The organism is Pseudomonas sp. FG98, from assembly GCF_057808595.1.
On sequence record NZ_JBMDIJ010000024.1, the window covers coordinates 1 to 54,598 of the forward strand.

Annotated in this window: 56 protein-coding genes and 1 pseudogene (1 of these 57 cut by a window edge); 22 read left to right on the forward strand and 35 right to left on the reverse strand. The window is 64.0% G+C overall.

The features are described from left to right. Positions 1-51: 51 nt before the first annotated feature. The 8 genes from fapF to pnuC all read right to left on the reverse strand — a co-directional run bounded on the left by fapF (position 52) and on the right by pnuC (position 6,423). Positions 52-1,329: a fibril amyloid transporter FapF gene (fapF, locus tag ACODSK_RS16100; protein ID WP_489017475.1), complete on the reverse strand. Its 1,278-nt coding sequence runs from the start codon at positions 1,327-1,329 to the stop codon at positions 52-54. 49 nt (positions 1,330-1,378) lie between these two features. Then, entirely contained in the window at positions 1,379-2,119 is a 741-nt protein-coding gene (gene fapE, locus ACODSK_RS16105) for a fibril amyloid subunit FapE (RefSeq protein WP_489017476.1), read from the reverse strand. Positions 2,120-2,156: 37 nt separating this feature from the next. Then, positions 2,157-2,849, reverse strand: a complete 693-nt coding sequence (locus ACODSK_RS16110) for a C39 family peptidase (protein ID WP_489017477.1) — start codon at positions 2,847-2,849, stop codon at positions 2,157-2,159. A 64-nt stretch (positions 2,850-2,913) separates the two neighbouring features. After that, positions 2,914-3,915 carry a heme utilization protein gene (locus ACODSK_RS16115; protein ID WP_489017478.1) on the reverse strand — a complete coding sequence of 334 codons (1,002 nt, stop codon included), beginning with the start codon at positions 3,913-3,915 and terminating at the stop codon, positions 2,914-2,916. Between the two features lie 56 nt (positions 3,916-3,971). After that, a complete protein-coding gene (gene fapB, locus ACODSK_RS16120) occupies positions 3,972-4,544 on the reverse strand; it encodes a fibril amyloid subunit FapB (RefSeq protein WP_489017480.1) in 573 nt (190 codons plus the stop codon). Between the two features lies 1 nt (position 4,545). Further along, complete coding sequence (gene fapA / locus ACODSK_RS16125) at positions 4,546-5,010, reverse strand: fibril amyloid chaperone protein FapA (RefSeq protein ID WP_489017482.1); 465 nt, start codon at positions 5,008-5,010, stop codon at positions 4,546-4,548. Between the two features lie 298 nt (positions 5,011-5,308). Continuing rightward, positions 5,309-5,860: an AAA family ATPase gene (locus tag ACODSK_RS16130; protein WP_489017484.1), complete on the reverse strand. Its 552-nt coding sequence runs from the start codon at positions 5,858-5,860 to the stop codon at positions 5,309-5,311. After that, positions 5,857-6,423 carry a nicotinamide riboside transporter PnuC gene (pnuC, locus tag ACODSK_RS16135; RefSeq protein ID WP_489017485.1) on the reverse strand — a complete coding sequence of 189 codons (567 nt, stop codon included), beginning with the start codon at positions 6,421-6,423 and terminating at the stop codon, positions 5,857-5,859. The genes ACODSK_RS16130 and pnuC overlap by 4 nt, the downstream gene beginning before the upstream one ends. A 210-nt stretch (positions 6,424-6,633) precedes the next feature. On the opposite strand from pnuC, the gene ACODSK_RS16140 reads away from it, so the two are divergent. Continuing rightward, entirely contained in the window at positions 6,634-8,013 is a 1,380-nt protein-coding gene (locus ACODSK_RS16140; protein WP_489017487.1) for a DUF2599 domain-containing protein, read from the forward strand. 194 nt (positions 8,014-8,207) lie between these two features. Further along, positions 8,208-9,929: a DUF2599 domain-containing protein gene (locus ACODSK_RS16145; RefSeq protein WP_489017489.1), complete on the forward strand. Its 1,722-nt coding sequence runs from the start codon at positions 8,208-8,210 to the stop codon at positions 9,927-9,929. A 55-nt stretch (positions 9,930-9,984) separates the two neighbouring features. Here ACODSK_RS16145 and ACODSK_RS16150 read toward each other — a convergent pair whose 3' ends face one another. Together ACODSK_RS16150 and ACODSK_RS16155 are read right to left on the reverse strand one after the other, a co-directional pair. Continuing rightward, a complete protein-coding gene (locus ACODSK_RS16150) occupies positions 9,985-10,719 on the reverse strand; it encodes a methyl-accepting chemotaxis protein (RefSeq protein WP_489017578.1) in 735 nt (244 codons plus the stop codon). Positions 10,720-10,839: 120 nt separating this feature from the next. Next, positions 10,840-11,619 (reverse strand): annotated as a pseudogene (locus ACODSK_RS16155) (cache domain-containing protein); the annotation flags it as partial. 298 nt (positions 11,620-11,917) lie between these two features. Here ACODSK_RS16155 and ACODSK_RS16160 point away from each other — a divergent pair. Together ACODSK_RS16160 and ACODSK_RS16165 are read left to right on the forward strand one after the other, a co-directional pair. Further along, positions 11,918-12,748, forward strand: a complete 831-nt coding sequence (locus ACODSK_RS16160) for an undecaprenyl-diphosphate phosphatase (RefSeq protein ID WP_489017490.1) — start codon at positions 11,918-11,920, stop codon at positions 12,746-12,748. Beyond that, positions 12,745-13,122 (forward strand): DUF1294 domain-containing protein, encoded by a 378-nt coding sequence (locus ACODSK_RS16165; RefSeq protein WP_489017492.1) that lies wholly within the window; start codon positions 12,745-12,747, stop codon positions 13,120-13,122. The genes ACODSK_RS16160 and ACODSK_RS16165 overlap by 4 nt, the downstream gene beginning before the upstream one ends. Before the next feature lie 368 nt (positions 13,123-13,490). Here the strand turns inward: ACODSK_RS16165 and ACODSK_RS16170 are convergent, their stop codons facing one another. Both ACODSK_RS16170 and ACODSK_RS16175 read right to left on the reverse strand, forming a co-directional pair. Continuing rightward, entirely contained in the window at positions 13,491-13,853 is a 363-nt protein-coding gene (locus tag ACODSK_RS16170) for an MmcQ/YjbR family DNA-binding protein (RefSeq protein WP_489017493.1), read from the reverse strand. After that, entirely contained in the window at positions 13,846-14,754 is a 909-nt protein-coding gene (locus tag ACODSK_RS16175; protein ID WP_489017494.1) for a LysR substrate-binding domain-containing protein, read from the reverse strand. Before ACODSK_RS16175 ends, ACODSK_RS16170 begins: the two co-directional genes overlap by 8 nt. 121 nt (positions 14,755-14,875) lie before the next feature. Here ACODSK_RS16175 and ACODSK_RS16180 point away from each other — a divergent pair, with 121 nt between their 5' ends. Both ACODSK_RS16180 and ACODSK_RS16185 read left to right on the forward strand, forming a co-directional pair. Next, the gene (locus ACODSK_RS16180; protein WP_489017496.1) at positions 14,876-15,487 is read left to right on the forward strand and encodes an FMN-dependent NADH-azoreductase; all 612 of its coding nucleotides are present in this window, start codon (positions 14,876-14,878) and stop codon (positions 15,485-15,487) included. A 99-nt stretch (positions 15,488-15,586) separates the two neighbouring features. Next, positions 15,587-16,618 carry an alpha/beta hydrolase family protein gene (locus ACODSK_RS16185; protein WP_489017497.1) on the forward strand — a complete coding sequence of 344 codons (1,032 nt, stop codon included), beginning with the start codon at positions 15,587-15,589 and terminating at the stop codon, positions 16,616-16,618. Here ACODSK_RS16185 and ACODSK_RS16190 read toward each other — a convergent pair. The 3 genes from ACODSK_RS16190 to ACODSK_RS16200 all read right to left on the reverse strand — a co-directional run bounded on the left by ACODSK_RS16190 (position 16,598) and on the right by ACODSK_RS16200 (position 20,032). Next, the gene (locus ACODSK_RS16190; RefSeq protein ID WP_489017499.1) at positions 16,598-17,794 is read right to left on the reverse strand and encodes an MFS transporter; all 1,197 of its coding nucleotides are present in this window, start codon (positions 17,792-17,794) and stop codon (positions 16,598-16,600) included. The two genes, ACODSK_RS16185 and ACODSK_RS16190, sit on opposite strands and share 21 nt — an antisense overlap. Positions 17,795-17,928: 134 nt before the next feature. Continuing rightward, a complete protein-coding gene (locus ACODSK_RS16195) occupies positions 17,929-19,515 on the reverse strand; it encodes an ABC-F family ATPase (RefSeq protein ID WP_489017501.1) in 1,587 nt (528 codons plus the stop codon). 232 nt (positions 19,516-19,747) lie between these two features. Next, positions 19,748-20,032, reverse strand: a complete 285-nt coding sequence (locus ACODSK_RS16200) for a DUF6555 family protein (protein ID WP_489017502.1) — start codon at positions 20,030-20,032, stop codon at positions 19,748-19,750. A gap of 206 nt (positions 20,033-20,238) precedes the next feature. Between ACODSK_RS16200 and ACODSK_RS16205 the strand changes: the two genes are divergently transcribed. Together ACODSK_RS16205 and ACODSK_RS16210 are read left to right on the forward strand one after the other, a co-directional pair. Continuing rightward, the gene (locus ACODSK_RS16205; RefSeq protein ID WP_489017504.1) at positions 20,239-20,715 is read left to right on the forward strand and encodes a GNAT family N-acetyltransferase; all 477 of its coding nucleotides are present in this window, start codon (positions 20,239-20,241) and stop codon (positions 20,713-20,715) included. Positions 20,716-20,785: 70 nt separating this feature from the next. Continuing rightward, complete coding sequence (locus ACODSK_RS16210; RefSeq protein ID WP_489017505.1) at positions 20,786-20,974, forward strand: hypothetical protein; 189 nt, start codon at positions 20,786-20,788, stop codon at positions 20,972-20,974. A 13-nt stretch (positions 20,975-20,987) separates the two neighbouring features. Here ACODSK_RS16210 and ACODSK_RS16215 read toward each other — a convergent pair whose 3' ends face one another. After that, entirely contained in the window at positions 20,988-21,215 is a 228-nt protein-coding gene (locus ACODSK_RS16215) for a hypothetical protein (RefSeq protein WP_489017507.1), read from the reverse strand. A 60-nt stretch (positions 21,216-21,275) separates the two neighbouring features. Continuing rightward, positions 21,276-21,773 (reverse strand): DUF3016 domain-containing protein, encoded by a 498-nt coding sequence (locus ACODSK_RS16220; protein WP_489017509.1) that lies wholly within the window; start codon positions 21,771-21,773, stop codon positions 21,276-21,278. A 79-nt stretch (positions 21,774-21,852) separates the two neighbouring features. Here ACODSK_RS16220 and ACODSK_RS16225 point away from each other — a divergent pair, with 79 nt between their 5' ends. Continuing rightward, positions 21,853-22,551 (forward strand): metallophosphoesterase, encoded by a 699-nt coding sequence (locus tag ACODSK_RS16225; RefSeq protein ID WP_489017511.1) that lies wholly within the window; start codon positions 21,853-21,855, stop codon positions 22,549-22,551. Here the strand turns inward: ACODSK_RS16225 and ACODSK_RS16230 are convergent. Next, positions 22,530-23,327 carry an alpha/beta fold hydrolase gene (locus ACODSK_RS16230; protein ID WP_489017512.1) on the reverse strand — a complete coding sequence of 266 codons (798 nt, stop codon included), beginning with the start codon at positions 23,325-23,327 and terminating at the stop codon, positions 22,530-22,532. The two genes, ACODSK_RS16225 and ACODSK_RS16230, sit on opposite strands and share 22 nt — an antisense overlap. A gap of 228 nt (positions 23,328-23,555) precedes the next feature. Here ACODSK_RS16230 and ACODSK_RS16235 point away from each other — a divergent pair, with 228 nt between their 5' ends. The 6 genes from ACODSK_RS16235 (at position 23,556) to ACODSK_RS16260 (ending at position 28,295) form a co-directional block, all read left to right on the forward strand. Continuing rightward, positions 23,556-24,530, forward strand: a complete 975-nt coding sequence (locus ACODSK_RS16235) for a quinone oxidoreductase family protein (RefSeq protein ID WP_489017514.1) — start codon at positions 23,556-23,558, stop codon at positions 24,528-24,530. Beyond that, positions 24,527-25,468 (forward strand): LysR family transcriptional regulator, encoded by a 942-nt coding sequence (locus ACODSK_RS16240; protein ID WP_489017516.1) that lies wholly within the window; start codon positions 24,527-24,529, stop codon positions 25,466-25,468. Before ACODSK_RS16235 ends, ACODSK_RS16240 begins: the two co-directional genes overlap by 4 nt. Positions 25,469-25,641: 173 nt before the next feature. Continuing rightward, positions 25,642-26,112, forward strand: a complete 471-nt coding sequence (locus tag ACODSK_RS16245) for a GNAT family N-acetyltransferase (protein ID WP_489017518.1) — start codon at positions 25,642-25,644, stop codon at positions 26,110-26,112. A 66-nt stretch (positions 26,113-26,178) separates the two neighbouring features. After that, positions 26,179-26,805: a LysE family translocator gene (locus ACODSK_RS16250; protein ID WP_489017520.1), complete on the forward strand. Its 627-nt coding sequence runs from the start codon at positions 26,179-26,181 to the stop codon at positions 26,803-26,805. Continuing rightward, the gene (locus ACODSK_RS16255) at positions 26,802-27,893 is read left to right on the forward strand and encodes a hypothetical protein (RefSeq protein WP_489017521.1); all 1,092 of its coding nucleotides are present in this window, start codon (positions 26,802-26,804) and stop codon (positions 27,891-27,893) included. Before ACODSK_RS16250 ends, ACODSK_RS16255 begins: the two co-directional genes overlap by 4 nt. 147 nt (positions 27,894-28,040) lie before the next feature. Next, positions 28,041-28,295: a DUF1652 domain-containing protein gene (locus ACODSK_RS16260; protein ID WP_489017523.1), complete on the forward strand. Its 255-nt coding sequence runs from the start codon at positions 28,041-28,043 to the stop codon at positions 28,293-28,295. Positions 28,296-28,304: 9 nt separating this feature from the next. Here the strand turns inward: ACODSK_RS16260 and ACODSK_RS16265 are convergent, their stop codons facing one another. The 9 genes from ACODSK_RS16265 to ACODSK_RS16305 all read right to left on the reverse strand — a co-directional run bounded on the left by ACODSK_RS16265 (position 28,305) and on the right by ACODSK_RS16305 (position 38,852). After that, positions 28,305-28,580: a peptidylprolyl isomerase gene (locus ACODSK_RS16265; RefSeq protein ID WP_316922615.1), complete on the reverse strand. Its 276-nt coding sequence runs from the start codon at positions 28,578-28,580 to the stop codon at positions 28,305-28,307. A 38-nt stretch (positions 28,581-28,618) separates the two neighbouring features. Next, positions 28,619-30,580, reverse strand: coding sequence for an acetoacetate--CoA ligase (locus ACODSK_RS16270; protein ID WP_489017525.1), 1,962 nt, complete (start codon positions 30,578-30,580; stop codon positions 28,619-28,621). Between the two features lie 145 nt (positions 30,581-30,725). Next, positions 30,726-31,496: a 3-hydroxybutyrate dehydrogenase gene (hbdH, locus tag ACODSK_RS16275; RefSeq protein WP_489017527.1), complete on the reverse strand. Its 771-nt coding sequence runs from the start codon at positions 31,494-31,496 to the stop codon at positions 30,726-30,728. A gap of 13 nt (positions 31,497-31,509) precedes the next feature. Further along, positions 31,510-32,901 carry a GntP family permease gene (locus tag ACODSK_RS16280; RefSeq protein WP_489017528.1) on the reverse strand — a complete coding sequence of 464 codons (1,392 nt, stop codon included), beginning with the start codon at positions 32,899-32,901 and terminating at the stop codon, positions 31,510-31,512. A gap of 277 nt (positions 32,902-33,178) precedes the next feature. Continuing rightward, entirely contained in the window at positions 33,179-34,573 is a 1,395-nt protein-coding gene (locus ACODSK_RS16285) for a sigma-54 interaction domain-containing protein (protein ID WP_489017529.1), read from the reverse strand. Between the two features lie 21 nt (positions 34,574-34,594). Next, positions 34,595-35,617: an ABC transporter permease gene (locus tag ACODSK_RS16290; RefSeq protein ID WP_489017531.1), complete on the reverse strand. Its 1,023-nt coding sequence runs from the start codon at positions 35,615-35,617 to the stop codon at positions 34,595-34,597. Further along, complete coding sequence (locus tag ACODSK_RS16295) at positions 35,617-36,669, reverse strand: microcin C ABC transporter permease YejB (RefSeq protein WP_489017532.1); 1,053 nt, start codon at positions 36,667-36,669, stop codon at positions 35,617-35,619. Before ACODSK_RS16295 ends, ACODSK_RS16290 begins: the two co-directional genes overlap by 1 nt. Beyond that, complete coding sequence (locus ACODSK_RS16300) at positions 36,666-38,546, reverse strand: extracellular solute-binding protein (protein ID WP_489017580.1); 1,881 nt, start codon at positions 38,544-38,546, stop codon at positions 36,666-36,668. Before ACODSK_RS16300 ends, ACODSK_RS16295 begins: the two co-directional genes overlap by 4 nt. A 24-nt stretch (positions 38,547-38,570) precedes the next feature. Further along, positions 38,571-38,852, reverse strand: coding sequence for a peptidylprolyl isomerase (locus tag ACODSK_RS16305; RefSeq protein WP_003248318.1), 282 nt, complete (start codon positions 38,850-38,852; stop codon positions 38,571-38,573). 178 nt (positions 38,853-39,030) lie between these two features. On the opposite strand from ACODSK_RS16305, the gene ACODSK_RS16310 reads away from it, so the two are divergent. Together ACODSK_RS16310 and ACODSK_RS16315 are read left to right on the forward strand one after the other, a co-directional pair. Continuing rightward, positions 39,031-40,353 carry a hypothetical protein gene (locus ACODSK_RS16310; protein WP_489017533.1) on the forward strand — a complete coding sequence of 441 codons (1,323 nt, stop codon included), beginning with the start codon at positions 39,031-39,033 and terminating at the stop codon, positions 40,351-40,353. Positions 40,354-40,380: 27 nt separating this feature from the next. Beyond that, positions 40,381-41,706, forward strand: coding sequence for a hypothetical protein (locus tag ACODSK_RS16315; RefSeq protein WP_489017535.1), 1,326 nt, complete (start codon positions 40,381-40,383; stop codon positions 41,704-41,706). Here ACODSK_RS16315 and ACODSK_RS16320 read toward each other — a convergent pair. The 3 genes from ACODSK_RS16320 to ACODSK_RS16330 all read right to left on the reverse strand — a co-directional run bounded on the left by ACODSK_RS16320 (position 41,703) and on the right by ACODSK_RS16330 (position 44,580). After that, complete coding sequence (locus ACODSK_RS16320; RefSeq protein ID WP_489017536.1) at positions 41,703-42,770, reverse strand: 3-deoxy-7-phosphoheptulonate synthase; 1,068 nt, start codon at positions 42,768-42,770, stop codon at positions 41,703-41,705. The two genes, ACODSK_RS16315 and ACODSK_RS16320, sit on opposite strands and share 4 nt — an antisense overlap. Before the next feature lie 547 nt (positions 42,771-43,317). After that, positions 43,318-43,983, reverse strand: a complete 666-nt coding sequence (locus tag ACODSK_RS16325; RefSeq protein WP_316922604.1) for a response regulator — start codon at positions 43,981-43,983, stop codon at positions 43,318-43,320. A 48-nt stretch (positions 43,984-44,031) separates the two neighbouring features. Beyond that, positions 44,032-44,580: a PQQ-dependent catabolism-associated CXXCW motif protein gene (locus tag ACODSK_RS16330; protein ID WP_489017538.1), complete on the reverse strand. Its 549-nt coding sequence runs from the start codon at positions 44,578-44,580 to the stop codon at positions 44,032-44,034. A gap of 157 nt (positions 44,581-44,737) precedes the next feature. Here ACODSK_RS16330 and ACODSK_RS16335 point away from each other — a divergent pair, with 157 nt between their 5' ends. Continuing rightward, complete coding sequence (locus ACODSK_RS16335) at positions 44,738-45,370, forward strand: response regulator (protein ID WP_489017539.1); 633 nt, start codon at positions 44,738-44,740, stop codon at positions 45,368-45,370. A gap of 103 nt (positions 45,371-45,473) precedes the next feature. Here ACODSK_RS16335 and ACODSK_RS16340 read toward each other — a convergent pair whose 3' ends face one another. Next, entirely contained in the window at positions 45,474-46,127 is a 654-nt protein-coding gene (locus ACODSK_RS16340; protein WP_489017541.1) for a pentapeptide repeat-containing protein, read from the reverse strand. A gap of 164 nt (positions 46,128-46,291) precedes the next feature. Continuing rightward, entirely contained in the window at positions 46,292-48,166 is a 1,875-nt protein-coding gene (gene exaA, locus ACODSK_RS16345) for a quinoprotein ethanol dehydrogenase (RefSeq protein WP_489017542.1), read from the reverse strand. Between the two features lie 274 nt (positions 48,167-48,440). Between exaA and pedF the strand changes: the two genes are divergently transcribed. Genes pedF through ACODSK_RS16360 form a run of 3 tightly spaced genes read left to right on the forward strand, consistent with a single transcriptional unit; the run spans position 48,441 to position 50,573 of the window. Continuing rightward, entirely contained in the window at positions 48,441-48,878 is a 438-nt protein-coding gene (gene pedF, locus ACODSK_RS16350; RefSeq protein WP_489017544.1) for a cytochrome c-550 PedF, read from the forward strand. Between the two features lie 4 nt (positions 48,879-48,882). After that, positions 48,883-49,638 (forward strand): quinoprotein dehydrogenase-associated SoxYZ-like carrier, encoded by a 756-nt coding sequence (locus ACODSK_RS16355; RefSeq protein ID WP_489017545.1) that lies wholly within the window; start codon positions 48,883-48,885, stop codon positions 49,636-49,638. A gap of 8 nt (positions 49,639-49,646) precedes the next feature. After that, on the forward strand, positions 49,647-50,573 hold the full coding sequence (locus tag ACODSK_RS16360; RefSeq protein ID WP_489017546.1) for a quinoprotein relay system zinc metallohydrolase 1: 927 nt from the start codon (positions 49,647-49,649) through the stop codon (positions 50,571-50,573). A gap of 131 nt (positions 50,574-50,704) precedes the next feature. Here ACODSK_RS16360 and ACODSK_RS16365 read toward each other — a convergent pair whose 3' ends face one another. Beyond that, positions 50,705-51,604, reverse strand: coding sequence for a LysR family transcriptional regulator (locus tag ACODSK_RS16365; protein WP_489017547.1), 900 nt, complete (start codon positions 51,602-51,604; stop codon positions 50,705-50,707). Between the two features lie 85 nt (positions 51,605-51,689). On the opposite strand from ACODSK_RS16365, the gene ACODSK_RS16370 reads away from it, so the two are divergent. Next, complete coding sequence (locus tag ACODSK_RS16370; protein WP_489017548.1) at positions 51,690-52,613, forward strand: carbon-nitrogen hydrolase family protein; 924 nt, start codon at positions 51,690-51,692, stop codon at positions 52,611-52,613. 7 nt (positions 52,614-52,620) lie between these two features. Here the strand turns inward: ACODSK_RS16370 and ACODSK_RS16375 are convergent, their stop codons facing one another. Together ACODSK_RS16375 and ACODSK_RS16380 are read right to left on the reverse strand one after the other, a co-directional pair. Beyond that, the gene (locus ACODSK_RS16375) at positions 52,621-53,094 is read right to left on the reverse strand and encodes an OsmC family protein (RefSeq protein ID WP_489017550.1); all 474 of its coding nucleotides are present in this window, start codon (positions 53,092-53,094) and stop codon (positions 52,621-52,623) included. 113 nt (positions 53,095-53,207) lie between these two features. Next, a protein-coding gene (locus tag ACODSK_RS16380; RefSeq protein WP_489017551.1) for a CocE/NonD family hydrolase crosses the window boundary here: on the reverse strand, positions 53,208-54,598 show its 3' portion. It continues 460 nt past the right edge of the window; the window shows 1,391 of its 1,851 coding nt (coding positions 461-1,851); the start codon falls outside the window, past its right edge — the gene reads right to left on this strand; its stop codon occupies positions 53,208-53,210.

The window sequence follows — 54,598 nt, forward strand, 5'->3', positions numbered from 1 at the left end:
GCTGCGCGGTCCTTTCGCGGGCAAGCCTCGCTCCTACAGGCGATTGGCGGATCAGAAGTAGTACGGGAATTTCAGGCTGAAGGTGAAGTCCGGCGCGTCGTCGGTGAGTCCGATGGACAGGTTCGGCACGACGGTCAGCTTGTCGGTGGCGGCCACGGTCATGCCGACGTTGAAGTAGGCGGCGTTGGCGTCGCTGCCGACGATGGTGGTCCAGTCCTCGCCATCGGCCTTGGTCTTGGCGCGACGCACGATCAGGTCGGTGACGGAGAACGACATGCTCATCTTCTCGTTGAGGGCGAAGGCGATGCCCGCACCGATCTGGAAGCTGTCGCCCAGCTTGACCTTGCCCGGGACCTTCTGGTTTTCCGTGGAGCTGATATCGCTGAACGAGTCCTCCAGGTTGTAGGTGTAGGACAGGCTGCCGAACAGCACCGCCGGATCGAAGGTCTTGACCAGCGAGATGCCGGGGGTAATGGACCAGACCCCGTTGCCGGTGGGCAGGCTTTCCGGATAGCTCAGGCTGTCGTTGCCGGGATCCTGGCGGAACTTGATGCCATAGGGTTCCTTGCCGGTAGGGGCCTTGACCCGCAGGGAGACCACTGCGTCCGGGGCATATTCCGACTCGTCCATGAATTTGTAGGCAATGCCGACGTTGACATCGCCCAGGGTCGGGTCGCGGGTGACGCTTTTGTCCGACAAGGCCGCGCCCGAGCCGCCGGCACCGCCGGACTGGAAGGTGGAGTCGCGATAGACCACGGGAACGTTGACATCGAACTGCCAGCGCTGGTCGAAGTTGTAGCGCGCGGTCAGGTCCAGGGTCCAGGTGTCGGCTTTGATCCGGTCGAGGTTGATATTGCCGAGGAAGATCGAGTCCAGAGCGAGAAAGCCGTTGAGCGTCAACTGCTTGGTGTCATAACGGGCGTAGGTGATGCCTGTCTCGAAGCTGAACTTGCCGCCGCCGAAGAAGCCGCTGGCTTCGTCGTACAGGTTGGAAACGCTTTGCGCCGGCTCCGAATCGTCCTTGAGTGATTCGCCGTAGGAGCTGCCGGTGCCGGAAGCGGCAACGGTCTGCTCGCTACCATGGACCGGCTTGGACGCTGGCGAACGCACCAGGCGCTTGGGTTGGCTGGCGGCCGGCTGGTCCTCGACCTGGCGAACCCGCTGCTCAAGCACCATCAGCGCCTGCTGCTGCTGTTCGTAGCGTTGCTTGAGGGCCTGCAACTCCTGTTTCAAGGCCTCTACCTGGGGATCCTGCGCCGCGTAGAGCAGCGACGAAGGGACTAATGTGCTCAGACAAACGACTGCATTGAATGACAACGAGCGGTGCATAGGTCAGCCATCCTTTCCAACTGCGCAATAAGTTGCAACAGAGCGTAGATCAATATCCTGAAATACGAAGGCCCTTGAGCTGATCGAGATTGCAATTCAGGGCGCCTGCAGTCGGCAGGTTGTCGCGCAGTACCACATTGAGTTGGGTGAGGTTGTTCACGGCATTGCTGCCACCGAGCAGGGTGGTGCTCTGCATCAGGCCGCCATCGGTCAGGCGCTGCAGGCTGGAGCCCTGGCCGCTGGCGGCCTGGATGCCCATCTGGATCCCGTTGACGGTGGACGAAACACTGACGGTGCCAGCGCCGTTGCTGGCGGTGATGGTGCCGCCGCTGGCCAGCGCCTGGCCTATTGGCGTGCTTGTTTGCGGTGCCTGGCTGGCTTCGCTGACGTTGATCTGTACGTCGTTGTAGGCGCTATTGTTGTCGCCGGCGGCGCGGGTCACCTGGACGACCCCCTGGCCGCTGCCGAGGCCGGCGCCGCCGGTCACGCTGCCGGAGCCCTGGGCTGTTGAAGTGCCAGTGCCGGTTTCGCTGGTGGTAGAGACGTAGAACTGCGGCTTGAAGGTGGATTGCGACACCTGCAGCGTCGCCGTGGCCCCCAGCCGGTCACCATTGGCGTTCTGCCAGGTGCTGCTCATGACCACGCCGAAGCTGATGATGCGCCCGGGCATTACGTAGCGGCCGCGCAATTGCGCGAGCTCCTGGTCCTTGACTTCGATCGGTTTGAACTGCGCCTGGGCAGGAAGACTGGCCACCACACAGAGGGCCACCAGCCAGCTTGAAGTCTTCATCGCGTGCTCCCGGAGCTCCATGCTCGCTTTTCTTTGGTTAGAAGAAGTCGCTTTGGATGAAACCGAACTCCATCAACTGGGCATCGTCGATGGGTTGGAAGTTGTTGACGCGCTGCTTGGCGGTCAGCGGGGCCGGCGGGTCGAGCAGCGCGTTGGCCTTGTCGTAGCCGGGGCCGATGACGGCGAAGATGATGCCGTTCCAGCCTTTGACGAAGTCGTCGAACTTGTAGCGCTTGTTGCCCAGAACCGGGTCGCCGACGTAGACCCAGTCGTTGTTGGCCCGCTGCATGACGACGAAATGCTTGTAGCCGCGGATATCCATCAGCACCACCACCGGAACGCTCACACTGGCCAGGCTTTCCGGAGGAATCCGGTAACCGCGGGCGCGCATGCCGAGGCTTTCCACGTAGCGCTTCATGTCGAGCATGGAGAAGCCCTGGACGCGGACCTGGTCCTGGTCGGAGTGGGCGAGCATGCCTTCGATGATGTGGGCCTCGTCGACATCCAGCCAGTAGGCTTGCTTGAGGAGGGTGGCGAGGGCGGCGGCGCCGCAGCTGAAGTCGGTCTTCTGTTGCACGATGTTGGCGAAGCGTCGCTCGCGGATGCTTTGCACTGGCTTGTAGATCACTGTGCCACCGGGCAGGGCGGCGACTGCCATCCTCTGTACGGCACCGGCCTGGCCGGCTTGCATGCCCAGGACCACCAGCAGCGTCAGCATGAACGCGCGCATGACCTTCCCCCCATCCATTGAATTCAAGGAAAGGGGCCCCGAAGGGCCCCGATCAAGGTTGCTGTTACATGCCGGTGCAGGCACGGCAGCCTGCGGCGATGGACAGCGAGTTGCTTTGTTGGTTGCCCGAGCCAGCCGAGACGTTGGCACCGACGTTGCCCGACACGCCGTTCAGCGAGTTGGTCAGCGACGCGGTGTTGGTCACTGGGTTGACCCAGCCGCTTGGGGTCAGCACTTGGTAGGAGGCTACGCCGAACAGCGCGAAGTCGCCTTCCTCGTGGAACTTCAGCGGATCCTTGTCGGTACGGCCACCACGATCATTGTTATGACCACCACCATGACCGCCATTGCTGCTTTCGTCTTCCACATAGCCCCAACCGTTGCCTTCGTACTTGCCGTAGGCAGCGAAGCTGGCGTGGAGGGTTTTGGTGTCGTAGGTGCGATCAGCCTCGTTGCTCACGTTCAGGCCGGTAGTGGTCTGGTTGGCCGCGGCACTGGCCATGGCGACCCGGCCGCCGGACACGGCGATGGCGAGGTTGTTTTTCTGTTGGTTGAAGTCGCCGGCGGTGACGTTCACGCCGATGTTGCCGGAGCTGCCGTTGGCCGAGCTGTTGAGGGTAGCGGTGTTGCGGGTGGAGTAGTTCTTCACAGTGTTGGACACGTTGTTCTGGGTCGCACTGGAGACTGCCATGGCGCTGCCGAAGATGAAGCTTTCGTCGGCGGTGGCGATGGCGGCAACGTTGTCCTGCTGGTTACCGTCGCCGGCGGCGGTGTTGGCGCCCAGGTTGCCCTGCGAGCCGTTGGCCGAGTTGTCCATTTTCGCGTCGTTGCGGGTAGCTTCGTTTTTCACCCAGTTGCCGGCGTTCGATTGGGTGTCGATGACCGTGGCGGCGGCACCGGCATTGACCAGCAGGCTCAGGAGATAGCTGGTGTTGTTGTCGTGACCGCCATTGTGGCCGCCGTTATGACCGCCGTGGTTGTCGTTGCGTCCGCCCGCGTGTGCAGCAACTGCCATGACCGCTGCGAGTGCGAATACCAGAGGCTTGAGTGCCATTTGTGGTTTCATGGTGTTTCTCCGCATTATCTTTTTTGATTGTTAAGTGTTGTGTTGCTGGTTTCGGGTCAGTCAGCGACCCGGACGCTCAGGGTGTTGGCCATTCGGTTGCCCACCCCGGCGCTCTGATTCAACTGGACTACGCCGCGGCTGCCGCTGAATGCCTGGTCGCTGGTGCTGACCTGGCGGCTGCCGGGGGCTTGGCCCGTTGGATCGGAGCTGTTGGACAGCGCCACGTTCTGCTGGAGCAGGACGCTGTCATCGATGCTTTGCGGTACCGCGCTGATGCTGATGCGCACCGCGTTGGCCTGTTGCGTGCCGGCCCCGGCGGACTGGTTGAGGCCCAGTACGCCGCTGCCGTTGCTGAATGCGTTGCCGCTGATGCTGGCGCTGGCATCCACGGCACGGCTGGCCGGGGTGTCGATGCGCTGGATGATGTGGGTAGTGGCCTGGGCTTCATGGCCGATGGCGATGGCCCGGCTGTTGTTCTGTTGCTGCTGGTCGCCGGCGGCCTGGTTGATCGACAGGTTGCCCTTGTAGCCCTGGGCGCTGCTGCCGATGTTGGCGTTGTCCTCGACTGGTGAGGCGGCGAAGCTGGAAGCGGAGCAGAACAGGGCGATGTAGAGCAGGCTGGCCTTCATCTTATTTGCCCCCGGTCAGCATCTGCAGGGGAGCCAGCCCGGCTCCAATGGCACCACCGACCCGGTTGGAGATTCCGGCGCCGGCGCCACCACCGGCGGCTCCGCCACCCAGACCATTGGCGCCGCCCATGCCCGGCAGAGTGCTCGGTACTGCATTGACGCCACGCACGCCGCCGGCATCCGGCAGCAGCACGCGGTTGACCGCCAGGCCGCTGGCGACGCTGGCGAAATCGCCGTCGCTCAGTTCGTTGCTGGTCTGCCCGGTAATGCGATCGGAGGAATTCAGGTTGACGGTGGTGGGACTCGGATCGGGACGATCCTGGCGAACAGCGGCACGGGTATGCACATCGCGGGTCAGGACCACCACGCCATTGCCTTCGGCCTGGGCCTGTACAGCGAGAAGGGAGGCACCAAGGGCGCATCCGGCAAGCATGAGGTGAAGCAGGCTTTTATTGTGAGTCCCCACGGCGGCGGTTCCTTCTTCTGGTCGCTGGCCCTGCTCAGCGTTGCGAGAGAAAGAGCAGAAGCCGTGCCGCTTTTTATTTTTCCTTGGGGATCAGTAGCTTGCGGGAATATGACGAGAATGCTTCGCGCTGGCTGTTAAGCCGCTGATACAGGCCGCGAGGCGTCGCCGGCAAAACAGCGAAGCAAGGCCTGCCAGCGGCCCTTGCAGTGCTTGTGTATCGGCGCGTTAACACTCTTGGCGAGGGCAGCGGTACAGGCTCTGTTTCGGGCATTGGCCTGTTTGCCGGTGTTTCAGCGGTTTAACACTCGGTGGCGCAATCTGCTGGCTTGCCGTCCAGCAATCGTTGCACGGCAGCCAGCACAGTGGCGCGGCGGCTGGACCAGTCGCCTTCGATGATCTGCAGGGGTTGGCCATGTTCTTCCAGCCAGCGGCGGCTGTCAGCGAAGAACACCCGGCGCTCGTCCAGCGCCGGCTGGCTGCGCTGGCCATCGGCGATCCATGGCACGCCGTCGGGGCTGAGCAGCAGGTGCAGGTCGTAGCGGCGCGCCAGCAGCGCTGGTTCCAGCCAGTCCGGGCAGTCGTTGAACAGCACCCGGCTCCACAGCATGTTGCTCAGCAGATGGGTGTCGAGGATCAGCAACGGTGGCTGGCGGCGGCGGGCGGCGTCTTCCCAGGCCAGTTGCCCGGTGGCGATGGCCGGGATGTCGGCATAGCAGGTGTCGCGCTGCTGCTCGTCGATGAAGTGGCGCACGTATTCGCCTACCAGTTCGCCGCCGAAATGCGCCTGGATCTCTGCGCCCAGCCAGCTCTTGCCGCTGGATTCCGGCCCGGCCAGCACCAGTACTTTCATGCCGCCACCAGTGCCGGGTCGCGCCGCCATTCACGCAGGCCCTGGATCGCCAGCAGGGTGAACAGGGCGTACAGGCCGGCGGTGAGGTACAGGCCTTGCCAGAGGAACAGGCCGACGCAGACCGCATCGATGACGATCCACAGCGCCCAGCACTGCACGCGCTTTTGCGCCATCCAGAGTTGCGCCACCAGGCTGAAGCCGGTGATCGCAGCGTCCAGCCAGGGCTGTTCGGCGTCGGTCCAGCTGCTCATGGCGGCGCCGAGGGCGACGCTGATCAGCAGCCCGACCAGCAGGCCGAGATTGACCTGGGCGGGCAACAGCAGGCTGACCTTGCGCGCTTCGCGCTGGCTGTCCGGACGGGTCCATTGCCACCAGCCATAGACCTGCAACGCGGCATACACGCCTTGCAGCGACATCTGCGAGTACAGGCGCATATCGTGGAACAGCCAGCAGTACAGCAACACCATCACCAGGCCGATCGGCCAGCACCAGGGATTCTGCTTGACGGTCAGCCAGACGGAGAGGGCGCCAAGGGCGGCAGCGAACCATTCGAGGCCGGACATCGGCGCTCCTTATTGCATGGACAAAGTGGGGCCGGATTGTACCTGCATGGGATTTTTCTGACAGCGCTTGCACAGGCGCGGACCTGACATTTTTGCCAGTTATCCGCCCGGGGGCTTTCTGTCAGGCTTTGGTACCCGGCGTCGGTCAGTGGTTCGCGGTTTTCCTTTCGCCCGGAACCGTAAACCTGAACGGCGAAGGAGATCTGCGTCATGCGAATGTCCCCCGATAAAGCCCTGCTCTTGCTGGTCGCGCTGCTGTGTACGTGGTCGACGGCCAGGGCGGAAACCTGCGCCCAGACCTTGAAGCTGATCCAGGAGCTGTACAACAACACCGCCAATGCCTGCCCCAGCGGCGAGCCGGCCTCGAACTGTTCGGGCCTGATGATCAGGGGCACCAAGCGCGCCGATCCGGCGAAGGGCGAGAAGTTCGATGTCTGGACTTACCCGCCGGCGAGCGTGCAGAAAGGCGCATCGTCCTATTCGTTGATGCGCACGGACATCAACTTCCAGGACCTTGCCGTCAATACCAACAACGGTTTTATCGCCACGCCGACCGACTATCTCTGCGCCGGCCAGAAACCGTCCTACGTCCAGTGCGCCTTGCCCATGGATGGCTGGACCTGGGAGCGTGGCGATCGCGGTTGCGGCGACAATTCGGCGACCGTCGCTCGCGAGAACTATTGCCAGGACCAGGGCATCAATGACGGCCGTGCCTGGGTTGCCAATTTTCAAAGCAAGCAGCCACCGGGCGGCGCCTGGAGTGCCGATCAATATCGTGGGCAATGCGCCTTCGACCTGGCCCAGGGGCGTGGCCAGGCGGGGCGTTCCAGGGCATTCGCAGGATTCATGGAGGCACGCCGCCTGGTGGGTCCTCGCGAGTTCGCCATGCCTACCGAGCTGCTGGTTTCCAACAAAGACGAGCCCAATATCCTGGCGTGGATCTATACCGAGCCGGGCGGACGCGCCGATGCCCTGAAGAACCAGGCCGACTACCTGGCGAAGACCGGCAACTACCGGCCGGTCATACGCGTGCAGATGCCCAGGTTCCCGGGAGAAAAGGCGCAGTTCTTCTGCGATGAGCAGCAGCCGGGCTTCGCCGGGTACAGCCGGTCGCCCGGATTCTGCAAGCCGGGCGTTGCCTCTACGCCGGGCTTTGGCACGACGACTGGGGCGCAGCCGGTGAACCAGGCCCAGGCTGCTGCTGCGGTCGCGGCGGCTGCACAAGCGCAGGTCGAGGCCGGCTACTGCAAGCAGTACATCGCCAGCACACGCTGGGTGCAGCGTACCGATGTCGGTTTCACCGGGCCGATCTGGTCGCTGGAGGTCACCCCTACCGAATGCGGCCGACGCATCGGCCCGGAGCAGACCGACCGGATGTATGCCGAGCTGTACAACAAGCACAAGAGCGATCCGCGCTGGAACGAAGGGATCAACGCCGGCACCCTGCGTCGGCAATTGGTCTGTCACTTCTTCGCGGCGCGGGAAAAAAACACCTGGAACCTCGAACCGGGTCGGCCCTACGTCTCCCATGAAGGCTCCTTGCGCCTGACCTCTCCCTGCAATCCGACGCCGGCCGATGCCGGTAAATGACCGGCTCCGGGCCCGCCAGTAATGCTTGCTGGCGGGCCCGGCCTTCGGTCGGTTTTCAGCTTCAACTGATATTTTTGTCAGTTTCGCACGAGGAAGTTTCTCGGCAGATTGAGCATGCGGCGTCCAGGTAGTGACCGTTGAGTCGTTGTTGCGTCGGCCCCTTATCGAACTGCTGCGGCAGCTCAGGAGACACAATGATGAGAAGACGTATAGACGGCCGAACCTGGCTGCTGGCGTTGCCATTGCTGATGCAGGCGACGCTGGGCCAGGCGGCGAGCTGTGAAGACACCTTGAAGCAGATCCAGGAGTTCTACAACAAGACGGTGGATACCTGCCCTGGCTCCCAGGGCGAGGCGCAGGCGGCCTACAACTGCTCAGGATTGATGATCCGGGGTACGCAGCGACCAGAGGACGCCGGTGCTCCGGCAGGTTCCTGGTTCGTCTGGCAAACCAGCCCCAAGTCCCGGGAGCAGGGCTCTATTGCGGCAACCTACATGCGCGCGGATTTCATTTTTGCCGACCTGGCCGTCAAGGGCGAGAAAACCACAAACTTCGGCTCCGGCATCGTGGTCGAGCCGCCTTGGCTGGTTGCCAGGGAGGAAGACCGCGGCTACCCCCTTTGCGGCGGGACGAGTGATCTCTGGGCCGACGAGCGCAGCGACCAGGGCTGCGGCGACAATCGGAAAACAGGGGAAACCGAGGCTTCCTGCGAATCGCAAGGTGTCAACGGGCAAAACTGGGTCGACCGCTACTTCACGCCGAACATGTCACAACCCGAGATGATCGGCGGGAAAACCTGCACCTTCGACTTCCGGACCATGGACGGTGCCAAGAGCTCGGACCAGTTCAAGCAACTGATCGACGCGCGCCATGCCATGCAGAATGTCCCGGGCCAGGACGTGGCGTTCAACTCCTATCCCGAGATTCGCTACAGCAACCCGAAGAGCAATGAAACCAAGCCTTGGGCATTTTTCTACAGCGATGCTGCAGGCCGCGATGCTGCGTTGAAGAACCAGGAAGAGTACAAGCAGCAGAAGGGCGTCGATATCCCGGTCATCAAGATTCAGTACCCACGGGACAAGAACAGCAAGGCAAGCTTCTCCTGCGATGCAGGGCCGGGGACAGGTCCCGTTGTGCCCGCTGACAACGCCGGCGGTTGGGGCCCGAACGGTTCGAAGCAATGCTCGCAGTACTTCGAGAAGGTCGAATGGATCCGGCGTCCAGACCCCGGCTTGAAGGCAGAGATCGATTCTGTTTCGGTGGTGCCGACCGCCTGTGGTCGTGAAATCGGTGTCGACCAGACCGATGCCGCGATGGCCGAGATGAAACGCAAGGCCACCGCCTTGCCTGGCGGCGTGGAGAAATGGCGTGACCGGGACATGACCCTGCGGCGCCAGCTTATCTGCCATTACACCCTGGAGGAGAATGGCTTGCCCGTCCGTTACAAGGAAGCGTTCAACCTGGAGCCCACCCGTTCCTACGTCTCCCATGAGCGGTCCCTGCGGGACAAGTGCAATACGCCTTACTCCGAGGAGGTGACGGGGGGCTGGGGCGCGAATGGGTCCAAGCAGTGCACGCAGTACGTCAAGTCGCTCAAATGGGTAACGCGCAAATTCGGCGAGTATGGCAACGAAGACATCAAGTCGCTGGAAGTGACGCCTACCGATTGTGGGCGCAGTCTCGACCCGAACAACGAGGCGGCCGTGAAGGCGATGGTGGACGAGATCAAGTACAAAGCCCTGGCGGATGACGAGCGGGGCAAGGACTACTGGGGCAACAAGGACCCGTCGATGAGCAAGCAGACGGCCTGCCTGGCCAAGCTGTTCAAGAACAAGCCGACCTGGAACCTCGAGTCGAAGCGCCCGAACGAGCTCACCGCCAAGCAGTACGAGGCTGCTCAGTGCAACCCGAGATAAGCTGACTTCCGGCTTGCCTCGACTGCCGATATCCCCATGGATATCGGCAGTTTTTTCACACCCGGAACTGCCCCAGCACCTGCTCCAGGTGCGCGCTCAGGCGATTGAGCGTGCGTCCCGACTCACTGGAATGCTGCGCCGCCAGTGCGGTCTCCCGGGACAGCCCGGCGGTCTCCGTGACATTGCGGTTGATCTCTTCCACCACATGGGCCTGCTGCAAGGTAGCGCTGGCGATGGAGGCATTGAGCGAGGTGAGGTTGTGCAGCGCCTGGCTGATGGCATCCAGGCTGGCCCCGGCTTCGCTGGCCTGCTCGACGGTCTCCCGCGAGGCCTGGCTGCTGGCGTCGATGGCCTTGACCGCAGCTTCCGACTGACCTTGCAGGTGCTCGATCATTGCCTGGATCTCGGCGGTGGATTGCTGGGTACGCTGGGCCAGCAGGCGAACTTCGTCGGCGACCACGGCGAAACCACGACCCTGTTCCCCGGCCCGGGCCGCCTCGATGGCGGCGTTGAGGGCGAGCAGGTTGGTCTGTTCGGCGATGGCGCGGATTACCTCCAGCACGCTGCCGATCCGCGTGCTCTGGCTGGCCAGGGCCTGGATCACCTGCACCGCTTCGTCGATGGTGGCGGAGAGCTCGTCGATCTTGCGCAAGCTGCCGTGGATGCTCTGCTGCCCCTGGCGTGCGCAACCCTGGGCCGCGCTCATCTCGCTGGAAGCCTGCTCGGCGTTCTTCGCCACGTCCTGCACCGCGTAGGTCACCTCGTTGATCGCCGTGGCCACCTGTTCCATTTGCTGCGACTGCTGCTCGCTGCGCTGGCGCGCCTGTTCGGCGTTGCTGCCGACGGCGCCGGCGGAGCCGTCCAGTTCATGGGCGGCATCGCGCAGGCGGCTGACCACCTGCTGCAACTGGCCGGTGAAACTGTTGAAGTGCTGGCCGAGGCGGGTGATCTCGTCGTTGCCGTGGGTGTCGAGGCGCCGGGTCAGGTCGGCCTCACCGCTGGCGATGGTGGCCATGGCGTCCTCGGCTTCGCGCAGGGGACGGACGATGCTGCGGCCGATCAGGGTCACCAGCAGGGCCAGGAGCACCGCGATGCTTGCGCCGAGCAGCGAGGCGTCGCGCAACTGCCGGTAGAACTCGGCCTGCATGTCGTCGATATAGATACCCGAGCCGATGATCCAGCCCCAGGGTTGGAACAACTGGATATAGGAGGTTTTTTCCACCGGCTCGCTGGCGCCGGGCTTGGGCCAGCGGTAGTCAATGCTGCCGGCGCCCCTGGCCTTGGCCAGGGTGACCATTTCGTTGAACAGGGCAAAGCCGTCCGGGTCACGGATGGCCGAGAGGTCCTGGCCTTCGAGCTTGGGGTTGGTCGGGTGCATGAGCATCTTCGGACCGAGGTCGTTGATCCAGAAGTAATCGCTCTTGTCGTAGCGCAGCCCGCGTACTGCGCTTAGCGCCTGTTGCTGGGCGGCGTCGCGGCTCAGCGTGCCGGCGGCTTCGAGGCCCTGGTAGTAGGCCAGGATACCGGCGGCGGTTTCCACCACGTGCCGGGTCTTCTCGGCCTTGGCCTTGTACAGGTCGGTGTGAATCTGATTGAGCATGAGCAACCCGAGGGTCACCAGCATCGCCACGGCCAGCACCAGGATGAGCCACAGGCGCCGGCTGATCGACATACCGCGTAAAGTCTTCATAAAGGTGGTCTCGAGTTCTTGTTATTGTCACGAGCATCCAAGCACGCTTTGCCGCTTCCACCTACTCGACCAATGGCTAAGTGGTTGATTCGGCAGGCTCCGTTGCGTACGACCGGGCAGCGTTTGTGCGACGGGTCTGATAGGATTTCGGCCTTCCTGTGCCAAATCTGAAGGGCTTGTCGCGATTTGACGTGGCTTTTTTCGCTATCTGCTGATCTACGCAACACGCCTGGGCCTTGAAAACAAGCAATCAAAACTACAACGGGGCATGCCGCGAGCATCGCCCCACGGGGGAATGATGGATTTTTGGACCGCCATGCAGGCAGTGATCCTCGGTATCGTCGAGGGTCTGACAGAGTTTTTGCCGATCTCCAGTACCGGCCACCAGATTGTCGTGGCCGACCTGATCAACTTCGGCGGTGAGCGGGCCATGGCCTTCAACATCATCATCCAGCTCGGCGCGATCCTGGCGGTGGTGTGGGAGTTTCGCCGCAAGATCCTCGACGTGGTGGTGGGCCTGCCACGCCAGCGCGAGGCACAGCGTTTCACGGTCAACCTGATGATTGCCTTCTTCCCGGCCGTGATCCTCGGCGTCGCCTTTGCCGACCTGATCCACGAATACCTGTTCAACCCGATCACCGTAGCCGTGGCGCTGGTGGTGGGCGGGGTGATCATGCTCTGGGCCGAGCGCCGCGAGCATGTGATTCGCGTACAGGAAGTGGACGAAATGCGCTGGAGCGACGCCCTGAAGATCGGCTGTGCCCAGTGCCTGGCGATGATTCCGGGGACCTCGCGCTCCGGCTCGACCATCATCGGCGGCCTGCTGTTCGGCCTGTCGCGCAAGGCGGCCACCGAGTTCTCGTTCTTCCTGGCCATGCCGACCATGGTCGGTGCCGCGGTGTACTCGGGCTACAAGTACCGGCACCTGTTCCAGCCGGATGACTTCATGGTCTTCGCCGTCGGCTTCGTGGTCTCGTTCATCTTCGCCATGATCGCCGTGCGCGGTCTGCTCAAGTTCATTGCCAGCCACAGCTACGCGGTGTTCGCCTGGTACCGCATCGGCTTCGGCCTGATTATTCTCGCTACCTGGCAGTTCGGCTGGGTCGACTGGTCGGTAGCCCAGGGATGATCCGTTATCCGCGCCTGAAGCTCGCCGCTTTTACGCTGCTCTGCCTGTTGCCGCTGGGCGGGGCAGTGAAGGTCGGGGTGAGCGGGCAATCCTGGTTGCCGGTGCTGGTCTATGCGCTGATGAGCCTGGTGTGTGCCGGGCTCTACTGGCATGACAAGCGTCAGGCGCAGGTACAGGGGCAGCGGATACCGGAGAAGATCCTGCATCTGAGCGAGTTGCTCGGCGGCTGGCCGGGGGCGCTGGTGGCACAGCAGCTATGGCGGCACAAGACCCGCAAGCTGTCCTATCAACTGGTGTTCTGGCTGATCGTGCTGGTGCACCAGGTTGTTTGGCTGGACTGGCTGTTCCTCGGGCAGTGGAAGCACATCCTGTAGTGCTGGCCGTAAGGGCCCATCGCTGGCAAGCCAGCTCCCACTGGTACTGCATCCTCAGGCCTCTGTGGGAGCTGGCTTGCCAGCGATGAGCATGGGTATCTACACATCTTCAACCTGGAGCAACACGGACCTTGTGGGAGCGGCTGTTAGCCGGAACGCCGGACCGCGCGATCGGCGGCGAAGCCGTCGTAAAACCTGAGTCCCAGGTTTTCCTGACACACCGAGGGCACAGGTTTTATGGCCGCTTTGCGGCCAATCGCGGCTAACAGCCGCTCCCACAGGTACTCGGCGAGCTGTGGCTTCGTGGCTGATCTGAAGTTGTGTAGATACCCATGCTGCGATGAGGCACTCAAATCCGGCGAAAAGGCTCAGTCAAGCAACAACCCCACCCGCACCCGCTTCGGCAGTTTCCCCACCACCAACTGGTGCGAGCGTTTCAACAGATCTTCCAGTGTTTCCCGGCCCAGGGCATAAGGCGGCGCCACGCTGATCCAGTGCGCCCGTGCCAGGTAGGGTGCCGGGCGGACCCCGGGCATATCGACGTAGCCAATGAACAGGTCCTGGTCGACCTTGAACGACAGTCCGGCCCCGGCCAGGTCCATCACTGCGAACATCTTGTTGCCAGCCACGGAAAACACCCGGATGCCGCCCCATTTGTAATCTTCCCGGGCACCGGGCAGGCCCAGGCAGAACGCCGCGACCTGTTCTTCATTCATCTGCCGCTCAGACATAACGCTCTCCACATTCTTCGAATGAAGCCACCAGATGGTCGATCCACGCTCGTACCGCTGGCAACACGCCGCGCCGGTGCGGGTAGACCGCTTGCAGGAAGCCGCTGGGCATGGACCAGTCCGGCAGCAGGTTGACCAGTTCGCCCCGCGCCAGTTCGTCCTCGCAGTGCAGCAAAGGCAGGGCGGTGAAGCCCAGGCCGGCCAGCGCGGCGGCCTTGCGCACGACGAAGTCGTCGATGGCCAGGCGCGCCTCCAGGGCCAGCTCTTCGCGCTTGCCGTCACGATCCAGCAGGCGCAGGTGCACCAGGCGATCGGGCTCCACGGCGCCCAGTATCGGCAGGCCGGCCAGTTCCGAGGGATGTTGCACCGGGTGCTGGTGGACGAAATCCGGGGACGCCACCAGTTGCATCTGCGCCCGGTTGAGGCGGCGGGTGACCAGGGCCGGGTCTTCGTCGCCGACATCCCGGACCCGCAGGGCGACATCGATGCCTTCGTTGATCAGGTCGACCCGGCGGTTGACCAGGACCATCTCCAGTTGCACCTGCGGATACAGTTCGAGGAACCGGGTGATTACCGCCGGCAGAAAGGCGTGGGCCAGGCCGACCGGACTTGAGACGCGCAAGCGCCCGCGTGGCTCGCTGGTCATACTGGCCACCGCTTCATCGGCCATTTCCGCTTCCAGCAGCATCGCCTGGCAATGCCGCAGGTAGCGCTCGCCAACCGCAGTCAGCTTGAGTTGCCGGGTGGTCCGTTGCAGAAGACGGGTGCCAAGGCGTTCCTCCAGTTCGGCGATACGCCGCGACAGGCGCGACTTGGGGATGCCCAACTGGCGGCCGGCAGCGGCGAAACCACCGGCCTCGACCACCCGTGCGAAGTAGAACAGGTCATTGAGGTCTTGCATGATTGTTCCATCAGTGGGACGAACTAGCGCGAAATCGGGATCTTATCACTCATTCATCATGCCGTTAGGATTCTCCCCATCGTCACCGCCGACCAGCGGTCTTCAAATCAAGGAGAACCCCATGAAACTCTTGCATATCGATTCCAGCATCCTCGGCGACAACTCGGCCTCGCGCCAACTGAGCCAGCAAGTCGTGCAGGCCTGGCAAGCCGCCGAGCCGGGCGTTGAAGTGGTTTACCGTGACCTCGCCGCCGATGCCATCAGCCACTTCTCCTCGGCGACCCTGCTGGCCGCCGGCACCCCGGAAGAAGCGCGCGACGCCGCCCTGGCCCATGAAGCCAAGCTGAGCGCGGAAACCCTGCAAGAGTTTCTCGACGCCGATGCCGTGGTCATCGGTGCACCGATGTACAACTTCAGCATCGCCAGCCAGTTGAAGGCCTGGATCGACCGCATCGCCGTCGCCGGCAAGACTTTCCGCTACACCGAGGCCGGCCCTGAAGGCCTGTGCGGCAACAAGAAGGTGATCGTGGTGTCCACTGCCGGTGGCCTGCATGTCGGCCAGCCGACCGGTGTCGGTCATGAAGATTTCCTCAAGGTGTTCCTTGGCTTCATCGGCATCACCGACGTCGAGTTCGTCCGCGCCCATGGCCTGGCCTACGGCGACGAGCCGCGCAACAACGCCCTGCAGGCGGCCCAGGCGCAAATCGCCAACGAGCTGTTCGTCGCCGCCTGAGCTGTCAGGAGTTTCATCCAGCTTTCATACGCGTCGCCTTGGCCCGCTCTATGCTTTGCATGGAGCGGGTCGTCGCCGTTTGGGTCAAGGTGAAACAAAATGCGGGTTCTGCGGGCGTTAATGGTGCTTTCGTTACTGGGCTGCAGTCTGCTGGTGCAGGCGGAACCTGCGCAGCACTGGAACGTCGGCCTGCACCGCATGAGCGTCCCCGATCCTCTGGATGGCCAGCCGATGCAGGTGCTGGCCTTCTATCCCTCCAGCGGTCAGCCCCACGTGCGGCGTATCGATGGCTACCGTCTCAACGTCGCTGCCGAGGCGCCGGTGGTGATGGGGCGTTTCCCGCTGCTGGCGCTCTCCCATGGCAACACCGGCACGCCCATGGCCCTGCATGATCTGGCCAGCGCCCTGGCGCGGCGTGGTTTCGTGGTGGTCGCGGCGGTGCATCCCGGCGACAACAACAAGGATCACAGCCGCCTGGGCACCCTGAGCAACCTCTATGGTCGCCCGTTGCAGATCAGCGCCGCGATCACTGCCGCGCTGGAAGACCCGCTGCTCGCCCCCGAGCTCAGTGCCGAGCGGGTGGGCATGATCGGCTATTCGGCCGGTGCCGAGACTGCTTTGATTCTTTCCGGGGCTCGTCCGGACCTGCAACGCCTGCTGCGTTATTGCGAGGAGCGTCCGCTGGACGCCGATGCCTGTACCCGCCACGGCGAAGTGATCGCCGACCGTGACGATCTGCTCCCCGAGCCTGACCCGCGTATTCGTGCGCTGCTGTTGATGGCGCCCTTGAGCCTGAGCTTCGGCCGCCAGGCCCTGGCGGAGGTGAAGGTGCCTTCACTGATCTATAGCGGTGACCACGACCAGTTGCTGGCCGTGGACAAGAATGCCGAGGCCCTGGCCCGCAAGCTGCCGGTCACGCCCAACTATCGGCGCCTGGAAGGGGCGGGGCATTTCGTTTTCATGTCGCCCTGCGATGAGGTTCAGCGGGCGCGCATGCCCGCGCTGTGCAACGACGCGGAGGGGGTCGACCGTCTCGGCATCCATCTGTCGTTGCAGTCGGAAGCCTCGCACTTCTTCAACAAGGCCCTGGGCGTGACCAGTCGCGCCGGGCTACACACTGCCAGCAACTGAGCGGCGCAGCAGGACCAGCACCAGGCCGACACCGAACAGCGACAGCAACGCTGCCACGCAGAAGATCCAGGCATACCCCAGGTGGGCCGCGACAAAGCCCATCACCGGCCCGGCAATCGCCAGGGCCAGGTCGAAGAACACCGCATAAGCACCGAGCCCGGCGCCACGGCTGGTGGCGGGTACTTGCTTGATCGCTTCCACGCCCAGTGCCGGGTACACCAGCGACAGTCCGAAGCCGGTCAGCCCGGCGCCAACCAGGGCCAGCAGGGGCGAAGGCGCCAACCAGAGCAGGGCCAGGCCCAGGGTCTCCACGGCCATGCAGGCAATCGCCACGCGGTAGCCGCCCCACTGGTTGACTGCGTTGACGAACAGCAGGCGGGACACGATGAAGCAGATGCCGAAGGCGGTCAGGCACCAGGCGGCGCCGGTCCAGCCGCGCTCCAGATAGAAGAGGGTGACGAAGGTGGTCAGGGTGCCGTAGCCGATGGACGCCAGGGTCAGCGCCAGGCCGCAGGGGGCAACGCGGCCAAAGGCGGACCAGAATGGCAGGCGTTCGCCGCGGACCACCGGTAGCGACGGCTGGGTGCGGATCACCAGCAGGGCGATTACCGCCAATGCGGTCAGGGCCGGACCGATGCTCCAGAAACCGGTTTCACTCGCGAGGATCACCCCGACAGGCGCACCGATGGCGATGGCGCCGTAGGAGGCGATGCCGTTCCAACTGATCACCCGCGCAGTGTGTTCGGCGCCAACCTGGCCGATGCCCCAGCTCAGGGTACCGACGCCGATCAAGCCCTGGGCGATACCGAGCAGTACCCGACCCGCCAGCAACAGTGCCAGGCTGAGCAGCGGCAACTCGATCACCAGCGCCGAGGCCCAGGTCAGCAGCCCGGCGAAGGCGATGCCGAACAGGCCGTAGGCAATGCTGCGCCGGGTCCCCAGGCTGTCCGCCAGACGTCCGGCCATGGGCCGGCTGAGCAGGGTCGACAGGTACTGGATACCGATCACCAGGCCCGCCACCACCGCGCTGTAGCCCAGCACATCGTGGACATGGCTTGGCAGCACGGCGATCGGCAGACCGATGCAGATAAAGGCGATGAAGGTGTAGAAGACGATCGACAGAATGCGCAGGGTGATGGACAGCGACGACGGTGAAGCGGAGGGCGCGGCAGGCATGGGAGGGCGTTCGCAGGCAAGCGGTTGAAGGCTTGTATCATGGCTGCGCCCGGAGATAAAAGAAAGCAGGCTAACGAATTAATCGATAGCCAACCGGTCCTGTCCCAACATGTGGGACAGGACCAGTCGTCACATCAGACCACTACGCCCTGGCTACGCAGGTAATCGTCGTAGGTGCCGCTGAAGTCCACCACGCCATCCGGGCTCAGCTCGATGATGCGGGTGGCCAGGGACGACACGAATTCACGGTCGTGGCTGACGAACAGCAGGGTGCCTGGGTAGTTCTCCAGGGCCAGGTTGAGGGCCTCGATGGATTCCATGTCCAGGTGGTTGGTCGGTTCGTCCATTACCAGCACGTTGGGTTTCTGCAGGATCAGCTTGCCGAACAGCATGCGGCCTTGCTCACCACCGGAAATCACCTTGACCGACTTGAGGATCTCGTCGTTGGAGAACAGCATGCGCCCGAGGGTGCCGCGGATCACTTGCTCGCCCTGGGTCCACTGGCCCATCCAGTCGAACAGGCTGACGTCTTCCTCGAAATCGTGGGCATGGTCCTGGGCGTAGTAGCCGACTTCGGCACTTTCGGTCCATTTCACGCTACCGGCATCCGGCACCATCTCGCCGACCAGCATGCGCAGCAGGGTAGTCTTGCCGATACCGTTCGGGCCGATGACCGCGACGCGCTCGCCGGCCTCGACGGTGAAGCTGAAGTTCTTGAACAGTTGCTTGTCTTCGAAGCCCTTGGAGACTTTCTCCAGGGTCACCGCCTGGCGGTGCAGCTTCTTGGTCTGCTCGAAGCGGATGAACGGGCTGACCCGGCTCGACGGCTTGACCTCGGCCAGCTGGATCTTGTCGATCTGCTTGGCGCGGGACGTGGCCTGCTTGGCTTTCGAGGCGTTGGCCGAGAAGCGGCTGACGAAGGTCTGCAGCTCGGCGATCTGGGCTTTCTTCTTGGCGTTGTCGGCCAGCAACTGCTCGCGGGACTGGGTCGCCGCGGTCATGTACTCGTCGTAGTTGCCCGGGAACAGGCGCAGCTCGCCGTAGTCCAGGTCGGCCATATGGGTGCAGACCGAGTTCAGGAAGTGACGGTCGTGGGAAATGATGATCATGGTGCTGTTACGCGCCGTGAGGATGTTTTCCAGCCAGCGGATGGTGTTGATATCCAGGTGGTTGGTTGGCTCGTCGAGGAGCAGCACTTCCGGATCGGAGAACAGCGCCTGGGCTAGCAGCACGCGGAGCTTCCAGCCAGGAGCGACTTCGCTCATCGGGCCGAAATGCTGTTCCAGCGGAATACCCAGGCCCAGCAGCAGTTCGCCGGCGCGGGACTCGGCGGTATAGCCGTCCATCTCGGCGAACTCGGTTTCCAGCTCGGCCACGGCCATGCCGTCTTCCTCGGTCATTTCCGGCAGCGAATAGATGCGATCGCGTTCGGCCTTGACCTTCCACAGCTCCTCGTGGCCCATGATCACCGTATCGATCACGGTGAACTGCTCGTAGGCGAACTGATCCTGGCGCAGCTTGCCGAGGCGGGTGTTGGGCTCGAGCATGACCTGGCCGGCGCTCGGCTCCAGATCGCCGCCGAGGATCTTCATGAAGGTCGACTTGCCGCAACCGTTGGCGCCGATCAGGCCGTAGCGATTGCCGTTGTTGAACTTGACGGAAACGTTCTCGAACAGTGGCTTGGCGCCGAACTGCATGGTGATGTTAGCTGTAGAAATCAAAGGGCTTACCTATCAGTAACTGGGGTGACGCCTTGCAGCCCGGAATGCGAACGAAGCTGTCCGGCGTGCGCTTGATGCACGTCAGGACCGGGCTGTCGGGAGAGTGAAGGCGGGGTGTGGCCGGAATTTGGCGCGCATTGTCGCACAGCTCGCCGGGGAGTTGTATGACGGTCTTGTGGGAATTGCTCTTCGGTCTATCCGGGCAAGCCAGCCATGCCCTGCACCGGCAGGCTCAATCGATCTGCTTCACCAGCAACCTGCTTTCATTCAATCTGGCCCGTTCGCTCCAGGAGGCAATATGGCTGGCCTTGTTCCAGCGCACCTTGCTGATACCGCTTTCCTCGGCCCGGGCCATGGCGTCGTCGATGCAGCGCAGGCCCACGGTGGCGCCAGCGCAGGTGCCGTCGATCAGCAGGGCGGCTTTCCAGGCTTCGAGCCAGTTCATGCCGTTGCGGTTGGTGACCACGACCTTCTTCAGGCCGTTTTTCACATAGTGGATTTCGTACTTGTCCTGCATGTCCCTTCCCTGGGGGATGACTCAAAATTGCGAAATATTATCATTTGCAAAATTGAATTGGTATTCGCACAAAGTCTTACTTTACCGCTGCATGACTTGAGATAGAGCGGCTGATTTGAAAAATACCGGTGTCGTTTACAGTCCGGGATCAGTGTAGTTAACTGAATGGCCGTGGCCAGTGGCCATGTCTGCCGAGGAGTGTGACCGTGGCCCTGAGTTTCCGTCCTGTCCAGGCCAGCGATATCCCGACTGTCTGTACCTTCGCCCAGTCCGCGGATGAGGCGTTCTTTTTCTTTCCCAAATGCACCTGGCCACTGACGGCGGAGCAGCTCGCTGCCGCCGTGGCCCAGCGCAGCGATTCCAGCGTGGTGGTCGAGGATGACCAGGTACTGGCCTTCGCCAATTTCTACCAGTGGGAGCAGGGCGGCACCTGCTCGCTGGGCAATGTGCTGGTTGCGCCGGAAGCGCGTGGCCGTGGTGTGGCGCGTTATCTGGTGGAGCAGATGATCGAGGTGGCGCGCAGCCGCCATCAGGCGCGGGAGATGAAAGTCTCCTGCTTCAACCACAACACCGCCGGCCTGCTGCTGTATCCGCAATTGGGCTTCGTGCCCTTCGGCATTGAGGAGCGGCAGGGCCCTGACGGCACGCGTGTGGCCCTGGTGCAGATGCGCCAGAGCCTGTGACCGTTGACGTGGGGCAGGCAACGCCCTATACAGGCGCCGTCATTTCCCTTGAATACGCAGGACCCCGCCCATGCAGGACGAAGACGATATCCACGAGCCGGAGCACGATCATCTGCTCGACCGCGAATTTCATGACGACGAGGAAGGCGAACAGCATGCCGACCCGATGTTCGATGACGTCGAGGACGAGGATGAAGACGAGGAGTACGGCCTGGATGTGCTGGACGACGAAGATCACGACGACCACTGGGACGAGTGATCAGCGCCGTCCATCAGTGGCGGAAGCGCGGTAGCGGCCGGTCCAGGGAGAGGGTGGTGAGGGTGCGCTTGACCAGCACCTCATCGGCTTCCACCGCCCGCAGGCTTTCGCGGATCCTGCCGGCGGCGGGCAGGTCGCCCTGGCTGTCGATCCAGTCGGCGATGTCCTTGCAGGCACTGGCCAGACGGTCCTGGCGATGGTTGATGAGGGTGAGCAGGGTTTGGATGTCTTTGTCGGACATGACTCGTTCCTCCTGTAAGCGATTTCAGTGTAGCAGCGCCTGAAAAAAGGAACGGAGACGTCAGGGTTTTTGCAGATCGCGGAACCAGTCGTTGAGCATGGCCTTTTCCGAATACAGCGAGTCGTTGTTGCCGAGGCGCCCGGGACGTTGCAGGTAGAACTTGTCGTCGACCCGGGCGTCGGCCTCTTTCAGCACCTGGCCGTGCTGTTCCAGGCGGTAGTGCAGGTCGATGCTCGGCCAGGTGATATCGCGCATGAAACGCACCGAAGGGGCCTGGGTCTGCCAGGGCTCGTAACGTCCGGCCAGGTCGATATCGCGGATCTCCAGGTGCAGCGACTGGCCTTCATGGAGGTAACGCTTGCCCAGGGATTCGAGGTAGATACGCAGTTGCTTGAGCACTTGCTCGTCGGCGCCGCGGGCATAGCCGTCGCCGCGCAAGCTGGCATCGCGGAATTTTTCCGGGTGGATGAACTTGACGTCGACCTGGGGCCCGGCCGCCTGTGCCATGCTGGTGCAAAGCAGTAGACCGAGGGTGGCGAATATCGTGGGCAGGCGCATGATTGACCTCTGGAAACAATTACCGCGCAAGTTGGCATTGTACGCCGGCAAAGGCGGATTGCAGAGCAGGAGCGGGGTCATGAACAAGGTGATTCATCTGGGCCGCAACTTTCACGGGCGTGACCTGGCCGTGGGCGATGTTCATGGGCATTTCTCTCGCCTGCGCGAGGCGCTGGAGCAGGTAGCCTTCGACCCTACGCGGGACCGCCTGTTCAGTGTCGGCGATCTGGTGGACCGCGGCCCGGAATGCGAAGAGGCACTGGAATGGCTGGCCCAGCCCTGGTTCCACGCGGTGCAGGGTAATCACGAAGCCCTGGCGGTTTCCCATGTGCGAGGCGAGTGGTTGGACTACGCCATGTACCGCGCGGCGGGGGGCGGCTGGTTTCTCGATCTGCCCGACACCGAGCAGGTGCGCTTCGCCGAACGCTTCGAAACGCTGCCACTGGCCCTTGAAGTAGAGACCGAGCACGGCAGGGTCGGCCTGTTGCATGCCGATTGCCCGTTATCGCGCTGGGATGATCTGTTGTTTCTGCTCAACGAGACCCCGGTACCAGCGAAGATCCGCGAAACCTGCCAATGGTCGCGGCAGCGCCTCAAGGACGGTGATGAACGCCGCGTCGAAGACCTGCGTGCGCTGCTGGTAGGGCATACCCCGGTGCTGGAGGTGAAGGTGCTGGGCAATGTCTGGCATATCGATACCGGTGGCTGGTCCAAGGGCCATTTCACCCTGCTGGACCTCGCCACCCTGGAGCCGGTTCAGCCGATCCGTCCGAGATAATCCATCACCCTGTCCAGCACTTGTGGTGCATCCTCGCGGTGCGGCACATGATGCTGGCCCGCCAGGATCACCGCTTCACCCCGGTCACCCGCCAGCGCGGCGATCCGCTGCGGATGCAGCGCCGAACCGTACTCGTCCAGCTCACCGTGCAGTGCCAGAAGCGGGCAATCGAGGCGGGGTACGAGGCTTTCCAGGGTCCAGTGGGCAAAGGCGTCCGATAGCCAGGTCTCGGTCCAGGCGTCCAGCACCCACTGCGCCTTGTCGCCGTGATAGCGAGCCAGGCGCGCTATCTGGCCGGGTTCGGCGAACTGCGCCTTGGCCGTGCGAATCCCCTCCAGGGTGCGGTCCTCGACAAAGGCCTGGGCCGATTCGGTGATCAGCGCCTGGCAATCCCCTCCGTGGCGTGCCGCACAGACACTGGCCATGGCCCCGCCGACGCTATGGCCGAAGGCAATGAAGCGGCCTATGCCGAGAACCTCGCGCAGCAGCGGGAAGAAGCGCGCGGCTTCGTCCTCGATGAAGTTCAGCGGTAGTTGTCCGGGGCAGGGCGCCGATTGACCAAAACCGAGCCGGTCATAGGCCACCACCGGCAGGCCACTGCGCTCGCAGAGTTGCTGGGGAAAATCGCGCCACAGCTCCACGCAGCCGAGGGAGTCGTGAAACAGCACGATCACCGGCAAGGTGCTGTCCGTCTGCGCCGGGAACCAGCGCCGAGCGAACAATTGGCCATAGGGTGTCTCGATCCATACCGCTTCTGCACTGACGGGCGACGACATACGGGGTTCCAGGTTCTTGGCTAAGTGCTTGATGAATAACAAACCCGGGCAAATGTGACAATGCGTAACAGAACCATGGTGCCAAATTGTGATGGCAGCCCATTCATCCGATTACTGCATGTTGTGCAGCAATGAAGTGCAATCTTCCGGTCTTGTTGCTCTGAAAGCGGCTTCCCATACTCGCTGCCAGCAATCAATCAACTGCTCGAACCGGCAAGGAGAATGGCAATGACCCAAGCGATACGCATGAGTAAAACCGGTGTCGCCGAAGTGCTTGAACTGCATCAGGTGGACGAGGTGGCCCCCGGTCCGGGCGAGGTCTGGCTGGAGCAGGAGGCGATCGGCGTGAACTTCCTCGATGTCACTCAGCGCAAGGGAGCAGTGCCGGTGCCACTACCAGGCGGGCTGGGTCTGGAGGGTGCGGGCCGGGTCGCTCGGGTCGGTGCCGGGGTCAGCCATGTCGCGGTGGGCGATCGCGTCGCCTACGCCACCGGTCCCTTGGGTGGTTATGCCAGCGCCCGGCTGTTCCCCGCCGAGCGCCTGGTCAAGCTGCCGGATTCGGTCTCGGCGCAGGACGCCGCCGCCGTGCTGTTCAAGGGCATCACCGCGCAGTACCTGCTCAAGTCCACCTACCCGGTGGGGCCGGGCACTCGCGTACTGATGTACGGCGTGGCCGGCGGCCTGGGTTCGCTCATGGCGCCCTGGGCCAAGCATCTGGGGGCCTATGTGATCGGTGTGGTATCCCGTGCGTCCAGCGTGGAAAAGGCCCGGGCCCTGGGTTGTGACGAGGTGCTGGTGTTCGACCCGCAGACCCTGGCGGCAGAGGTGTCACGGCTTACCGACGGGAAGAAAGTCGACGTGGTCTACGACCCGATTGGCCGGGCGTCCTTCGAGGCGTCGCTGGACAGCCTGCGCCCCCGTGGCCTGATGGTCTCGTTCGGTGCCTCCAGCGGTGCCCCGGCGCCACTGGAAATGGCCACCCTCAACAGCAAGGGCTCGCTGTTCATCACCCGACCCTCGCTGGCCGCCCATACCGCCAGCGCCGAGGAGTACCAGGCGCGCGCCGCCGACGTGCTGGCGGCCCTCGACGCAGGTATCATCAGCCCGCGCATCTGGGCCCGTTATGCCCTGGCCGATGCGGCCCAGGCCCATGCCGACCTGGAATCCGGGCGATCCTCGGGAACCATCATCCTCACGCCATGAACCTCGATCTGCTGGACAACCCCCACAGCGATGAAATCGCTGCCTTCCTTGCCGTCGCTGCGCAGGGCTCGTTCGTGGCGGCCGGGCGCATGCTGGAGCGTCATCCCACGGTGATTTCCAAGCGTGTGGCGGCCATGGAAAAGCGCCTCGGCGTACGCCTGATCGAGCGCTCGACCCGCCAGGTGCGGATCACCCCGGTGGGGGAACAGCTGGAGCAACGCCTGCGCGCCGCCCTGGGCATGATCGCCGAAGCCGAGCAGCAGGCGATCTCCGGGGCTGCGCAGGTGCGTGGCGTATTGCGTCTGGCGCTGCCGGCAGCCATGGGACGCCTGTGCATTGGCCCCATGCTGGCGGAGTTCCTCGAGGTTTACCCGCAGGTGTCGATCGTTGCCGACTACAGCGAACGGCTGGTGGACATCATCGACGAAGGCTTCGATATCGCCATCCGCATCGGTGAGCTGGAGGACAACCGGCTGATTGCGAAAAAGCTTTGCGATCACCGCCGGATCCTCTGCGCATCGCCCGAGTACCTGGAACGTCACGGCATTCCCCGGCAGCCACAGGACCTGCACCAGCACAACTGCCTGCGCTTCAGCGGGCTGGCGTCCTTCCCGCAGTGGCGCCTGTATGCCGGCGACGAGCACTACAGCGTGACGCCCAAGGGCAATCTCACCGCCAACGACAGCGAATCGCTGCTCGCCGCCGCCCGCGCCGGGGCCGGGATTCTCGGCGCCGGGGAATGGCTGATGAGCCGCGATCTTGCCGCCGGACGCCTGGTGCGAGTCTTGCCGCAATGGCAACTGGACCCAACCGGTGGCGTCTACCTGGTGCGGCCTTCGGCGCGTTTCCCGGCGGCGACGGTGCTGGCGTTCAAAGAGTGGATCGAATCGCGCTTCGCGCCGGTCCCGCCCTGGATTGACAGCCGCGTCACCGACTGAGCACTATCGGCCGATGTGCCGATCCTTCCCATTGAACATGATGCGCCCGTGCATGACCGCCTCTGGCGGGCCATGAGCGCAGGCCTGTTCAACCAAGACCCTGAGCCAAAGCCCCGCCGGAAACGGACGGGGCTTTTTCTCGCGCCGTTCCGGCCCTGCAAACGGAGCCTGCAATGCTGGAAATCAGACGCGCCACCCGCGCCGACGCCGAGGTGGCATACCGAGTCCGCCGACTGGCGGTGCTCGATCAATGTAGCGACCACTATGTCCTGGACGATCTGTTGCTATGGACCGCCGGCAACGCCGAGGACGGCTATGCGGCATTGATGGACGGCCATTTCTACCTGGGCTGGATCGATGGAGAAGCGGTGGTAACGGGCATGCTCGACCTCGCTGGCGCCGAGGTCGGCGCGCTATTCGTACATCCGGACCATCTGCGACATGGTCTGGGCCGGCAAATGCTGAAGTTTCTCGAAGCTCTGGCCAGCGATCTGCAACTGGCTGAACTGCGGCTGGATGCGACCCTGAATGCCGCTGCGTTCTACCGGCACTGCGGGTACGTCGACGAGGGCCTCGCGCTCTACCACTCGCCGAGGGGCCTGACCCTGGAGTGCGTCTCGATGAGCAAGCGCCTCGTCCCGTGAAACCGGGCACTTGACGTCATTATCCGGCCAGCAGAAGCTGGCCGCCTGTCCTCGAAGGAGACCGCCATGGACCTGTCCACCCTCGCGCTGTTCATTCCCGCCTGTTTCGCCCTGAACATGGCCCCCGGCCCGAACAACCTGCTATCGCTGAACAACGCCAGCCGGCATGGCCTGCGTACCGCGTGCATGGCGGGCATCGGCCGCCTGTTCGCCTTCGCCGGGATGATCGTGCTGGCGGCGCTGGGTCTGGCGGTGGTGTTGCACACCAGCGAATACCTGTTCCTGGCGATCAAGGTGCTGGGAGCGTTCTACCTGTTCTATATCGCCTGGCAACTGTGGCGGGCGCCGGTGGGTGAGGGCGGCCCGGCGCTGGAGCGCAAGGGTGGCCTGCTGCGCCTGGCGCGCCAGGAGTTTTTCGTCGCGGCCGGCAATCCCAAGGCCATCCTCATCTTCACCGCCTTTCTGCCGCAATTCGTCGTGATGGACAGCGCCACCCCGGTCGGCGAGCAGTTCCTCTGGCTGGGGGCGATGTTCCTGGTGCTGGAGTGGCTGGCGATCGCCATCTACGCCTGGCTTGGCGCCTATCTGCAACGCTGGTTCGAGCAGCCAGGGCCGCGGCGCCTGTTCAACCGGGTCAGCGCCGGGCTGCTGGGGTGCGCCGGTCTCGGGTTGCTGGCGGCGCGGCGGGCGTGAACGCTATGCGGACGGCGATCCCCCTTGCCCTGGTGGCACAGTCGTTCTTCGCCAGCCTGGTACTGGCTGAAACCGCGAGCGTCCCCTTCGTTTCCCTCAAGGGTTACGACCTGAAGAAATCCCATGTCATCCAGAACCTGCCGCCGACCACCGACCAGGGCTCGCTGCCCTGGTGCTTCGCCCATGCGGCGGCGACGGTCTTCAACTATTACGTGTGCCGGGATCTCAAGCAGGATTGCAGCCGTGTGCCGCGCAACGAGCTGGCGTCGCCGCTGGACATCACCCGCTACACCGTGCCGCCTGGCGAAAGCGATATCCTCGACTATGTCAGCTCCTATCCGGATATCAACATCGCCAGTGGCTCGGCGATCGTGACCCTGGAGATATCGGCGCTGTTCGTCGGCACCGTGGCGTCGCAGGCCTGCGCCCCACAGGAGGAGTTCTTCATCGGCACCGGGAAAACCGGCAAAGGAATCGGTACCGAGGTGGTGTTGTCCCAGACCCGGACGGTCGACCAGCTCAAGGCGTTCTACACCCGATACGCCAAGGGCTGCGACGAGCAGTGCATCACTCTGGCCCTGGACGAACTGGGCAAGGTGCTGCCCAACTACAAGACCGACGGTCCGACCCTGAGCCGAGCCCTGAAAAAAGAGTCGTTCAGCGGCTTCATCACTCGCCTGGCGATTCCCAACACTTGCGCGTTGGCGAAGAACCGCTCGTATTTCGAGAGCGATGACTATTCGATGAACGTGGCGCCGAAGACGGCCAAGGAAAAGTTGTCCTACGCGCGCTACAGCAAGGAACTGGTCAACGCGATCAAACAGGACAACCCGGTGATCATCGAGGGCATCTGCCTGACGCCGAAGAAGAACGGCCAGTGCGCGGAGATGCACGCCCTGGTGGCCTACGGATATGCGCAGTTGTGCGATGTCAACGAGTGCCGGACCGGGCTGAAACTGCGCAGCAGCTGGGGCGAGGACTGGCAGCGCGCAGCGGACGATTTGTGGTACGACGCCGAGTCGCTCTACAACGCATCGAGCCGGGCGGAAACGGCACTGGGATGGCTGTCGAAAAAGCCGAAGCAATGAGCACCGGCTGGGGCACAGCCGGGTCGGCGTAAGAAACCCCCTGGCTTATAGGGAAATGATCTGACTCTCAGCGGGCCGTTGGCCTAGGATTGACAACGCACTGCAAGCACGGAGCTGCAGTCCCTCAACTGCCCGGGAGACATGGAAATGCTATCCACGCTGGAACTGCGCGATATCATCGAGAAGAGTTTCTTGCCTGTTCGCTGCCGCTGCACCCAGGCGGCGGATCAATCCCTGACGGTGCAGTTGTTCAATCGCGGCTCCCATCATCACGATTTGCAGGTCACCGGCATTCGTCCCGAACAACTGGACAGCAGCCGTGCCATCGCCAGCCTGGTGAGCCGGATGCGCTGCGACCTGCTGGACAAGCAGAACGTCGTGCCCCTGCGCGACGCCAGCTAAGCCAGGTCTTCAATCCCTATAGAACGTCTGCACCAGGTGATAGCCGAACTTGCTCTTGATCGGCCCATGCACCGTGCGCAGCGGTTTCTTGAAGATCACCTGGTCGATCGCTCCGACCATCTGCCCCGGACGGATCTCGCCCAGGTCGCCGCCGCGCTTGCCTGAAGGGCAGATGGAGTGTTTCTTCGCCAGCACGTCGAAGGCCTCGCCCTTGGCGATGCGCTGCTTGAGCTGCTCGGCCTCTTCGGCGGTCTTGACCAGGATGTGACGGGCCTGTGCTTTCATGGTGCGGGTGCCTCGGGGTTGCGGGTAAAAGCCGGCGATTATGCCTGATCGCGCAGCTCGATGCGGTCACGAAAATGCTCCAATGCCTGGGGATTGGCCAGGGCGTCGGTATTTTTCACCGGCAGGCCGTGTACCACGTTGCGCACCGCCAGCTCGACGATCTTGCCGCTGATGGTCCGCGGAATGTCCGCCACCTGGGCGATCACTGCCGGTACATGGCGGGCGCTGGTGTTGTCGCGGATCACCTTGCGGATGCGTGCCTGCAGTTCATCGTCCAGTTGCACGCCGTCGGCCAGGCGCACGAACAGCACCACGCGCACGTCGTGTTGCCATTGCTGGCCGATGGCGACGCTGTCCAGCACCTGCTCGATCTTTTCCACCTGACGGTAGATCTCCGCCGTGCCGATGCGCACGCCGCCGGGGTTGAGCACGGCATCCGAGCGGCCATGGATGGCCAGGCCGCCATCACTGAACTCCTCGGCGTAGTCGCCCTGGCACCAGACCCCTGGGAACTGGCTGAAATACGCGGCTCTGAAGCGTTCGCCCTCGGGGTCATGCCAGAAACCGAGGGGGATGGCCGGGAAGTGACGGGCGCAGACCAGCTCGCCTTTCTCGTCCAGCACCGGCTGACCCTGGTCGTTCCATACTTCCACGGCCATGCCCAGGCCCTTGCACTGGATCTCGCCGCGGCGCACCGGCAGGGTCGGATTGCCGAGGACAAAGCAGGAGACGATATCGGTACCGCCGGACATCGACGCCAGGCACAGATCGCTTTTCATCTCGCGGTACACGTAGTCGTAGCTGTGTGGCGACAGCGGTGAGCCGGTCGACAGCAGCAGGCGCAAATGCTCCAGTCGATGGCTGTGGCGCGGTTGCAGACCGGCCTGTTCCAGCGCTGCCAGGTACTTGGCGCTGGTGCCGAAGACGCTGATGCCCTCGGCGTCGATCAGGTCGAGCAGGCGCTCGGGGCCCGGATGGAAGGGCGAGCCGTCGTACAGCACCAGGGTCGCGCCGAGGGCCAGGCCGCTGACCAGCCAGTTCCACATCATCCAGCCGCAGGTGGTGTAGTAGAACAGGCAGTCGTTGTCGCCCAGGTCGTTGTGCAGGCCGTGTTCCTTGAGGTGTTGCAGGAGCACGCCGCCGGCACTGTGGACGATGCACTTGGGCACGCCGGTGGTGCCGCTGGAGTACAGGATGTACAGCGGGTGGTCGAAGGGCAGGCGGACGAAGACAGGTTCGCCGCCGGGTTGGTAGAAGTCGTCCCACAGGCTGGTGGTGGCCTGGGTGGTGAAGGCATCGAGGCCCACCGTGGTGTTGCCGTAGGGCACCACCAGCAACTGTTCGAGGTCGGGCAGAGCGGCCAGCACCTCGTTGATCTTGTCGACCTGGGAGAGGGTTTTGCCGGCGTACTGGTAGCCGGCGCAGACCAGCAGCAGCTTCGGCTCGATCTGGCCGAAACGCTCGACGATGCCCTGGGTGCCGAATTCCGGCGAGGAGCTGGACCAGATTGCGCCGAGGCTGGTGGCGGCAAGCATGGCCACGACGGTCTGCCAGGTGTTGGGCATGCACGCGGCGACCCGGTCGCCGACGCCGATCCCGGCGGCCCTGAACGCCTGTTGCAGGCCCGCCACCTGCGCCGCCAGCTCGGCATGGCTGAGGACGACCCGCTGGCCGTCCTCGCGCACCGATACCAATGCCGGGGCAGCATCGCGGCGGCGCAGCAGGTGTTCGGCGAAGTTCAGGGTGGCGCCGGGGAACCAGCGTGCATCGGGCATTACCGGGCCTTCGTCGAGGATCTTCATCGGACTGTGGTGCCAATGCACATCGAAGGTCTCGGCCAGGGTTTTCCAGAACGCCGGGCGCTGCTCGATGCTCCAGCGATGCAGGTCGGCGTAGTCCGCCAGGTCGAGGTTGAAGCGCTGATTGATGTCGCGCCGGAAGCGGTCCATCCGGCTTGCCTGAATACGCGCCGCGTCCGGGCGCCAGAGCACATCGTTCATGTCGGTGTTTCCCTGTGGTCTGCCAATGCCCTGAGTCTAGCCTGAACCCTTGTGCTGCCGCCTCCGGCCTCATCGTATCGTGTGCGCCGCGGACCCTGTGGGAGCCGGCGTTGCCGGCGATGAGGCCAGTTGCATCACCCTCTATCTATTGCGCCAGCCACCCCCCATCGACATTCCACGCCGCCCCCCGCACCTGGCTGCCGGCCTCGCTGCACAGGAACGCCACCAGTTCGCCAAGCTGCTCGGGTGTGACGAACTCCCCGGAGGGTTGCTTTTCCGCCAGCAGGTCATGCTGCGCCTGCTGCGGCTCGACACCGCTGGCGATACGCGCATCGATCTGCTTCTGCACCAGCGGCGTCAACACCCAGCCCGGGCAGATGGCATTGCAGGTGATACGGCTGGTCGCGGTTTCCAGCCCGACCACCTTGGTCAGCCCGATCACCCCGTGCTTGGCCGCCACATAGGCCGCCTTGCCGACCGAGCCGACCTGGCCATGCACCGAGGCGATATTGATGATCCGCCCCCAGCCACGCTGCTGCATGCCAGGCAGGGCCAGGCGTATGCAATGGAACACCGCCGACAGGTTCAGGGCGATGATCGCGTCCCAGCGCTCGACGGGGAATTCCTCTACCGGCGCCACATGCTGGATACCAGCGTTGTTGACCAGGATGTCGACCCCGCCGAACTCGCGCCGGGCGAAGGCGAACAGCGCTTCGAGCTGCGCCACGTCACTCAGGTCGGCGGGGTGGTGGGCGACCTTGCCGCCGAACTGGCCGACCTCGGCCAGCGCCACGGCCGGATCGCCGAAGCCGTTGAGCAGGATATCGGCACCGGCTTCGGCCAGAACCCGGGCGATGCCCAGGCCGATGCCGCTGGTAGAGCCGGTGATCAGTGCGGTTTTTCCGGAAAGCTTCATACAGGTCCGATCCTCAAACGATGCCGGTGGCGTAGAAGGTGGCGATCACGACGAACACCGCCAGGGTCTTGATCAGGGTAATACCGAAAATGTCCTTGTAGGCCTCGCGGTGGGTCAGGCCGGTGACCGCCAGCAGGGTGATCACCGCGCCGTTGTGCGGCAGGGTGTCCATGCCGCCGCTGGCCATGGCGGCGACCCGGTGCAGCACTTCCAGCGGAATGTTGGCGGCGTGGGCGGCATTGATGAAGGTCTCGGACATCGCCGCCAGGGCGATGCTCATGCCGCCGGAGGCCGAACCGGTGATCCCGGCCAGCAGGGTTACGGTGATTGCCTCGTTGACCAGCGGATTGGGAATCGCCTTGAGCGCATCGGCCAGCACCAGGAAGCCCGGCAGCGAGGCGATCACCGCACCGAAGCCGTATTCCGAAGCGGTGTTCATCGCCGCCAGCAGCGCGCCGCTGACCGCCGCCTTGCTGCCGTCGGCCAGGCGGCTCTTGATCGCCTTGAAGCCGCTCACCAGTACCAGCAGGATGCCCAGCAGCAGCGCCGCCTCCACGGCCCAGATGGCGGTGAGCTTGGCGATATCGGTCTGTACCGGCGCGGCCATGCCCGGCAGTTGCAGGCTATGGCTCTTGCCGTACCACTCGGGGATCCAGTGGGTGAACAGCAGGTTCATGATCCCCACCAGCAACAGCGGCGACAGGGCCAGCAGCGGGTTGGGCAGCTTCAGGTCGGCGGCGGTTTCCGGCTCGTTGCGCAGCTCCGTGCCGTAGCCTTCGCCGGCGCGCAGGGCCTTGTTGCGCTGGCGTTGCAGATAGAGCATGCCGGTGCAGAACACGAACAGGGTGCCGATCAACCCCAGCCAGGGCGCCGCCCAGGCGGTGGTGTTGAAGAAGGTGCTGGGGATGATGTTCTGGATCTGCGGCGTGCCGGGCAGGGCGTCCATGGTGAAGGAAAACGCGCCGAGGGCAATGGTCGCCGGGATCAGGCGCTTGGGGATGTCGCTTTGGCGGAACATCTCGGCGGCGAACGGATACACCGCGAACACCACCACGAACAGCGACACCCCGCCGTAGGTCAGCAGGGCGCAGACCAGCACGATCACCAGCATGGCCTGGCGGGTGCCAAGCAGGCGGATTGCCGCAGCGACGATGGAGCGGGAAAAGCCGGACAGCTCGATCAGCTTGCCGAACACCGCGCCGAGCAGGAACACCGGGAAGTAGAGTTTGATGAAACCGACCATCTTCTCCATGAACACCCCGGTAAAGGCGGGTGCCACGGCGGACGGGTCAGTGAGCAGTACCGCGCCGAGGGCGGCGATGGGGGCAAACAGAATGACGCTGTAACCACGGTAGGCAGCCAGCATCAGCAGCGCCAGGGCTGCCAGAGCGATGATCACACTCATCGAGTGTCTCCTTGGTGAATCTTGTTTTTGTTGGTGGCAAGGAGATAGCAGGGACTGTGCCAGTTTTTTAACTTATTGATTTATATGGATAAATTAAGATTTCTAAGTTTGTTGAAAGTGATTTGTCTCTGATTGGAGACTGTTGGCGGGTTCGATGGCCTCATCGCTGGCAAGCCAGCTCCCACAGGTGTAGCGGTACATGCAGATCCTGTGGGAGCTGGCTTGCCAGCGATGAGGCCCGAAAGACGGCAGTCCCACTATCGGGACAAAAGTCTCTTTATGGAGACTGAATCCCCAGCGCCACCAGCTTCTTGTACAAGGTCGAACGCCCCAACCCCAGCTGTCGCGCGGCTTCCGGCACATTTCCCTGGCAGCGATCCAGGGCATTGCGCAACAGTTGCCGTTCGAAGGCTTCGCACGCCTCCCGGTATCCCAGCAGCGGCGCCGGCTCATCCGCCACCCGCGGCAGCAAAGTGCCCAAAGCCCCCTGAATATCCTCGACCCCCAACCGCGCCCGGTCCGCCAGCAAGGTCGCCCGCTCCAGCACGTTTCTCAGTTCGCGGATATTCCCCGGCCAGGCATGCCGGGCCAGCAGCGCCAGGGCGTCGTCCTCCAGCTCGTGGCGGCTGCCGAGGTCTTCAAGGATCGCCTCGCTCAGCGCCGGCAGATCGTCGATCCGCTCGCGCAAGGCCGGCACTTCGATCGGCAGCACGTTCAGCCGGTAATACAGGTCGGCACGAAACTCGCCGCGGGCCATGGCCGCCTGCAAATCCCGGGAAGTGGCAGCAATCACCCGCACATCGCTGCGCAGCATCTGGTTGGAACCCACCGGCTCGTATTCCTTCTCCTGCAACACCCGCAGCAGCTTGCTCTGCAACGGCAGGGGCATATCGCCGATCTCGTCGAGAAACAGCGTGCCGCCCTCGGCCAGTTGCAGCTTGCCCGCGCGGCCCTTGCGCTCGGCGCCGGTAAAGGCACCCGGTGCGGTGCCGAAGAACTCGGCTTCGAGCAGGGTTTCCGGGATCGCCGCGCTGTTGATGCTGACAAAGGCCTTGTGCGCTCGCGGCGAGGCGGCATGGATGGCGTGGGCCAGCAACTCCTTGCCGGTGCCGGTCTCGCCCAGCAACAGCACCGGCGAATCACTGCTCGCCCCGCGGCGGGCGCGGCGCTTGACCTCCAGGCTCGCGGCACTGGTGCCGATGAACTGGTTGAAGCTGTACTTGGCCTGTCGCGCCTTGAGCAGCGAGCGGGTCGAGGCCAGTTCCTGCTGCATGCTGGAATAGCGCATGAGCAGCGGCGACAGGCTGCGCAACTCGTCGAACAGGGCAAAGCCGATGGCGCCGATCACCTCGCCGCCGGCGTCCTGGATCGGCAGGCGCATCACCACCAGCGGCTCCTTCGGCGTGTCGAGCATGTCCAGCAGGATCGGCCGGCCCTGGCTGACCACCTCGCGCATCAGGCTGCCGGGGATCACCTGCTCGCAAGGCTGGCCGATGGCGGCGCTGGCATCGGCCAGGCCGAAGCGCCGGGCGTAGCGCTCGTTCATCCAGACGATCCGCGCATCGCGGTCGACGATCACCGTGCCTTCGCTGGACTGCTCGATGATCTCGAACAGCGATTTGATCGCCAGGCGGCGGACCCGCTGGTAGTCCTTGAGGCTGTCGTCGTGCATGGGGTGTTCCGTGAAAAAGAGTCAGGCCCGGGGATCGAAGGCTTCGCGCAGGGCATCGCCGATAAACACCAGCAGGGTGAGGATCAGCGCCAGGGCAAAGAACGCGGTAAAGCCCAGCCAGGGCGCCTGCAGGTTCTGCTTGCCCTGGTTGACCAGCTCGCCCAGCGAGGCGCTGCCGGCGGGCATGCCGAAGCCGAGGAAGTCCAGGGCGGTCAGGGTCGAGATCGCCCCGGTAAGAATGAAGGGCAGGTAGGTGAGGGTGGCATTCATCGCGTTGGGCAGGATATGCCGGACGATCACCAGGCGATCCGGCAAACCCATGGCCCGGGCCGCCTGCACGTACTCCAGGTTGCGCCCGCGGAGGAACTCGGCGCGCACCACATCCACCAGGGCCAGCCAGGAAAACAGCGCCATGATCCCCAGCAACCACCAGAAATTCGGTTCGACGAAGCCGCTGAGGATGATCAGCAGGTACAGCACCGGCAGTCCGGACCAGACCTCCAGCAAACGCTGGCCGAGCAGGTCGACCCAGCCGCCGTGGTAGCCCTGCAGGGCGCCGGCGGTTACGCCGATGACGGTACTGATCAGGGTCAGGGCCAGGGCGAACAGGATCGACACCCGCGTGCCGTAGATCACCCGGGCCAGCACGTCCCGCGCCTGATCGTCGGTACCCAGCCAGTTGCTCGCGGTCGGCGGGCTGGGCGCGGGCACCTGCAGGTCGTAGTTGGGCGTATCGGCGCTGAACGGGATCGGCGGGAACAGCATCCAGCCGCCCTTGTCCTCGATCAACTGGCGCACGTACTGGCTGCGATAGTCCGGCTGGAATGGCAACTGGCCGCCGAACTGCTGCTCGGTGTAGCGCTTGAACGCCGGGAAATACAGGCTGCCTTCATGCTTGAGCAGCAGCGGTTTGTCGTTGGCGATCAGCTCGGCACCCAGGCTCAGGACCAGCAGCGCGGCGAACGCCCACAGCGAGAACCAGCCGCGCCGGTTGTTGCGAAAGCGCTGCCAGCGGCGCTGGGCGATGGGCGACAGGCGGAACATCAGTGCGCCCTCGTGGCGAAGTCGATGCGCGGATCGACCAGGGTGTAGCAGATATCCCCGACCAGGCGGATCAGCAGGCCGAACAGGGTGAAGATGAACAGCGAGCCGAACACCACCGGGTAGTCGCGGCTGACCGCCGCGTCATAGCTCATGCGCCCGAGGCCATCGAGGGAGAAGATCACCTCGATCATCAACGACCCGGCGAAGAACACCGTGATCAGCGCCTGGGGCAACCCGGCCACCACCAGCAGGATGGCGTTGCGGAACACATGGCCGTAGAGCACGCGGCGCTCGGTGAGGCCCTTGGCCTTGGCGGTGATCACGTACTGGCGGGTGATTTCGTTGAGGAAGGCGTTCTTGGTCAGCAGGGTCAGGGTGGCGAAGCCGCCGATCACCAGGGCGCCCACTGGCAGCACCAGGTGCCAGAAGTAGTCGGCGACCTTGCCGATCAGGCTCAGCTCGGCAAAGTTTTCCGAGACCAGCCCGCGCACCGGGAACCAGTTCAGCGAAGTGCCGCCGGCGAACAGCACGATCAGCAGCAGGGCGAAGAGGAACGCGGGCAGGGCATAGCCGATGACGATCAGGCTGCTGCTCCAGGCATCGAACACGCTGCCATGGCGCACCGCCTTGCGGATGCCGAGGGGGATCGACACCAGGTAGGTGATCAGGGTGGCCCAGAAACCGAGGGACAGGGTCACCGGCATCTTGTCGAGGATCAGGTCGGTGACCTTGGCGCCGCGGAAGAAGCTGTCGCCGAAGTCCAGCCGCGCATAGCTGCCGAGCATCAGCCACAGGCGTTCCGGGGCGGACTTGTCGAAGCCGTATTGCTTCTTGATGGTTTCCAGCAAGGCCGGGTCGAGGCCGCGACTGGCCCGCGAGTCGAGCTGGACCGACGACCCGCCCGGCGCACCGCCACCCATGCCTTGCAGGCGAGCCACCGCCTGTTCCACCGGCCCGCCGGGGGCGGCCTGGACGATAACGAAGTTGACCAGCAGGATCACCAGCAAGGTCGGGATGATCAGCAGCAGGCGCCGCAGGATATAGGCGGTCATGGCTTGACTCCCGTGCGCTCGGCCATCTGTTCGTTGGTCAGTGCCGTCGGGCTGACTTCCCACCAGGTGTCCAGGGCCGGGTCATTGGCCGCCGGGACCTTCGGCAGGCCGAAGCGGTTCCACCAGACGCTGGAGGTGCCTGGCGGGTAGTAGTTGGGGATCCAGTAGTAGTTCCATTGCAGCACCCGGTCCAGGGCATGGGCGTGGCGTTGCATGCCGGCCTGGGTATCGGCGCGCACCAGGCCGTCGATCAGGCGGTCCACCACCGGGCTTTGCAGGGCCATGAAGTTGTTCGAACCGGGGTCCTTGGCCGCCGCCGAGCCGAAATAGCTGTACAGCTCCAGGCCCGGCGAGGTGGTCACCGGGTAGCCGGTGACGATCATGTCGTAGTCCCGGGCCATCAGGCGATTGACGTACTGCGCCGAGTCCACCCGGCGGATCTGCATGTCGATGCCGATCTGCGCCAGGGTGCGTTTCCACGGCAGCAACAGGCGCTCCATGCCGTTCTGGCCATTGAGGAAAGTGAAGCTCAGGGGCTCGCCGGCGGCATTCACCAGGCGATCGCCATCCGCGTGCCAGCCGGCGGCCTGCAACAGGGCCAGGGCCTGCAGCTGTTTGTCGCGGATGATCCCCGAACCGTCGGTGCGCGGCGCTTCGAACACCTGGGTGAAGACCTCGTCAGGCACCTGCCCGCGCAGCGGTTCGAGGATTTTCAGCTCCTCGGCATCCGGCAACTCGCGGGCGGCCAGCGGGCTATTGGCGAAATAGCTCTGCTGGCGGATGTACATGTCGCGCATCATCCGCCGGTTGCTCCATTCGAAGTCCCAGAGCAGGGCGATGGCCTGGCGCACGCGGCGGTCCTGGAACATTGGCCGTTGCAGATTGAACACGTAGCCCTGGGCGTTCTGCGGGGCTTCCTTGGCCAGATGGGCGCGTTGCAGGCGGCCATCGTCCAGGGCCGGGCCGGCGTAGCCGATGGTGTAGCCGGTAGCGGAAAACTCGCGGTTGTAGTCGTAGCCGCCACCACGCAGGACCTGGCGCGCTACGTCGGTATCGCCGAAATACTCGATGCGCATCTGGTCGAAGTTGTAGCGCCCGCGGTTCACCGGCAGGTCCTTGCCCCACCAGTCGCGGTCGCGTTCGAAGGTGATGCTGCGACCATTGTCGATCCGCGCCACCTTGTACGGTCCGCTGCCCAGTGGCGCCTCGAAACCGCCGCCATTGGCGAAGTCGCGGTTGCGCCACCAGTGTTCCGGCAGCACCGGCAGCGAGGCCAGGTCAAGGGGCAGGGTACGGTTCTGGCTGGTCTTGAAATCGAAGCGCACCTGGGTCGGCGACTCCACCACCACATCGGCGACATCGGCGAACTGGGTGCGGTACTTCAGGTTGCCGTCGCGCAGCAGCAGATCGTAGGTGAAGCGCACGTCTTCGGCGCGGATCGGCTTTCCGTCGGCAAAGCGCGCCTTGGGGTCGAGATAGAAGCGCAGCCACAGGCCGTCATCGGCCCGCTCCATGCGCCGGGCTACCAGACCGTAGACGGTGTAGGGCTCGTCCAGCGAGCGCACGGCCAGGGGCGCATACAGCCAGCCATCGATCTCGCTGACGCCGATGCCCTTGTCGATATAGGGAAGGATATGGTCGAACTGGCCGATCTCGATGGCCGAGCGGCGCAGGCTGCCGCCCTTGGGGGCGTCGGGATTGGTGTAGTCGAAATGCTGGAAGCCGGCGGAATAGCGCGGGGCTTCGCCGTAGACGGTGAGGGCGTGGGTCGGTGCGGCTTGCGCGCTTTGCCATGAACAGAGAAGGGCAATACACACCACTGTCCCGTGGGAGCGAGCTTGCTCGCGAAGGACCGCAAAGCGGTCCCCCAAGGCCATGCGGGCCTTACGAAGCAAAACCGATCAGTCCTGGCGACTGGTCACTTCCAGCAGGTGATAGCCGAACTGGGTCTTCACCGGACCTTGCACGGTGTTCACCGGCGCGCTGAACACCACGGTATCGAATTCCTTGACCATCTGGCCCGGACCGAACGAGCCCAGATCACCGCCCTGGCGGCTGGACGGGCAAGTGGAGTTGGCTTTGGCGATTTCGGCGAAATCGGCGCCGGCTTCGATCTGCGCCTTCAGTTCGTTGCACTTGTCTTCGCTGCTGACGAGGATGTGGCGGGCGGTGGCTCGGGCCATGGCAGGTACTCCAATTTTGGGAAAAGCCAGAGCCTACCGGAATTGCCTGACGAATTCTCCTCAAAATCTGCAGGTCGTTTCCCTGGGTACCTGATATTTCTGTCAGTTGTGCATTCTGCCGTCCCGCCCTTCAATGAAGCCGTCGCCACATCGGCCTGTTTGCACGAGAGGGAACATCATGGACGCTGCAAACCTCCGGTCTTCATTGCAGGTGCTGTTGATGTTGTTGCTTGGCCTGATGTTGCTGCCGATGAGCCACGGCAGCGTGGCAGAGACCGGCAGCCAACTGGCACAGCGGCTGAACGCCAGCTACGCCAAGGCCATGGACACTTGCAAGGAGGGCAAGCCGGCCTACTACTGCAGCGGCGTGATGCTCAAGCAGGTGGCGCTGGATGATCCCGAGCCTTTCTGGGCCCACGGTGAGCAAGCGCAGCAGCGTGGCGGGGAGCGTTTTGACTTTCTGCGCATGGATATTACGCATGGCCCCCTGGCGAGCCCGGGCTATCTGTTCAGCGACCGCACCACGGCCATTGGACAGGGCAAGGACTATGTGCTCATCGGCGATGACGGCATGGCCCGCCCGCCCGAATTGATCGTGCACAACTGGCACCATGACGATCCGGCCCGGCTGCCGCTCCAAGCCCTGTATTACCTGCGTGACCAGCCCGGGCAACTGGGCCTTGCGCTGCGCCATCAACAGGCCTATCACCGCGCCACAGGCCAGTGGCTGCCGATTCTCTCGCTACAACCGGGTGCTGCGCAGCCATTCGCCTTCGATCAGCGCGCGCAACTGGCATGGGGCGAGAAGTTGGTGTACCAGCTCAACCAGCGCTACGAACGGAGCCTGGCCAGTTGCCCGGACGGCACCTCGCCGGTGCATTGCAGTGGTGTGCTGGTGAGAGCGGTGGACTATGCGTCTGGCGAAGCCATCTGGATGCCGGACGACCGGGATATCGCCCTGAATGGCCTGTCCTTTTCCTGGGTTCGCCGCGACATCAACACCCGTAGCCTGCACAAGGACGGCGAGCTGGGGTTCATCTTCGATGCCCTGGGCGAGCCCGACCGCTACCCGGTCGAGCTGCGTTGCGCGTACCCGTTCAATGGCTTCACCAGCTCGCTGCCGGATCGCTGTGCCGCAACCTGCGCCTCCGAGGGCATCACCACGGTGCAGGCCTGGCGCGACAAGTACGACGGCGAGTTGGGCAGTTGCACCTTGCAGGACACTCCCGGGGAAGTCGGCCTGCTGCTCGACATCCGCAAGACCCGTCCCGCCAGCTCCATCAACGAGCTGATCATCGCCCCCTGGCCGCAACCGATGCCGGAAAACCTGCCGCTGGCGGCGTTTTTCTTCAACATCTTTGCCAACGGACGAGAGCAGGCCCGATCGACGCAGCGGGATTTCATGGACCATACCGGACAGTTCAAACCGGTCATCCGCCTCGACCTGCAAACGCCGGGGGCCCAACGTTTTCTCTACGACCTGGACGACCAGGTGTTCTGAGCGCGATTCATCAAGGAGGAAGCCGGCATGCCGAGTCCGATCATTCGTTACCTTTGCGCCGTGCTGCTTTATCTGGTCGCTGTCCAGGGCTGGGCACTCACGGGGCCGGAAACCGCACAGCAACTCAACCAGCGCCTGGCAGCGACGCCGGCGCAATGCGTCGGTGGCAAGCCAATTGAAGCGTGCAGTGGGGTGCTGGTGTTGCCCATGGTCAAGGGGCATCCGAAACCCTTCTGGCATCACGGTGCCGAAGCCGTGGAGCGGGGCAGCGAACAGTTTCGCTATCTGCGCCGCGACCTTGGCGGCGAGTCCCTGCCGGACGCGGTCGGCTACATCCTCCACGATGGCTTCACCGCGCAGTCCCAGGGCAAGGGCTACGAAGTGATAGACGACGGTAGCGCACTTCCCGGCGAGCGACTGGTGCGCAACTGGGACGAACAGGCGCCGGAGCAATTGGCGGTGCAGGCGCTGTATTACGACGCCACCCAGGTGGACAGCCTGTTGCGCGCCCAGCAGGGTCAGCTCGATTTCTTCCTGGTCACGGGCCAGTGGCTGCCGCTGGTGCGCTTCGCCCCGGACGATGGGGCCGGTACCTTCGGCTTCAGCACCCAGGAGCAGCTGTACAACGGCTATCAGGTCGCCGCGCGCCTGAATGCCCGCTTTATCGATACGGCCATGGGGTGCCGCGACGGTCGTTCGGCGTACTACTGCAACGGCGTGATCCTGCGTACTGTCGGACCGGGGGATTTCCATGCCTGGAACCCCAGTCCCAATGCCATCCGCATCGGTGGTGTGTCCTTCAGTTACTACCGTCGCGACCTGGATGCCGACACCATGCTTTACCCGCGGGGCTACGTCATTCGCGAACTATCCGCGCCGGCGCAGACGCCGTTCGAGCCGATGTGCTTCTTCCCGATGGATGGTGACACGGGTGAAGCCCCGGCTGGCAAGGTCTGCACCCGGAGGAATACCTGCGAGGCCCTGGGCGTGGACACGGTTGAGAAATGGATTGCCCGCTATCAGTCCAAACCACGCGAAAGCTGTTCGTTGAGCATGTCCCAGGTCGATCTGCAACTGGCCCATGACATCCGCCAGCAGGCCAGGAACGTGGACCCATGGACCGAACTGGTGATACGCACCTGGCCGCAGAACATCGGCAAGGAGCTCTCGATCGAGGCGGTGGTATACAGCACCCGATCGCACCATGGCGGCAGTGGCCTGACGAATGCCAGGCACACCCAGCGCGACTACCTGGAACAGACCGGGCGCTACCTGCCGCTGCTGAAGGCCGACTTCAGGAATGCAGCAGGCCAGCCTTTCAGTTTCGATCCCGCCCAGCAGATCAAACCCTAGCCACGCAAGGCAGTGGCGGCCTCCAGCAGCATGGCCTCGGTGCCGTCCCAGCCCAGGCAACCATCGGTGATCGACACGCCGTACTTCAGCGGGCCCTTGCCCAGGGCCTGACAGCCGTCGAACAGATGGCTCTCGATCATCACCCCCACCAGCGAGCGGTCACCGGCGACGCGTTGTTCGATCACATCACGCAGTACCGCTGGTTGCTTGAGCGGGTCCTTGCCGCTGTTGGCGTGGCTGCAATCGACCATGATCCGCGCCGCGATCCCGGCTTTGGCCAGGCCTTGGCGGGCCATGGCGACACTGTCCGCATCATGGTTCGGGCCCTTGTGGCCGCCACGCAGGACCAGGTGGGTGTCAGGGTTGCCGAGGGTCTCGACGATCGCCGGATGGCCCTGGGCATCCAGGCCGAAATGCCGGTGCGGATGGGCCGCACTGCGGATCGCGTCGCAAGCGATGCCGACACCGCCGTCGGTGCCGTTCTTGAAGCCCACCGGCAGGCCCAGGCCGCTGACCATCTCGCGGTGGATCTGCGACTCGGTAGTGCGCGCGCCGATGGCCGCCCAGCCGAGCAGGTCGTCGAAGTAGCCGGCGGCCATCGGTTGCAGCAGTTCGGTGGCCACTGGCAGGCCGCGTTCGAGCATGCCCAGCATCAGCTCGCGGGACAGGCGCAGGCCGCCGTGCATATCGTCGCTACCGTCCAGCTGCGGATCGTAGGCCAGGCCTTTCCAGCCGACCGTAGTGCGCGGTTTTTCCACGTAGGCGCGCATTACCAGCAGCAACTGGTCATCGACCTTGTGCGCGAGTGCGGCGAGGCGGTCGGCGTATTCGAGGGCGGAGCGGGGATCGTGCAGGGAGCAGGGGCCGACCACCACCAGCAGGCGCGGGTCGTGACCGTCGAGAATTCGTTTGATCGCCTGGCGCTGTTGCTGGACCTGGGTGGCGAGGGCGGTGGACAGGGGCAACTGCTGCTTGAGTTGCACGGGGCTGGGCAGACGCAGGCTCACGGAAGTGTTGGCTGCGGCAGGGGTGTTCAGTGGCAGTGCCTGGGTAGTCGCTTGCATGTTCGGTAGTCCCTGGGCGGAAGGCGGCTTCTGTGCCGCGCCTTCGGCCCTATCGTTGTGTTCGACAGATACTTGAATGTGTGTTGATGCCACCTGCAACGGACCGGTCGGAGGCGGCTGGCTGGCCCGAACGGCAGTGGCTAAATCGCCAGGCAGAGCTTTGGTAGCGGTAGTAGGTGGCGTAGTTCATGTGTCGATTCCTCAGTGATGTCAGTGTTTTCGGACCCAAAACAAAACCCCCGGAGGGCTGGGCCGTCCGGGGGTTCGAGAGTTCTCGTGTTCGGCGGCCCTGTTGATGGGCGCCGGTGTGGGTATCAGCGGCGCCTGTGGCTAAACCAATACCCAAAATAAAACGCGGCTGGAGCAACGGAGCCACAGGCAGCCACGGACACGGCGGAGCGCGCTGGGCGACCGGTGTGTTGTGCGTGGATGTGAGTGGTGTGGTTCATGTGCTGCTCCAGTTGAATGCGTTCGAGCTTACTTCAGCGTAAGTGCGTGTTTCAACGATTAATTTCGATCGTAACGATTAATTATTTCTACCGGCCCATTACCTACGTAGATAGGCAGTGAAGTCGATATCCCCGGCGCTGAGGATCGCCTGCACCCGGTTGTGCACGTTGAGCTTGCGCAGGATCGCCGAGACATGGGCCTTCACCGTGGTTTCGGCGATATCCAGGTTGTAGGCGATCTGCTTGTTCGATTCGCCCTTGGTCATGCGTTCGAGTACCAGCAGTTGCTTGCGGGTCAGCGCCTGCAGCAGCTCCGGGGCGAAGCCCTGGGGTTCGCTCTGGCTGCGACGGCTGCCGCTTTTCTGGGTGCGGATGATGTCCGGCGGCAGGTACACGTTGCCATTGAGGATCTGCTCGATGGCCTCGGTCATCTGCGAGCGCGGCGAGGATTTGGTGATAAAGCCCACCGCGCCGTAGGTGATGGCCTGCAGAACGATCTGCTTGTCCTGCTCGGCGGAGACGATCACCACCGGGATGGTCGGCGCCTCGTTGCGCAGGTTGATCAGCCCGCCGAGGCCGTGCATGCCGGGCATGTTCAGGTCGAGCAGGATCAGGTCGAGATCGTCGTGCTCGCCGGTCAGGGCCAGGGCGCTGTCGAGGTCGGCGGTTTCCATCACTTCGCTGCCGGGGAAACCGTCGCTGATGACGTTATGGATGGCCTCGCGAAACAGCGGGTGGTCGTCGGCGATCAGAATCTTGTACATGGCTTTGCACCTTATTGTTTTTGGCGTTGAGCGCAAGGAACGCGTGGTTCAGGGAAAGGCTTCGGGCGTGGCGGCTACCACGGGCAGGCCGGCATTCTCCCAGGCATCGAGGCCATCACGGTACCAGTACAGCTGCGAGTAGCCCAGCGCAGTGGCGCGCTTGACCGCGTTCCAGCTCAGCCAGCAGTCGGAACGGCAGTAGAAGACGATGGCGCGCTGGCGATCACCGCCACTGAGGCGTTGCAGATGGCGGCTGAAATACTCGCGCCACTGGGCATCCAGTTCGCCGTCGCCGGTATTGGCCAGCCAGTGGCTGCCGGGCAGGTTGGCGTGGGCTTCGCTGGCGATGAACTGGCCGTTGAGGAACGGGCGTTTGTACACGTCGATGAGCAGGGCCGGCGGTTGCTCCTGGAGCAGGGCCTGGACCTGGGCAGTATCGACGGTCCGGGCGGTCTCGGCGGTGGCCGGGGTGGGGCTGCGGTACAGACCGTTGCGATAGCCGTCGGCGGAGAACGGCGGCGCATCGGCCAGGGCCGTGCTGACGAGCAGGCCGGACAGGGTCAGGCCGAGGAGGGTGGACAGGACGCGAGGCAGCATGGTCGGCAGTCTCATTTTTGTTATGCCGGTATTACAGGTCAGTGCCGAGGCTTTGTGAATGCGACCATCGACAGCAAAAGCGCTACCAAAGTAGTAGGCGGACGTCGCGGGCGGGGCTCTAGCATGGGCCTGTGGCGATAACAAAGAGAATACGCCGATGGACATCCTGCTGGTCGACGACCATCCGATGCTGCGCCTGGGCCTGAGTGCCGTGCTTGCCGAAGAACTGCCGGTGCGCGAAGCCGCCTCCGGTGAAGAAGCCTTGTTGCGTGTACAGGAGCAGGTGCCGGGCCTGGTCCTGATGGATTTCGACCTGCCCGGCATCAGCGGCCTGGAGACCACCCGCCGGCTGCGTCAACGCCTGCCGCAATTGCGCGTGCTGTTCTTCAGCGAACATACCGAGCTGGGCCTAGTACGCCAGGCGCTGGATGCCGGTGCCTGTGGTTTCCTGTCCAAGTCGGTGGCGCCGGCGACGCTGCTCGAAGCGGTGCGTCGGGTGCTGGCCGGACATGCCTATATCGAACAGGCCCTGGCCACCCAACTGGCCACCCAGCCGCACCGCAGCGAAGACAAGGACGCGCGCTTGAGCGGGCTGACCCAGCGCGAGACCGAGATCTTCCTGATGCTGGCCAAGGGCACCTCGATGCGCATGATCGCCGAGCACCTGTGCCTGAGTGGCAAGACCGTTTCCAACTACCTGACGGTGGTCAAGAGCAAGCTGCAGGTCAGTTCCCATGCCGAGCTGGTGCATCTGGCGATCGAGACGGGGTTGCTCAGGATCGCTGCCTGACTCCAAGGCCTCATCGCTGGCAACGCCAGCTCCCACAGGTTCAGCGGTGCACACAACCCTGTGGGAGCTGGCGTTGCCAGCGATGAGGCCGGTGAGATCAACATTAGTCCCAGGTTTTCGGGCAACCTTCGCAACCTTCCATGTTGGCATCCTGGAAGTTCGCATAATGCACCCGCGTCCCGCGCAGATTGGCCTTCTCCAGATTGCTCTCGCCGAACTTGGCTTCCTGCAGGTTGGCGTCCGACAGGTTGGCACCCAGCAGGTCGGCACGGCTCAGCCAGGTCATTTCCAGGTCGGCGGCCTGCAGGTTGGCGTTGTGCAGCTTGGCCCCGGACAGGCGGGCAAATTCCAGGTAGGCGCCGCTCAGGTTGGCACCGTTGAACTTCGCCCCCTGGGCGAACATGCCCCAGGCCTGGGTGGCGATCAGGCTGGCGCCGGTCAGGTCGGCGATGCGCAGGTTGCTTTGTTGCAGGCTGGCGCGGTTGAGGTTGGCACCTTGCAACTGGGCTTTCTCCAGATTGGCCAGGTCGAGCTTGGCATGGCGCAGGTCGGCGCCTTTGAGGTTGGCCCCGGCCAGGTTCATCTTGGTCATGTCCTGGTTGTTCAGGTTCGCGCCGGCGAGGTTGGCGTTGGGGCACTGGCTCTCCGGCTGGATCACGCAACCGTTGACGATCAGCGGCTGGTCGTCGCCATCGTCGGCGATCACGGCGAAGGCGGGGGTGATGGCGAGGGTCAGGAGTAGCGGGAGGTATTTCATGGATAGCTCCGTCATTGAGGTCGGTGCAAAACCCTGTGGGAGCTGGCTTGCCAGCGATAGGGCCATCAGCCTCGACATGGCTGAGGCAGGGAGGGCCCCATCGCTGGCAAGCCAGCTCCCACAGGGACCAAAGAGGCTGTCACGCCCCTTTGGTCTCTTTCAGATCAGCGCTGCGCAGTCTTGGAATCCCAGCTCGGGATCTTGAACACCCAGAACGAACCACCCTGTGCCACCGGCTTGGTCAGCTCGGCCATGTCGCCGCCCCACAGCGGTACCGCACCGCCGTAGCCGACGGTCACGCCGATGTACTGCTCGCCATCCTGTTCCCAGGTGATGGGCGGGGAGACGATGCCGCTGCCGGTCTGGAATTTCCACAGCTCTTCGCCGGTCTTGGCGTTGAAGGCCTTGAAGTAACCGTCGCCGGTCCCGGTGAACACCAGGTTGCCCTTGGTCGCCAGTACGCCAGCCCACAGCGGCAGGCGCTCCTTGTGCTCCCAGACCATCTTGCCGGTGGTCGGGTCCATGGCGCGCAGCGAACCTACGTGGTCCTCGTACATGCGCTTGATGCGGAAGCCCATGCCCAGGTAGGCGGAGCCTTTCTTGTAGTTGACCTCCTCGGTCCAGTATTCCTCTTTCCACTGGTTGGACGGCACGTAGAACAGGCCGGTGTCCTGGCTGTAGGCCATCGGGTTCCAGTTCTTGCCACCGAGGAACGGCGGCGAGACTTCCACCGACTTGCCCTTGGTTTCGCCCGGTGCCGGTTTTGGCGGACGCTGGCCTTCGTTTTCCACCGGACGCCCGGTCTTCAGGTCGATATGGCTGGCCCAGGTGATGTTGTCGGCGAACGGGAAGGCGTTCTTCAGCTTGCCGTTGGTGCGGTCGACCACATAGAAGAAGCCGTTGCGGTCAGCGTGGGCGGTGGCCTTGTACTGCTTGCCGTCCTTGTCCTTGTAATCGAACAGCACCAGTTCGTTGTTGCCGGAGAAGTCCCAGGCATCGTTCGGCGTGTGCTGGTAGAACCACTTCACTTCACCGGTGCTCGGATCGACGCCGACCTGGCCGGAGGTGTAGAGGCTGTCGTAGTCGTGCGGGTTGCCGTCTTTCGAGGTGCGCGCCCAGGTGTTCCACGGGCCGGGGTTGCCGGCGCCGACGATGATGGTGTTGGTCTCGGCATCGAAGCTCGCGCTCTGCCAAGGGGCGCCGCCGCCGTGGCTCCAGGCCTCGACCTTGCCGGTTTCGGTGCTCGGATCATCCGGCCAGGACGGTGCCTTCACATCGCCGGTCGGGGTGCTGTCCTTGCCGTTCAAGCGACCCATGTGGCCTTCCACGAACGGACGCATCCACACTTCTTCGCCGGTATCCGGGTCGCGGGCATACAACTGGCCGACCACGCCGAATTCGTCACCCGAGCTGCCGTGGATCAGCAGGACCTTGCCGGTCTTCTGGTCCTTGATCAGGGTGGGTGCGCCGGTCATGGTGTAGCCGGCGGAGTGATCGCCGAACTTCTTCTTCCACACCACCTTGCCGGTGTCCTTGTTCAGGGCAATGACCTGGGCGTCGAGGGTACCGAAGAAGATCTTGTCGCCGAAGATCGCTGCACCGCGGTTGACCACGTCGCAGCAAGGACGAATGTTGTCCGGCAGGCGGTGGTTGTAGGTCCACAGGCGCTTGCCGGTCTTGGCATCGAGGGCGAACACCCGCGAGTAGGAACCGGTGACGTAGACCACACCGTCGCTGATGATCGCTTGCGACTCCTGTCCACGCTGCTTCTCGTCGCCGAAGGAGAACGACCAGGCCGGGGTCAGCTTGAACACGTTCTTGTCGTTGACCGCCGCCAGCGGGCTCCAGCGCTGGGCGTTGGTGCCCATGCCGTACTGCAGCACGTTGTTGGTGGTCTTGTGGTCGTCGGCGATGTCTTCCCAGGTCACGGGTTTGGCCTGGGCCTGGGCCATGCCCAGGGTACCCACCAGCAGTACGGCCAGGGACAGGGGAGCCATAGAAAGCCGGGAGTGTGCGGCGGGTAACGATCTTATTGTCATCTTGGTGTTTCCCAATGGAGGTTTTGGCCTGCATAGACTGGAACGCCAACGCTCCCCGAGATACGGAAAAACTCCCGCCCTTGCCGGGAAAACTTCCCGGTCCGGACATGATTTGGCACTGCCCCACAAGCCCTACTACCAACGGACTAGACCGCGACCACCAAAGCAGCATGGGGGAGGCTCCCGGGTGCTTCCTAAGATGGCCGGCAGAACCTTTCGCCAGAGAGGTTTTCGCGTGCAAATCGTGCAACCTGAAGTAGTCGAGGGCAAAACAATGACAAGAGTTAAGAACGCCTTGCTGGGCACCGTGTTCATGGCCGGCCTGATCAGCACCGGAGCGGTCATGGCCCACGGCAACGTGACGCCGAGCGCCGTCAATATCGGCAACCTGGAAAAGCTTGGTGAAGAATGGCGGACCGAAAACCCCTATCGCACCGGCAAGAACCATGATGAAGCGCTGAGCATCGGTGCTTCGGCCTACAACATGAACTGCGCCGCCTGCCATGGCCTGGAAGCCAAGTCCGGCGGCATCGCCCCGGACCTGCGCATGCTCGACGAGGGCGCCAGCGGTGACGAATGGTTCGTCGAACGGGTGCGCCACGGTTCGGTGCGCGACGGTCGCGTGTACATGCCGAAGATGGCCGACTACCTGAGCCAGGAAGCGCTCTGGGCCATCCGTACCTACCTGGACAGCGTCCACGTCGAGGAGTGAGGCCATGGGCCGGGTGCCGTTGTTGCTGCTGGCGTTATGCATGGGCGCCCCGGCATATGCCCTGGACCCGGGCAAGGACCCGGTGCCCTCGGTGATGTGGGAGTTCTATCGAAAACAATGGATTGGCGATGAGCCCTACCGCTTCGACGAACGGGTCAAGGTGGTTGCGCCGCCGTTCGCCGAGGATGCCCGGCAGGTTCCCCTGCAAATCGACGCCCGCGGACTCCCCGGCAACGTCAAGCGCATGCTGGTCTGGGCCGAATTGAACCCGTTGCCGCGCATCGTCGACTTCGCGCCTGGTCCCGAGGTACTGCCATGGCTGGCGATCCGTATCCGTATCGAACAGGCCACGCCGCTGCGTGCAGCGGTGCAGACCGAGGACGGCGTCTGGCATGTCGGCTCGACCCTGATCGACGCCGCCGGTGGTGGCTGTACCGCGCCCAGCGTGGTGCGCAGCCAGCCCGGCTGGGAAGAGCGCCTCGGCCAGGTGCTTGGTGGGCGCTACCCGCGCGAGGACTACAGCCGCCTGCGCCTGTCGGTATCCCACCCCATGGATAACGGCCTGATGGCCGGGATTCCCGAATTCTTCATCGATCACGCCGAGCTGTTCGACGCTGCGGGCCAGTCCCTGGCGACCCTCGAACTGTGGCCGGCCGTGAGCGAAAACCCCAGCCTGTCGTTCGACCTGCGCCGCCCGGGCCCGGTACGCCTGAGCCTGCGCGACAACAACGGCAATGCCTTCGACGCCGCCATCGAATGAGGTCCCGGATGCGTGCTTTGCTGTGCCTGTTGAGCCTTGTCAGCCTGCCGAGCCTGGCCGACCTGGACTACCGTCTCGAACCCCGGCAAATCGCCGCCGACACCTGGGTGCTGGAAGGTCGCACCGAGAATTTCTCCCGGGACAATGGCGGCAATATCGTCAACACCGGGTTCATCGTCAGTGAAGACGGCGTGGTGGTGATCGACAGCGGCCCTTCGCTGCGTTACGGCCAGGCCCTGCGCCAGGCCATTGCCAGGGTTACCGACAAGCCAGTGGTGCAGGTGCTGATCACCCATCACCACCCCGACCATGCCCTGGGCAACCAGGCCTTTGCCGACGTGCCCATCGCCGCCTTGCCGGGCACCACGGAGCAACTGGCCAGGGAGGGCGATGCGCTGGCGGAAAACATGTACCGCATGGTCGGTGACTGGATGCGTGGGACCGAGGTGCGCCTGCCGGTGCAGACGCTGGAACCGGGGGTGAAGACCTTCGGCTCCCATCCGCTGCGCTTGTTGGCCTTCACTGGGCACAGCGGCGCCGACCTGGCGGTGCTGGACGAAAAGACCGGGGTGCTGTTTGCCGGCGACCTGCTGTTCTACCAGCGTGCCTTGACCACGCCGCACAGCCCCGGCCTGGCGCAATGGGTGGATGACCTCCAGCAGTTGCAGGCCCAGCCGTGGAAAGTGCTGGTGCCGGGGCATGGTCCGGTCAGCCAGGACCGCGGGCCGTTCGACCAGATGGTCGACTACCTCGGCTGGCTCGACGACCTGCTGCGCGACAGCGCGGCCAATGGCCTGGACATGAACGAAGTAATCGCCACGCCGATTCCCGAGCGCTTTGCCTCGGTGAAGCTGAGCAAGTACGAACTGATCCGCAGTGTCACCCATCTTTACCCGCGCTATGAGCAGGCAGCCATGGCGCGGGTGGAGCAATAGGTTGGCCATGATGGCCTCATCGTCGGCAATGCCGACTCCCACAAGGATCCTGGCCTGCCGCAAAACCTGTGGGAGCTGGCCGGGCGGCGATCCGATTGCCAGCGATGAGGCCATCAACAACGAAGCAAGGTTCAGCCCGGGTTCCCAACTACCTCCCGCACCATCTCCAGCACTTTCTGGATCACCGGATCCCGAGCACTGTCGCTGCGCCAGCCCAGCTCCACGGCATAACGCGGCAACTCGATCGGGCACGGCAGGCAGCTCAGGTTGGCCAGCCTGGCCAGTGCCTGCGCCGCATGGGTCGGCAGGGTGGCTATGCAATCACTGCCCTCCAGCAACGCCGGCAACGCGGCGAAATGCGTGGTCGACGCCTCGACCCGGCGACTCTGCCCCAGCGCCGCCAAGGCCTCATCCACCACCCCGACATAGCCCCCGGACGACACCAGCACATGCCCACGCTGCAGAAAGTCCTGATGACTCAGGTCACCCGGCACCGCACTGAGGCAGCTATACCCGCCGCTGGCCAGCACCTGGCGTCCCAGGGCCCGGGACGGGATCGCCCCGGCGGTCAGGGCCAGGTCGATCTGTCGGCTCATCAGTGCATCCGCAGCGACCATGCTGTGAGTTTGCTTGAACAGTAAACGCAGGCCCGGGGTACGGACCTTGGCCAGGTCGATCAAGGCCCGGCCGATGGCCAGCTCGTGATCGTCCGACAGCCCGAGGGCGACGGTACGGCCATGGAAGGCGGTCTGCGCGCCGCTGACCAGCAACAGGCTCTGCCGGCATTTCTCCAGCGCCGCCGCAATGATCGGGCGCAGTTCCTCGCTTTTCGCCGTCGGCCGCAAGCCGCGCCCGGTGCGTTCGAACAGGTGATCGCCGTAGACCAGGCGCAAGCGGGCGAGGGCGGCGCTGACCGCCGACTGGGTGATGCCCAGGCGAATCGCCGCACGCCCGGCACCGCCTTCCTCGTACAGGGCCTCGAAGACTTTCAGCAGGTTGAGGTCGAGCGACCAGATATCGATTTGGCTCATATCAGATAGGGTCTGTACTGAATTGATTGATAACGCAGCGCTGGCGACTATGCCTCAATCAACCCAAAACAAGCGAGACAGACCCATGCCAACTTCCATCGTTGCCGCCTTGCAGATCGGTTCGCGCCCCGAGGGCAAGGCCGCCACCCTCGACGCCGTGCTGGCTTACGAAGCGCGGATCAAGGCCAGCGGTGCCGGGCTGGTGGTCATGCCCGAAGCGCTGCTGGGCGGCTACCCCAAGGGCGAGACCTTCGGTACCTACCTCGGCTACCGCTTGCCCGAAGGCCGCGAGGCCTTCCAGCGCTACTACGAAAACGCCATCGACGTGCCCGGCGCCGAGACCGACGAACTGGCCGGCCTGGCCCAGCGTACTGGTGCCCACCTGGTGATCGGGGTGATCGAGCGCTCGGGCAATACGCTGTTCTGCACCGCGCTGTTCTTTTCCCCAGAGGCCGGCCTGGTGGCCAAGCACCGCAAGCTGATGCCCACCGGCACCGAGCGCCTGATCTGGGGCCAGGGCGACGGCTCGACCCTGCCGGTGCTGGACACCCCGGTGGGCAAGCTCGGCGCGGCGATCTGCTGGGAAAACCACATGCCGCTGCTGCGCACGGCGATGTACGCCAAGGGCGTGCAGGTCTGGTGCGCACCGACCGTGGACGAGCGCGATGTGTGGCAGGCGTCGATGCGCCATATCGCCCACGAAGGCCGGCTGTTCCTGGTCAGCGCCTGCCAGGTGCAGCCGTCGCCCAAGGCCCTCGGTATCGAGGTGCCGCACTGGGACGCCGAGCGCCCGCTGATCCAGGGCAACAGCGTGATCGTCGGGCCGTTGGGCGAAGTGCTGGCGGGGCCGTTGCGTGGTGAGGAGGGCTTGTTGACCGCCGGGATCGACCTGGAGGAACTGGTACGTGCCCGCTACGACTTCGACGTGGTCGGGCACTATTCGCGGCCGGATGTGTTCTCGCTGAGTGTGGATGAACGGGCCAAGCGTACGGTCGAGTTCCGCAGCTGATCCGCCGTCAGGCCGTGACGAACTCCGGCTCGTGCCCGACCGGGAAGTTCACCGAGCGGGCGATAAAGCACTTCTGATGAGCCAGGTGGTGCAGCGAGCGGGCCTTGTCCAGGTCCGTTCCGGCTGCCAGGGTCACCCGGGGGCGCAGCGTGACCGAGGTGAACTGCCCGGCGCCGTTGGGCGTTTCCAGCATCTCGCCCTCGGCGCGGTCCTCATAGGCCAGCACCACGATCCCGGCCTCGGCGCACAGGCCCAGGTACCAGAGCTTGTGGCAGGCCGACAGCGAGGCCACCAGCAGGTCCTCCGGATTCCAGCGTGCCGGGTCGCCGCGAAACGCCGGATCGGAGGAGCCCTCGATGCCGGGCTTGCCCTCGGCCTCGATCAGATGGTCACGGCTGTAGCCGCGATAGCTGGCGGTACCTGTTCCCTGGTTGCCGGTCCAGGTCACGCTGACCGCGTAGTGATGTTGTTTGTCGGCCATCGGCATTCCTCCTGAATGAGTGGAATGCCGAGCTTAGCCGCGCAGGCCGTGGCGGCGAAACGTGCAGGTCGGGAAACAGTCATTGCGGCCATGCACGATGCGTCAGCAGCACATCAGAACGGCGGCCAGGAAGACAGCGGATCATGCCGGCACGGCTGCTTCAACACCGCATTGCACTCAGGCCTATCCTCCGGCACCTGCACCCCGGTCAATTCCCCCAGCACCAGCTGCGACGGATGCTGCGCGTCGTGGAACACCGAGTTGCGACTCTGCAGGGCGTAATAGGCAAAGCCATAGCCCCCGGTGCGCGACGGCGCGTCGATCCAGATGCGCAGCTTCGAGCCCTTGCGGAACGGATGGGAGAACGGCGGGATCTCCACCCGGCCCAGGGCCGGCACATTGGGCAGCATCGGTTGCAATGCATCAGGTTCGTTGAGCTGTACCGGACGCACCGCGCTGGACTTGCCGGCATCCAGCGCACGGTTGGACATGCGCAGCCAGCCGCGCTGGACGAATACCTCCTTGTCGTCGGGGCGCACCTCGGTGATGGTCACCTGCACATCGGTGTCCGGGGCAAGGAAGGTCGACAGCCAGATATCCGCACTGGCACTGCCATAACTGAGGAAATCCCGCTCGAACGCGGCACTGGTGTAGGCCACGCTGCCCTGGCGCCACAGCGGATGCTGCCAGCCCCAGGCGTGGTCCTTGAGGTAGGTGTTCACGTCCGGGCCGGGGATCGGGTAGAGGTAGGCGTCCGGCTTGCCACGGCCCTGGCCGTTTTCGATCAGCTCGCCGTCCTCGCTCAGGGCAAAGCTCACCGGCTTGACCGGCAAGGGGTACTGATTGCGCTCGATGGTCCAGCCTGGACGTGCGGTTTCATTGGGTTGATGCCGGCCTTCGCGCTGGTCGGCCACGGTCTCCTGCCAGATTTCCAGGTGCGGGGTGCGCTCGAAACCGTTGGCGGCACCTTTGACGAAGTGATCGAGGAAGGCATACAGCTTCTGGCGGAAACGTTCCGACTCGTAGAGATTGTGGCCGCCGCTGCTTTGCACCATCCACAGCTGCCGTGGATCGAGGCGCTCCTGATAGAAACCTTCGCGGGCCAGCACCGCTTCGTCCTGCCACGCCTGCATCGACAGCACCGGCACCTGTACCTGGTCGGCGCGGTCCCGTGGGGCGCGCTGCTTCATCCACTCATCGTGCTGCGGGTGGCGCAGCAATTCGTACATCAACGAGGTCTTGCCGACCTTGGCCTGATTCTCGGCGACCTGAGCCAGGCAGCGCTGGTCGCCTTCGCTTTGCGCGCTGGCCTTGACCGCCTCCCAGCGCTGGTCGACGAACCAGTGCCAGGTGGTGGTGAACTCCTGATTGGGCACGCCGCCCTGGGACCAGCTGTCGGTATAGGCGTCGCCAAGGATCATGCCCGGGGCGATGGCCTTGAGGCCCTGTGGGCGTTCGGAGGCGGTCATCAGTTGCGACATGCCGGCCCAGGACCAGCCGAACA

Excerpts from the sequence above, each read along its gene's own strand:
- ACODSK_RS16115 (WP_489017478.1), bottom strand. The coding sequence starts at position 3,915 with ATGAAACCACAAATGGCACTCAAGCCTCTGGTATTCGCACTCGCAGCG.
- ACODSK_RS16290 (WP_489017531.1), bottom strand. The coding sequence starts at position 35,617 with ATGTTCCGCCTGTCGCCCATCGCCCAGCGCCGCTGGCAGCGCTTTCGC.
- ACODSK_RS16325 (WP_316922604.1), bottom strand. The coding sequence starts at position 43,983 with ATGTACAAGATTCTGATCGCCGACGACCACCCGCTGTTTCGCGAGGCC.
- ACODSK_RS16200 (WP_489017502.1), bottom strand. The coding sequence starts at position 20,032 with ATGCAGGACAAGTACGAAATCCACTATGTGAAAAACGGCCTGAAGAAG.
- ACODSK_RS16140 (WP_489017487.1), top strand. The coding sequence starts at position 6,634 with ATGCGAATGTCCCCCGATAAAGCCCTGCTCTTGCTGGTCGCGCTGCTG.
- ACODSK_RS16145 (WP_489017489.1), top strand. The coding sequence starts at position 8,208 with ATGATGAGAAGACGTATAGACGGCCGAACCTGGCTGCTGGCGTTGCCA.
- ACODSK_RS16130 (WP_489017484.1), bottom strand. The coding sequence starts at position 5,860 with ATGAAAGTACTGGTGCTGGCCGGGCCGGAATCCAGCGGCAAGAGCTGG.
- ACODSK_RS16260 (WP_489017523.1), top strand. The coding sequence starts at position 28,041 with ATGCTATCCACGCTGGAACTGCGCGATATCATCGAGAAGAGTTTCTTG.
- ACODSK_RS16295 (WP_489017532.1), bottom strand. The coding sequence starts at position 36,669 with ATGACCGCCTATATCCTGCGGCGCCTGCTGCTGATCATCCCGACCTTG.
- ACODSK_RS16355 (WP_489017545.1), top strand. The coding sequence starts at position 48,883 with ATGGGCCGGGTGCCGTTGTTGCTGCTGGCGTTATGCATGGGCGCCCCG.
- ACODSK_RS16285 (WP_489017529.1), bottom strand. The coding sequence starts at position 34,573 with ATGCACGACGACAGCCTCAAGGACTACCAGCGGGTCCGCCGCCTGGCG.
- ACODSK_RS16240 (WP_489017516.1), top strand. The coding sequence starts at position 24,527 with ATGAACCTCGATCTGCTGGACAACCCCCACAGCGATGAAATCGCTGCC.
- fapB (WP_489017480.1), bottom strand. The coding sequence starts at position 4,544 with ATGAAGGCCAGCCTGCTCTACATCGCCCTGTTCTGCTCCGCTTCCAGC.
- ACODSK_RS16245 (WP_489017518.1), top strand. The coding sequence starts at position 25,642 with ATGCTGGAAATCAGACGCGCCACCCGCGCCGACGCCGAGGTGGCATAC.
- hbdH (WP_489017527.1), bottom strand. The coding sequence starts at position 31,496 with ATGAAGCTTTCCGGAAAAACCGCACTGATCACCGGCTCTACCAGCGGC.
- ACODSK_RS16330 (WP_489017538.1), bottom strand. The coding sequence starts at position 44,580 with ATGCTGCCTCGCGTCCTGTCCACCCTCCTCGGCCTGACCCTGTCCGGC.
- ACODSK_RS16270 (WP_489017525.1), bottom strand. The coding sequence starts at position 30,580 with ATGAACGATGTGCTCTGGCGCCCGGACGCGGCGCGTATTCAGGCAAGC.
- ACODSK_RS16305 (WP_003248318.1), bottom strand. The coding sequence starts at position 38,852 with ATGGCCCGAGCCACCGCCCGCCACATCCTCGTCAGCAGCGAAGACAAG.
- ACODSK_RS16320 (WP_489017536.1), bottom strand. The coding sequence starts at position 42,770 with ATGCAAGCGACTACCCAGGCACTGCCACTGAACACCCCTGCCGCAGCC.
- pedF (WP_489017544.1), top strand. The coding sequence starts at position 48,441 with ATGACAAGAGTTAAGAACGCCTTGCTGGGCACCGTGTTCATGGCCGGC.
- ACODSK_RS16110 (WP_489017477.1), bottom strand. The coding sequence starts at position 2,849 with ATGCGCGCGTTCATGCTGACGCTGCTGGTGGTCCTGGGCATGCAAGCC.
- ACODSK_RS16310 (WP_489017533.1), top strand. The coding sequence starts at position 39,031 with ATGGACGCTGCAAACCTCCGGTCTTCATTGCAGGTGCTGTTGATGTTG.
- ACODSK_RS16250 (WP_489017520.1), top strand. The coding sequence starts at position 26,179 with ATGGACCTGTCCACCCTCGCGCTGTTCATTCCCGCCTGTTTCGCCCTG.
- ACODSK_RS16235 (WP_489017514.1), top strand. The coding sequence starts at position 23,556 with ATGACCCAAGCGATACGCATGAGTAAAACCGGTGTCGCCGAAGTGCTT.
- ACODSK_RS16375 (WP_489017550.1), bottom strand. The coding sequence starts at position 53,094 with ATGGCCGACAAACAACATCACTACGCGGTCAGCGTGACCTGGACCGGC.
- exaA (WP_489017542.1), bottom strand. The coding sequence starts at position 48,166 with ATGACAATAAGATCGTTACCCGCCGCACACTCCCGGCTTTCTATGGCT.
- ACODSK_RS16340 (WP_489017541.1), bottom strand. The coding sequence starts at position 46,127 with ATGAAATACCTCCCGCTACTCCTGACCCTCGCCATCACCCCCGCCTTC.
- ACODSK_RS16175 (WP_489017494.1), bottom strand. The coding sequence starts at position 14,754 with ATGCAAGACCTCAATGACCTGTTCTACTTCGCACGGGTGGTCGAGGCC.
- fapF (WP_489017475.1), bottom strand. The coding sequence starts at position 1,329 with ATGCACCGCTCGTTGTCATTCAATGCAGTCGTTTGTCTGAGCACATTA.
- ACODSK_RS16365 (WP_489017547.1), bottom strand. The coding sequence starts at position 51,604 with ATGAGCCAAATCGATATCTGGTCGCTCGACCTCAACCTGCTGAAAGTC.
- fapE (WP_489017476.1), bottom strand. The coding sequence starts at position 2,119 with ATGAAGACTTCAAGCTGGCTGGTGGCCCTCTGTGTGGTGGCCAGTCTT.
- ACODSK_RS16265 (WP_316922615.1), bottom strand. The coding sequence starts at position 28,580 with ATGAAAGCACAGGCCCGTCACATCCTGGTCAAGACCGCCGAAGAGGCC.
- ACODSK_RS16160 (WP_489017490.1), top strand. The coding sequence starts at position 11,918 with ATGGATTTTTGGACCGCCATGCAGGCAGTGATCCTCGGTATCGTCGAG.
- ACODSK_RS16170 (WP_489017493.1), bottom strand. The coding sequence starts at position 13,853 with ATGTCTGAGCGGCAGATGAATGAAGAACAGGTCGCGGCGTTCTGCCTG.
- ACODSK_RS16230 (WP_489017512.1), bottom strand. The coding sequence starts at position 23,327 with ATGTCGTCGCCCGTCAGTGCAGAAGCGGTATGGATCGAGACACCCTAT.
- ACODSK_RS16190 (WP_489017499.1), bottom strand. The coding sequence starts at position 17,794 with ATGCCTGCCGCGCCCTCCGCTTCACCGTCGTCGCTGTCCATCACCCTG.
- ACODSK_RS16335 (WP_489017539.1), top strand. The coding sequence starts at position 44,738 with ATGGACATCCTGCTGGTCGACGACCATCCGATGCTGCGCCTGGGCCTG.
- ACODSK_RS16280 (WP_489017528.1), bottom strand. The coding sequence starts at position 32,901 with ATGAGTGTGATCATCGCTCTGGCAGCCCTGGCGCTGCTGATGCTGGCT.
- ACODSK_RS16210 (WP_489017505.1), top strand. The coding sequence starts at position 20,786 with ATGCAGGACGAAGACGATATCCACGAGCCGGAGCACGATCATCTGCTC.
- ACODSK_RS16225 (WP_489017511.1), top strand. The coding sequence starts at position 21,853 with ATGAACAAGGTGATTCATCTGGGCCGCAACTTTCACGGGCGTGACCTG.
- ACODSK_RS16215 (WP_489017507.1), bottom strand. The coding sequence starts at position 21,215 with ATGTCCGACAAAGACATCCAAACCCTGCTCACCCTCATCAACCATCGC.
- ACODSK_RS16180 (WP_489017496.1), top strand. The coding sequence starts at position 14,876 with ATGAAACTCTTGCATATCGATTCCAGCATCCTCGGCGACAACTCGGCC.
- ACODSK_RS16300 (WP_489017580.1), bottom strand. The coding sequence starts at position 38,546 with ATGGCCTTGGGGGACCGCTTTGCGGTCCTTCGCGAGCAAGCTCGCTCC.
- ACODSK_RS16150 (WP_489017578.1), bottom strand. The coding sequence starts at position 10,719 with ATGGAACAGGTGGCCACGGCGATCAACGAGGTGACCTACGCGGTGCAG.
- ACODSK_RS16185 (WP_489017497.1), top strand. The coding sequence starts at position 15,587 with ATGCGGGTTCTGCGGGCGTTAATGGTGCTTTCGTTACTGGGCTGCAGT.
- ACODSK_RS16360 (WP_489017546.1), top strand. The coding sequence starts at position 49,647 with ATGCGTGCTTTGCTGTGCCTGTTGAGCCTTGTCAGCCTGCCGAGCCTG.
- ACODSK_RS16165 (WP_489017492.1), top strand. The coding sequence starts at position 12,745 with ATGATCCGTTATCCGCGCCTGAAGCTCGCCGCTTTTACGCTGCTCTGC.
- ACODSK_RS16370 (WP_489017548.1), top strand. The coding sequence starts at position 51,690 with ATGCCAACTTCCATCGTTGCCGCCTTGCAGATCGGTTCGCGCCCCGAG.
- ACODSK_RS16315 (WP_489017535.1), top strand. The coding sequence starts at position 40,381 with ATGCCGAGTCCGATCATTCGTTACCTTTGCGCCGTGCTGCTTTATCTG.
- ACODSK_RS16220 (WP_489017509.1), bottom strand. The coding sequence starts at position 21,773 with ATGCGCCTGCCCACGATATTCGCCACCCTCGGTCTACTGCTTTGCACC.
- pnuC (WP_489017485.1), bottom strand. The coding sequence starts at position 6,423 with ATGTCCGGCCTCGAATGGTTCGCTGCCGCCCTTGGCGCCCTCTCCGTC.